This is a genomic window from Pontibacter sp. CAU 1760, assembly GCF_054482735.1.
This window is the reverse complement of record NZ_JBTLRL010000010.1, coordinates 1-57671: the sequence shown is the minus strand read 5'-3', so window position 1 is coordinate 57671 and position 57671 is coordinate 1. Positions and strand designations below refer to the sequence as shown.

General features: G+C 52.9%; 43 protein-coding genes (1 of these 43 running past the window's edge). 23 read left to right on the top strand and 20 right to left on the bottom strand.

The window, feature by feature from the left end; genetic code table 11:
- Positions 1-1504 carry the 5' portion of a S8 family peptidase gene (locus ACXYMU_RS14735; RefSeq protein ID WP_458987174.1) on the bottom strand. It extends 308 nt beyond the left edge of the window, so 1504 of the gene's 1812 nt are visible here — the first part of the coding sequence; it begins with the start codon at positions 1502-1504; its stop codon lies off the left edge, out of view.
- 488 nt (positions 1505-1992) lie between these two features.
- On the opposite strand from ACXYMU_RS14735, the gene ACXYMU_RS14730 reads away from it, so the two are divergent.
- The 6 genes from ACXYMU_RS14730 (at position 1993) to ACXYMU_RS14705 (ending at position 9726) form a co-directional block, all read left to right on the top strand.
- On the top strand, positions 1993-2427 hold the full coding sequence (locus ACXYMU_RS14730) for a VOC family protein (RefSeq protein WP_458987173.1): 435 nt from the start codon (positions 1993-1995) through the stop codon (positions 2425-2427).
- 44 nt (positions 2428-2471) lie between these two features.
- Complete coding sequence (locus ACXYMU_RS14725; protein ID WP_458987172.1) at positions 2472-5378, top strand: PD-(D/E)XK nuclease family protein; 2907 nt, start codon at positions 2472-2474, stop codon at positions 5376-5378.
- Between the two features lie 42 nt (positions 5379-5420).
- On the top strand, positions 5421-6506 hold the full coding sequence (locus ACXYMU_RS14720) for an FUSC family protein (protein WP_458987171.1): 1086 nt from the start codon (positions 5421-5423) through the stop codon (positions 6504-6506).
- A gap of 80 nt (positions 6507-6586) precedes the next feature.
- Positions 6587-6907, top strand: a complete 321-nt coding sequence (locus ACXYMU_RS14715; protein ID WP_458987170.1) for an antibiotic biosynthesis monooxygenase family protein — start codon at positions 6587-6589, stop codon at positions 6905-6907.
- Between the two features lie 176 nt (positions 6908-7083).
- Complete coding sequence (locus ACXYMU_RS14710) at positions 7084-8133, top strand: N-acetylmuramoyl-L-alanine amidase family protein (RefSeq protein WP_458987169.1); 1050 nt, start codon at positions 7084-7086, stop codon at positions 8131-8133.
- A gap of 204 nt (positions 8134-8337) precedes the next feature.
- Entirely contained in the window at positions 8338-9726 is a 1389-nt protein-coding gene (locus ACXYMU_RS14705; RefSeq protein WP_458987168.1) for an MBL fold metallo-hydrolase RNA specificity domain-containing protein, read from the top strand.
- Between the two features lie 50 nt (positions 9727-9776).
- Here the strand turns inward: ACXYMU_RS14705 and ACXYMU_RS14700 are convergent, their stop codons facing one another.
- Complete coding sequence (locus tag ACXYMU_RS14700) at positions 9777-11036, bottom strand: alkaline phosphatase family protein (RefSeq protein ID WP_458987167.1); 1260 nt, start codon at positions 11034-11036, stop codon at positions 9777-9779.
- Positions 11037-11229: 193 nt separating this feature from the next.
- Here ACXYMU_RS14700 and ACXYMU_RS14695 point away from each other — a divergent pair, with 193 nt between their 5' ends.
- From ACXYMU_RS14695 to ACXYMU_RS14680, 4 genes are all read left to right on the top strand, one after another.
- Positions 11230-11958: a tetratricopeptide repeat protein gene (locus ACXYMU_RS14695; protein WP_458987166.1), complete on the top strand. Its 729-nt coding sequence runs from the start codon at positions 11230-11232 to the stop codon at positions 11956-11958.
- Positions 11959-12036: 78 nt separating this feature from the next.
- Positions 12037-12756, top strand: a complete 720-nt coding sequence (locus ACXYMU_RS14690) for a tetratricopeptide repeat protein (protein WP_458987165.1) — start codon at positions 12037-12039, stop codon at positions 12754-12756.
- 68 nt (positions 12757-12824) lie between these two features.
- Positions 12825-13727: a bifunctional transcriptional activator/DNA repair enzyme AdaA gene (locus tag ACXYMU_RS14685; protein WP_458987164.1), complete on the top strand. Its 903-nt coding sequence runs from the start codon at positions 12825-12827 to the stop codon at positions 13725-13727.
- Positions 13728-13845: 118 nt separating this feature from the next.
- Positions 13846-14724 carry an OmpA family protein gene (locus ACXYMU_RS14680; protein WP_458987163.1) on the top strand — a complete coding sequence of 293 codons (879 nt, stop codon included), beginning with the start codon at positions 13846-13848 and terminating at the stop codon, positions 14722-14724.
- A 79-nt stretch (positions 14725-14803) separates the two neighbouring features.
- Here the strand turns inward: ACXYMU_RS14680 and ACXYMU_RS14675 are convergent, their stop codons facing one another.
- Positions 14804-15358, bottom strand: coding sequence for a DUF2062 domain-containing protein (locus ACXYMU_RS14675; RefSeq protein ID WP_458987162.1), 555 nt, complete (start codon positions 15356-15358; stop codon positions 14804-14806).
- A gap of 295 nt (positions 15359-15653) precedes the next feature.
- On the opposite strand from ACXYMU_RS14675, the gene ACXYMU_RS14670 reads away from it, so the two are divergent.
- A complete protein-coding gene (locus ACXYMU_RS14670; RefSeq protein WP_458987161.1) occupies positions 15654-18446 on the top strand; it encodes an outer membrane beta-barrel protein in 2793 nt (930 codons plus the stop codon).
- Between the two features lie 80 nt (positions 18447-18526).
- Here the strand turns inward: ACXYMU_RS14670 and ACXYMU_RS14665 are convergent, their stop codons facing one another.
- A complete protein-coding gene (locus ACXYMU_RS14665) occupies positions 18527-19621 on the bottom strand; it encodes an AI-2E family transporter (protein ID WP_458987160.1) in 1095 nt (364 codons plus the stop codon).
- Positions 19622-19784: 163 nt separating this feature from the next.
- Between ACXYMU_RS14665 and ACXYMU_RS14660 the strand changes: the two genes are divergently transcribed.
- From ACXYMU_RS14660 to ACXYMU_RS14645, 4 genes are all read left to right on the top strand, one after another.
- Positions 19785-21164, top strand: a complete 1380-nt coding sequence (locus ACXYMU_RS14660) for a DEAD/DEAH box helicase (RefSeq protein WP_458987159.1) — start codon at positions 19785-19787, stop codon at positions 21162-21164.
- Positions 21165-21268: 104 nt separating this feature from the next.
- Positions 21269-22252, top strand: coding sequence for a zinc dependent phospholipase C family protein (locus ACXYMU_RS14655; protein WP_458987158.1), 984 nt, complete (start codon positions 21269-21271; stop codon positions 22250-22252).
- A 120-nt stretch (positions 22253-22372) separates the two neighbouring features.
- Positions 22373-23707 carry a DNA recombination protein RmuC gene (locus tag ACXYMU_RS14650; protein ID WP_458987157.1) on the top strand — a complete coding sequence of 445 codons (1335 nt, stop codon included), beginning with the start codon at positions 22373-22375 and terminating at the stop codon, positions 23705-23707.
- Positions 23708-23854: 147 nt separating this feature from the next.
- The gene (locus tag ACXYMU_RS14645) at positions 23855-25696 is read left to right on the top strand and encodes a M2 family metallopeptidase (RefSeq protein WP_458987156.1); all 1842 of its coding nucleotides are present in this window, start codon (positions 23855-23857) and stop codon (positions 25694-25696) included.
- Positions 25697-25779: 83 nt separating this feature from the next.
- Here ACXYMU_RS14645 and ACXYMU_RS14640 read toward each other — a convergent pair whose 3' ends face one another.
- The 9 genes from ACXYMU_RS14640 to ACXYMU_RS14600 form a co-directional block, all read right to left on the bottom strand.
- Positions 25780-27048, bottom strand: a complete 1269-nt coding sequence (locus ACXYMU_RS14640) for a pyridoxal phosphate-dependent aminotransferase (protein ID WP_458987155.1) — start codon at positions 27046-27048, stop codon at positions 25780-25782.
- A gap of 275 nt (positions 27049-27323) precedes the next feature.
- Complete coding sequence (gene rplT / locus ACXYMU_RS14635; RefSeq protein ID WP_458987154.1) at positions 27324-27668, bottom strand: 50S ribosomal protein L20; 345 nt, start codon at positions 27666-27668, stop codon at positions 27324-27326.
- An 88-nt stretch (positions 27669-27756) separates the two neighbouring features.
- Positions 27757-27951, bottom strand: a complete 195-nt coding sequence (gene rpmI, locus ACXYMU_RS14630) for a 50S ribosomal protein L35 (protein ID WP_458987153.1) — start codon at positions 27949-27951, stop codon at positions 27757-27759.
- Between the two features lie 23 nt (positions 27952-27974).
- Complete coding sequence (gene infC, locus ACXYMU_RS14625) at positions 27975-28499, bottom strand: translation initiation factor IF-3 (RefSeq protein ID WP_458987152.1); 525 nt, start codon at positions 28497-28499, stop codon at positions 27975-27977.
- 118 nt (positions 28500-28617) lie between these two features.
- A complete protein-coding gene (gene thrS / locus ACXYMU_RS14620; RefSeq protein WP_458987275.1) occupies positions 28618-30555 on the bottom strand; it encodes a threonine--tRNA ligase in 1938 nt (645 codons plus the stop codon).
- Between the two features lie 11 nt (positions 30556-30566).
- The gene (locus ACXYMU_RS14615; RefSeq protein ID WP_458987151.1) at positions 30567-31643 is read right to left on the bottom strand and encodes a tetratricopeptide repeat protein; all 1077 of its coding nucleotides are present in this window, start codon (positions 31641-31643) and stop codon (positions 30567-30569) included.
- Between the two features lie 142 nt (positions 31644-31785).
- Positions 31786-32574: a tetratricopeptide repeat protein gene (locus tag ACXYMU_RS14610; protein ID WP_458987150.1), complete on the bottom strand. Its 789-nt coding sequence runs from the start codon at positions 32572-32574 to the stop codon at positions 31786-31788.
- A gap of 65 nt (positions 32575-32639) precedes the next feature.
- The gene (locus ACXYMU_RS14605; RefSeq protein ID WP_458987149.1) at positions 32640-35393 is read right to left on the bottom strand and encodes a DNA gyrase/topoisomerase IV subunit A; all 2754 of its coding nucleotides are present in this window, start codon (positions 35391-35393) and stop codon (positions 32640-32642) included.
- Positions 35386-37248 (bottom strand): DNA topoisomerase IV subunit B, encoded by a 1863-nt coding sequence (locus tag ACXYMU_RS14600; RefSeq protein ID WP_458987148.1) that lies wholly within the window; start codon positions 37246-37248, stop codon positions 35386-35388. Before ACXYMU_RS14600 ends, ACXYMU_RS14605 begins: the two co-directional genes overlap by 8 nt.
- A 339-nt stretch (positions 37249-37587) precedes the next feature.
- Here ACXYMU_RS14600 and ACXYMU_RS14595 point away from each other — a divergent pair, with 339 nt between their 5' ends.
- From ACXYMU_RS14595 to fbaA, 5 genes are all read left to right on the top strand, one after another.
- On the top strand, positions 37588-38724 hold the full coding sequence (locus ACXYMU_RS14595) for an AI-2E family transporter (RefSeq protein ID WP_458987147.1): 1137 nt from the start codon (positions 37588-37590) through the stop codon (positions 38722-38724).
- Positions 38725-38857: 133 nt separating this feature from the next.
- A complete protein-coding gene (locus tag ACXYMU_RS14590; RefSeq protein WP_458987146.1) occupies positions 38858-40273 on the top strand; it encodes an exonuclease domain-containing protein in 1416 nt (471 codons plus the stop codon).
- A 101-nt stretch (positions 40274-40374) separates the two neighbouring features.
- Entirely contained in the window at positions 40375-41343 is a 969-nt protein-coding gene (locus ACXYMU_RS14585; protein ID WP_458987145.1) for an ABC transporter ATP-binding protein, read from the top strand.
- Positions 41343-42905, top strand: a complete 1563-nt coding sequence (locus tag ACXYMU_RS14580; RefSeq protein ID WP_458987144.1) for an ABC transporter permease/substrate-binding protein — start codon at positions 41343-41345, stop codon at positions 42903-42905. The genes ACXYMU_RS14585 and ACXYMU_RS14580 overlap by 1 nt, the downstream gene beginning before the upstream one ends.
- A 328-nt stretch (positions 42906-43233) precedes the next feature.
- The gene (gene fbaA / locus ACXYMU_RS14575; RefSeq protein WP_458987143.1) at positions 43234-44313 is read left to right on the top strand and encodes a class II fructose-bisphosphate aldolase; all 1080 of its coding nucleotides are present in this window, start codon (positions 43234-43236) and stop codon (positions 44311-44313) included.
- Between the two features lie 83 nt (positions 44314-44396).
- Here fbaA and ACXYMU_RS14570 read toward each other — a convergent pair whose 3' ends face one another.
- From ACXYMU_RS14570 to ACXYMU_RS14540, 7 genes are all read right to left on the bottom strand, one after another.
- The gene (locus ACXYMU_RS14570) at positions 44397-45341 is read right to left on the bottom strand and encodes a 1-phosphofructokinase family hexose kinase (protein ID WP_458987142.1); all 945 of its coding nucleotides are present in this window, start codon (positions 45339-45341) and stop codon (positions 44397-44399) included.
- Between the two features lie 74 nt (positions 45342-45415).
- Entirely contained in the window at positions 45416-47818 is a 2403-nt protein-coding gene (locus tag ACXYMU_RS14565) for a glycoside hydrolase family 65 protein (RefSeq protein ID WP_458987141.1), read from the bottom strand.
- On the bottom strand, positions 47811-48644 hold the full coding sequence (gene otsB, locus ACXYMU_RS14560; RefSeq protein ID WP_458987140.1) for a trehalose-phosphatase: 834 nt from the start codon (positions 48642-48644) through the stop codon (positions 47811-47813). The genes ACXYMU_RS14565 and otsB overlap by 8 nt, the downstream gene beginning before the upstream one ends.
- A 4-nt stretch (positions 48645-48648) precedes the next feature.
- Positions 48649-49401, bottom strand: coding sequence for a beta-phosphoglucomutase family hydrolase (locus tag ACXYMU_RS14555; RefSeq protein WP_458987139.1), 753 nt, complete (start codon positions 49399-49401; stop codon positions 48649-48651).
- A gap of 197 nt (positions 49402-49598) precedes the next feature.
- Positions 49599-50369 (bottom strand): HAD family hydrolase, encoded by a 771-nt coding sequence (locus tag ACXYMU_RS14550; protein ID WP_458987138.1) that lies wholly within the window; start codon positions 50367-50369, stop codon positions 49599-49601.
- 416 nt (positions 50370-50785) lie between these two features.
- On the bottom strand, positions 50786-52387 hold the full coding sequence (locus ACXYMU_RS14545) for a cation-translocating P-type ATPase (protein ID WP_458987137.1): 1602 nt from the start codon (positions 52385-52387) through the stop codon (positions 50786-50788).
- 42 nt (positions 52388-52429) lie between these two features.
- Entirely contained in the window at positions 52430-53545 is a 1116-nt protein-coding gene (locus ACXYMU_RS14540) for an HAD-IC family P-type ATPase (RefSeq protein ID WP_458987136.1), read from the bottom strand.
- Between the two features lie 352 nt (positions 53546-53897).
- Between ACXYMU_RS14540 and pgi the strand changes: the two genes are divergently transcribed.
- The 3 genes from pgi to ACXYMU_RS14525 form a co-directional block, all read left to right on the top strand.
- Positions 53898-55544: a glucose-6-phosphate isomerase gene (gene pgi, locus ACXYMU_RS14535; RefSeq protein WP_458987135.1), complete on the top strand. Its 1647-nt coding sequence runs from the start codon at positions 53898-53900 to the stop codon at positions 55542-55544.
- A gap of 63 nt (positions 55545-55607) precedes the next feature.
- Complete coding sequence (locus tag ACXYMU_RS14530) at positions 55608-57248, top strand: hypothetical protein (RefSeq protein ID WP_458987134.1); 1641 nt, start codon at positions 55608-55610, stop codon at positions 57246-57248.
- A 116-nt stretch (positions 57249-57364) separates the two neighbouring features.
- On the top strand, positions 57365-57671 hold a 307-nt coding region (locus ACXYMU_RS14525), incomplete at its 3' end, for a transposase (protein WP_458987133.1).

The following is a 57671-nucleotide window of genomic DNA, read 5'->3' as shown; positions in this document are numbered from 1 at the left end:
CCTTCAAGGCAGGCTTCTCATCTCCCCTTGTTCCAAGGTAGGCATGCGTTAATTGATAAGGAGCCGGCAATGGTGTTTGCAGCAGAGCGCTAATGTCCAGCACGCCGGCCCCGAACTGGCTGCTTGGGAGCTGGGGCGTTTGCCTGGCCGAGACTTGCAGACAATACCGGAAAGCCTCCACTTTTTGCCAGGGCTGGGTATACGCGGCCGCTGTCGCCTGCTTGTGTTTGGCCAGCCAGAACATCGCGGCGGCGGCAACATGCGGCGTGGCGTAGCTGGTGCCATTCCCGTAGGCCATCGATTCCCGCAAGTTATCTGTCAGGACCGGCACGTAAATAAACTGCCCGGGTGCTGTGATGTCCACCTCAGGGCCCCGGCAACTGCCCGGCCAGGGGGCATCGTTCGGGTTGGAAGCAGCCACCGCAATCACGCCGGGATACTTGGCTGGTGCCACCACCACTTGCACGACATTGCCTGCCGCACAGCACCAGATAACCCCACGCTCATAAGCAGTCCGTGCCAAGTTATACAAGGCAGCATTGCCGGGTAAAATCCCCATGCTCAGGGTCATGACCTGGTATCCGGAGCTCATCGCCTGCGAAACCGCCCGAATCAAATCGCTGATGCGGTGGAGCAGCACAACAGAGCGGGCCACCCGAAACGGGGTGATCTGCACAGCGCCGGGTATGTTACCGGCCATGGTTTTCAACAAGCCGACATTCCCCTCCTGAGCCGGTGGAACCCGGCTATTCTCCACCCCGATCAGGATGCTGCCCGTGCGGGTGCCGTGCCCGTAATTCTTCAGGAAACCCCATGGGGAGGGTTCATCCCTTGCTTCCCAATCATGATCCACCGCATCGTAATCGTGGAGCAGGTTGAAGCCTCCCGCCACCTTGGAGTGGCCGGTATACCCTGTGTCAAACTGCGCCAGCTTTAAGGATGCCAAGGCCCGCAGCCCGGCTTGCCCCAGTAGCTTTGCCACCTCCTGTCCCGAGAAATTGACCGCCTCATGGTTCCACCTCCTGATTTTTGCTCGCCCCTCGGGCGTGGCGCTGTTATGGTTGCCGATGTAGGGGCTGGCGCTCCAGTCGTACACGTCAGGTGCCGTCCCTCCCCGTTGCCCGGCACGGGTTCCAGTAATCGCTTGCGGAGGTGTTTCGTTACTTGCCGGGTCTTCCGGACCACCGACGGAGGTATAGCGGGGCAAGTCGGGCTCGGCATCCACTACCCCGTCAACTTGCTCCAGCTGGCGGGCTATCTGCCAGGGGTCACTTACGGAGGGGATATCAACCACCCAGTAAGTGCTGAGCCTGGAACCGAACTGCCCGGTGATCAGCGGCTTGCACATACTCCCCTTTAACTTTTGCTGAATAAGTGACAGCGTGTACTCCTGCAACATGGGCACCAGGCTAACCTGCACGATAAACCGCACATATGCAGGAGCTTTCGCTTTTTTCCACCCAGGCTGTGGTGTAGGGTATGATTTGTAAGGTCGCTTTTTCATCTTCCATGTTTATTGATGAACCTATAGGGAAACCGGAACGCAGGTTACATACTTGACTTTAGAGGTAATAACAGCAGCGTCATAGCTGCCAATAATCCGCTCTCTATAAGCTATCTTCCATGTTATTCAACTTCCCTTTGCCATACCTTAAGATTGGGCTACCTATCTTCCAGGCTGTAAAAAAATAGGAAAGCTGTATCGCAACAGCCTGTTAAACCCGCCTTTAAAACTTCCCCCGGCGTTTGGTCAACGCGCCTTTGCCTTCCTAAAATTTCGAATGGGGGGGAGATCAGCCACCCGAATACACCAACTACGCGCTACAGACTTTCGCGGTTGACACTCATACCCTGTTCAGACCATAAGTTATTATCATCTCCACAGATTCGGAGTACTCAGGATTATGCCGTACTTTAGAGTATAATTAGAGTAGCGGATACTCATACCACTTACAGGCCTTTAGAAGAACAATCCCCCTAACCACAGCACCTATGGAACCACGTATCACCATTATCACCCTCGGCGTCAGAAACCTACAACGCTCTAAGGAGTTTTACATGAAGGTTTTTGGCTGGCAACCTGCCGCCAGCAGTACAGATGGCATCGTGTTCTTCGAGCTTAACGGTATCCAACTGGCGCTTTTCCCGCAGGAGGCCTTGGCCGATGACGCGGGTGTGCCTGCCGAGGGCAAGGGATTCCGCGGCTTTTCGCTGGCCCATAATGTGGGGTCGGAGCAGGAGGTGGATGAGCTAGTGGCAAGCCTGGCAGCCAAGGGCGTAAAAGTGCTGAAGCAGCCGGAGAAAGTGTTTTGGGGCGGCTACAGCAGCTATGTGGCAGACCCGGACGACAACCTGTGGGAAATTGCCTATAACCCTTTTCTCCCGCTGGAAGACCCGAAGGCGCAACGCACCCCTTCTATCCACTAAAACACAGCAGTGTATCCATTTAACCACACTCCACTTTCATAGCCTTGCAAACCTTTCTTGAGCTAACGGCGAAATACATTTACGAGAAGTACAAGGAGAACATCAGCGACCTGTGCATTGTGCTGCCGTCCAGGCGGGCAAGCTTTTTCTTTAAAAACGCCCTAGCCCAGGCAGCACCGGAGCCGATCTGGTCGCCGCAGGTGTCGGCCATGGAAGACTTTATCCGGAACCTGGCCCAGACGGAGGTATTGGAGCCCATCAACCTGCAGCTCGAACTTTATGACTTGATGCGTGAACAGGACCCCTTGCTGGACTTCGACCAGTTTGTGACCTGGTCGGGCACGCTGCTCGATGATTTTAACCGCATCGACCAGAACCTGGTGCACACGGGCAAGCTGTTTGAGTACCTGAGCGAGGCCAAGGCCCTGGAGCGCTGGGACCCTGAGTTGCTGGGCAAGGACGTGTCGCCGACCATCCGCAAGTATTTCAGCCTCTGGAATAACATCGAAACCACATACCATACCCTGAAAAAGCGCCTGCACGCTAAAAAGCAGGCTTATACCGGTATGGCGTTTCGGAAAGTGGCCGACGACATACCGCGCATCGCCAAAGAGACAACATGCGCCCAGTATGTTTTTATCGGCCTGAATGCCCTGACGGCTTCAGAGGAGAAGATTATCAGGACATTGCTGAAACATGACAAGGCCGAGGTGCTGTTTGACACGGACGAGTTTTACATGGAAGAAGGCTCGCCCAACCGGGCCGGTACTTTTCTGCGATCTTATAAAAACAACTGGAAGTTGCCGGAATGGCGTTGGGAACAAAACCTGCTGCTTACCGATGAGAAAGAGATAAACGTGATTGGGGTGGCCAATGCCAGCATGCAAGGCAAACTGGCCGGTCAACTGCTGCAGCAAATCCGGGAGCAGGACAAGCACGCCCAGGTGGCCATTGTGCTGCCTGACGAGAACCTGCTGCTGCCGGTGCTGCATTCCATACCCGAGAACATCCCGAATTATAACGTCACGATGGGCTTGAGCTTCAAGGGCACTCCCCTGTTCAACCTCATCGACCTGCTCTTCGAAGTACACCTTACCGGCATCACACAACTGCAGGAGTCAGGCTACAAAGTACACCAGTATCATCACCTGTCAGTGTCTAAGTTGCTGACGCACCCTTTCATCCGGCGCTATGAACTATACCTGAACGACCAGCCGGAGCAGGAAAAGTACCACAGCCTGGTGCAGCAGGTGCTTGACGAGATGGTGAAGGACAACCGCGTGCTGCTTTCCGCCAAAGAACTCCTGCACCTGGGCAAGCAGCACCCGCTCTTTGAGGTGCTGTTCAGGACCTGGCGCGACTGCGACGACATCATCACGAGCATGTACAGCCTGATCGAGCTGCTGCGTGAGGTGTACAGCCATGGCCACAACACCATCGAAACGGAATACCTTTACATCTTCTATACCCTCGTCAAGCGGCTCGACAGCATTTTCGACTGCCGGGAGCACAAGATCTCGGTGCGCAGCTTCCGCAAGTTCCTGTACGAGTTAATCTCGGCCACGCGGCTCCCATTTAGCGGGGAGCCGATCTCGGACCTGCAGATTATGGGTATGCTGGAGACCCGGGCCCTCGATTTCGAGAACCTCATCATCCTGTCGGTGAATGAGAACACACTGCCTGCGCCTAAGCGGCATGAATCACTGATGCCTTACGATGTGCTGCGTGAGTTCGGCCTGCCAACCTATTCGGAAACGGAGGGCGCGATGGCCTATAATTTCTACCGCCTGTTGCAGCGCGCCAAACGCGTGAACCTGCTGTATGTGCTGCCCTCCGATACGTATGGCGCTGGCGAAAAGAGCCGTTTCCTCCAGCAGCTGCAAAACGATCTGGCGCTGCGCAACCCCCGGATAAAGCTGCGCGACATGACGGCAGCCGTAGAGCTGCAGGACACCCGCAAGTACAGCGAGGAGATTATCATACAGAAAGACAGCCATACCCTGGAGCAGCTTAAGAATGAGTTGCAGCGCGGCTTGTATCCGTCTCATCTGAACATGTATAGCAACTGCTCGCTGCAGTATTACTTTACCCGAATTGCCAAGATACAGGAGGTAGAGGAAGTAGAGGAGCAGCTGGGTGCCGACAAGTTCGGAACACTGGTGCACCAGGTTTTGGAAGACTTTTTCCGAAAGTTTGAGGAGAGCGGCAAGCCTGTGCAGCCCGCCGACGTGGCGCACATGCTCGAGGAACTTCCGAAGCAGATGAAGGCTGAGTTTAAGCGTGTGACCCGAGGAGCCACACCCGAGCGGGGTATGAATTACCTACTCTACAAGGTAGCGGTGCAGGTAGTGGAAAAATACTTGCAACAGCTGCTGCACTCTGAGGAGCTTCCGCTCTACGTGCTACGCCTGGAGGATACCCTGAAAGCCACCCTGCCCGTGAAGGTGGGCGACGAACTGCTGCAGGTGCGGATTGCGGGAAAAGCCGACCGCATCGACCTGACCGGCCATACCCTGCGGGTGATCGACTACAAAACCGGAAAGGTGGAAGCCAACCAACTGAAGATTAAGCCCGGGGACGCTGCGCAGCATTTCACGTCAGACGCTAAATATGACAAAGCCCGCCAGCTGTGGCTTTACCAATACATCCTGCAGCGCACCCTGCAGGAAAACCCTCAAACAATACTCCGGAATGCGCAACACGTACCGGCAAGTAGCATCGCCCCGCAGTCGGGTATCCTCTCGTTCCGTAACCTTGATGCCGGCGTACTGACATCAGAGTTCAACTTCACGGAAGCGGATGGCACCACGCCGAAGGATTTCATGGTTGCCTCGGAGGAACTGCTGGCCGGGTTTGTGCAGCGCATGCTTGACCCCTCAGAGCCAATCCGTAAAACAAATGACTTGGAGGTGTGCCAGTGGTGCCCGTACAAAGGCATTTGCGCACGGTAACATAACAGGTAGTTAAATCTAGACTAGAGCAAACCACAAACCTTGAACAGGCTTTTACAGATAGCGACACGCTTCGGACTCACCCTGCAGATCATAAAAACTGCGCTGGCTGCTGCTGTTTCCTGGTTTGTGGCCACCAACCTGTTGCATGCCGATTATCCCTTTTTCGCAGCGCTGGCCGCGATTATGACGGTGCAGGTAACCGTAGCCGATTCCGTGGACAAGGCCACGCAGCGCATTATCGGCATTGTGGGGGGCGTGATGCTGAGCATGCTGATGGGGCACTGGTTCCAGGTGGGAGCCGTGTCTATCTTCTTTGTGATTTTGCTGGGGATGGGCATTTCTAAGGCCTTGCGCATGAACCCGCAAATTATCTCGCAGGTAGCGATCAGTTCTTTTCTGGTGATGGCACTTGGAGGTGGTGAGGAGGGCTACGCCATCGACAGGATTCTGGAGACCATGGTCGGCTCGGCAATAGCCGTGGGTATAAACGCGCTCATCATCCCTCAAAACGCCCTGCCGGATGTAGAGCGAAGCATCATCGGTTTCAGCAGACTGGCCGCGGATACGCTCAGAAGCCTGCATACCCTGCTCGACCTGAACAACAAACCCCGGAAAACAGGACGCTCAGAGGTAGATGCCATGATCAGGGCCAAAGACGAGTGCCTGCAGACCCTGCAGCTTGCCGAGCAAAGCCTGAAGTACAACCTTTTTCTAACCCACAAACGCACCCGACTCAGCCGCTTGGCCATCAGCATCAAGAAACTGGAGCACATCGTGGTGCAGATCAGGGGAATCAGGCGCGGGCTGGCGGATTTGCAGCAGAACCCGGTTTTTCAACTGGAGTACAGCGACATACAGCAACTCAAAAGGGCCATGGAGGCCACCTCTGCCTGCATCGCGGCCTTTGGCAATACCATTGTAGATCCTGCTACTGCTAACCTGGCCATTTTGCACAGTAGCGTGGAGGTGGCCCGGTCTGAACAGGCACTTAGCCTGCAGGAGGTAAAGGGCATCTCGTCGTTGGAGACGCTCCGCGATGTCGGCAGCATCCTTACCGACCTCAACCGCATTGTGGACGAGACGGAGCGGCAGAACCCTGCCAAAGAATACCCGGCGCTCGCCTGAGAGGGGTTACCTGCTAAACAATTCTTTACAACTTGAGTATAGCAGGCTCTCAAAGCTATTTTCAACCTAAAACCACCAGCATGATTGCACGACACTGGACAGGCGTTTTCAGAGCATCCGACGCCACCGCGTATACACGGCACCTGAGAGAGGAGCTTTTCCCGGCGCTTTCTAAACTGAAGGGCTTTAGGGGTGCAACGGTGCAACAACGCGAACTGGCGCAGGGAGAAGAGGAATTCCTGGTGATCTCGCACTGGGACAGCCTGGAAGATATCAGGGCTTTCGCAGGCGATTCCTCCTTAGTTGCCGTTGTACCGGTTGCCATTCAGCAACTGGCCGTGCGCTACGACCGCATGGTGCGCCATTACGAGGTGGTGCACGCCAGCCATCAGCCTGAGTAGTCTTTTGCAACGTCCCCCAGTCAAATGCTTTGCTACGCGCCATTTTAGCCAAAACCATTAGTGGCTGACTTACAGTAAAATACGCACTCTGAAAGCTGACAGGGTTTTCCTTCCTGAGATTTTTTTAGTACTATCGCTGCAATTCGTTTCGTTAATTGACCTAGACTCTTTAAGCTGTGTACAACAGAATACTCGTCTTTTTATTTAGTTTACTCCCCTTTTTTGCCTCCGGGCAACAGACAAACCCGCAGGTGGTGGCCCGCTCAGGTGATGGCATTTACCTGCTGCTTCGCCGCCACGGCCTCGACCCTTCCCAGCACCTGCAGGAGTTCCTTGAACTAAACAAAGCCAACATCGGCCAAGGCAAAAGTTTATACACGGGCCGCACCTATATTTTACCGCTTGCCACTTCGGGAAAGCCCGCAGCGGGCGCATCTAAAACAACTCCCCCCGAAACCAGAACAACAGCCCTGACAGGCACGGTGGGCAGCACGCTACACGTGCCATTGTTCGGCAGTCGGTATGGCCGCGTCAAGATTCTGGACCAACAGCTGAAAGGCGCTGTTTACTACCTGGTTTCAGGGCACGGCGGTCCCGACCCTGGGGCGGTGGGTACATACGGCCCGCACCAACTGGCCGAAGACGAGTATGCCTATGATGTGACCATTCGGCTGGCGCGCCGCCTGATGGAACACGGCGCCACCGTATACATGATTATACAGGACCAAAATGATGGTATCCGGGACGAGGCAATCCTGGAAATGGACCGGGATGAAGTGAATTACCCCGCCCAGAAGATAGCCCTTAACCAGACCGCGCGGCTGCGCCAGCGTACTGCAGCCATAAACGCGCTCTATGCCAGGCACAAAGGCGCCTACCAGCGCATGCTCTCCATCCATGTCGACAGCCGCAGCAAAAGCCAGAACATCGACGTGTTTTTCTATCACCACGAAAACAGCGCCCTGGGGCAGAAACTGGCTGAAACCATCCACCAGCGGTTCACCTCGAAATATAGCCGCCACCAGCCTAACCGCGATTACTCGGGGAGCGTGTCGCACCGCAGCAGCCTGTACGTGATCAAGTACAGCCACCCGCCCACTGTTTTCATAGAACTGGGCAACATCCGCAACGACCTTGACCAGCGCCGCTTTGTGATCGCCAACAACCGGCAAGCCCTCGCTAACTGGATTACGGAAGGCGTCCTGGATGATTATCGCGCCAAATAAACAGCTGCCAGATTTTTAGTGCGGGCAGTAATTTAAAGTCTGTTTAATTTACTGGAAGGTAGCCGTATACGCTGCGCAGTGCCTTATACCTGCATTTCTCCAGCTGTTTTTAGTTAGCCAGTGGGCGTTGCGACACGTATGACCGTAATCACCTGAGCAATGATGTTGAGGAGAAACACGTAACGCATACCCACTACCACTACTATGGCAAACAACGCTACGCCCGTGCAACTGCAGTTTCTAGGAGCAGCCGGCACTGTAACGGGCTCTAAAACACTTCTACAGTCGCACAACTACAAAATACTGATTGACTGCGGCCTTTTTCAGGGAAGCAAGTCGGAGCGGAAACTGAACAAGCTCAAGCAGCTTCCCTTCCACCCTTCCGAGCTCGACGCCATCATCCTCACGCACGGGCACCTTGACCACAGCGGTTACCTGCCAGTACTCGTCAAGAAAGGTTTTTCCGGCCCTATCTACGCGACCGCCCCCACCCGCGACATCACCGAAATTATCCTGCTCGACAGTGCCCACATTCAGGAAGAGGATGCGCGGGAAGAAAACAAACGGCGCGACCCGAGAAAGAAGCCAGTCAAGCCAATGTATCGCGAGAAGCATGTCAACAAAACCATGGCGCTTTTCGAAACGCACCCGGACAGGGAGTGGGTGCAGGTGAAAGACAATGTGCAGTTCAAGTTCCACAAGACGGGGCATATTCTCGGCTCCGTGATGGTAGAGGTCGAGGCAGATGGCCGCCATCTGCTGTTCTCCGGCGACCTAGGCCAGCGTGATCCGTTGATCCTGGATGGCCCTGCCAAAATCGAGAAAGCGGACTACGTGATCATGGAGTCCACCTATGGCAATAAGCTGCATGATGCGGACGTGTCGCCGTTTCAGGCATTGGAGGACGTGGTAAAAGGCGCAGTAGAGAAAGGCGGCAACCTGATCATTCCCAGCTTTGCGGTAGAGCGCGCGCAGGAAATCATCCTGATCCTCAACAACCTGATGGCTGAGAAATGCATCCCTGAGCTGCCCATATACCTCGACTCCCCGATGGGGGCGGATGTCACCAAGATCTTTCAGCTGCACCGCAGCTGGCATACCCTCTCGGACAGCGAATGCAACCGCCTGACCGAGAATGTGCACATCATCAAAAGCTTTGACGAAACCCTGAGCGTGCTGCGTCCGGACGGGCCCAAGAACAAGATTATTATTGCAGGCAGCGGAATGGTTACTGGAGGGCGTGTTTTATACTACCTGAAACAGTTGGTGGGCAACAGCAAAAACACGGTGCTGCTGGTTGGCCATCAGGCAGAAGGCACGCGTGGACACCAACTCAGCTCAGGAGCCCACTCCATTAAAATAGACGACGAGGAGTATGAGGTAAAGGCACACATCAGCCAGATTGGTTCGCTCTCTGCCCATGCCGACCAAGGGGACTTGCTATGGTGGCTAAGCCATTTCAAAAATAAACCCCAGAAAGTGTTTTTGAACCATGGTGAGGATAGCGCCACCAAAGTGCTGAAAGAGAAAATCGAAACGGAGTTGCAACTGGAGGTGATCGTTCCGGACTTAAGCTATAAGTACCCGATCTAACTGGAGCGCTTGCCACATCCTCATACCCGAGAAAGCGCTTGTGCCTACTACTAGCGCAGGAGTTTTTTTGCTAGTTTCTTGTTGCCGTCTATTTTGTGCTCATAGGGCAACCCCAGTAGTTCGGTGACCAAGCCATATACCTGTATATTTTTAAAAGGCTTGATCGTGATCCCTTTCCTGAAGGCCGGCCCCCAGGCGTAGAATGTCGCATACATGTCCTTCACTTCTTTCGGGTCGAAGCCATGGTTGCCTGGCGCTGGTTTACGCGTGGAAAAACTGAAGACTTTAGGGGCTTCTGTTAGCAAGATGATGTCCCCTCCCCGGCCAGAGGCGTCGAATTTACGGCCATAGCGCAGGTGCCGCGGAAGCTGGTGCTTGAGGTATACCCTATACCCCTCGGCCTCGGCCTTCAGCTTCTTGTAAGTCGGTTTCACTGCGCTTTTGTCGCGGGCATGCAACTCAACAACCATCCCATCTCCCGACACAATAAATTTTGACGTATCGATAGCCGTTGGCAGCGGTAACGAATTTTCCTGATCGATAGCGGTCATGCCGTGGTCGGAGAGGAAAATGAAATTGACCGGCAGCCCCGTCTTTTCAACCGCCGATGTCAGTAGCTGCATGTAGGAGTCTATCAGTTGCACGGCTTGCTTTGTTTGCGGGGAATCAGGGCCATAGTTATGACCTGCTTTGTCTACCTCCGGCAGGTAAAAGGTGATCAGGTGGGGGCGCTTCGCTTCGGGTAGCTGCAGCCAGTTCACCACCGTTTCCACGCGCTGCTCAAACGGTATTGACTTGGTATAATGATAGTAATAAGTAGGATAGGTGCCCAGAATAGGCGCCTCCGACCCGGCCCAGAAGAAACTTGCTGTCAGCATCTGCTGCTGTTCCGCCAGCACCCACAGCGGCATACCGCCATACCAGCTCCCGTCCTCCACCTTGCTCCGGTCCCGGATGGTATAGCTGTCCTGACGCACCGGATCGTAGAAGTGATTATTCAGCAGGCCGTGGGTGGCGGGGTACATCCCCGTGACGATGGTATAATGATTGGGAAATGTCTTGGAAGGAAAAGATGGAATCATACCCTCTGCCTCTACGCCTTGTGCCCGCATGCGCTTCAGAAAACTAGCGTCGTACTTGTTGGCATAGTCATACCGGAAGCCATCTGCTGAAACCAGGATGACATAAGGCTTTTGTTGTTGCTTCGGACTGTTTTGCCGGCCGGGCACCACATGCTGTAGGCTGTCTTGCTGTGCGAACAGGGTAAGCGCTTGCAGGGCACAGCAAACGAACAGGAGATACTTCTTCATAGCGCAAGGTAGCTTCTAAACTTCATGAGGCGCAAATATAATTTAAGTATACCCGTTGGCTCAGTTGTAACTTACATATCGTTTTGCACATGCCACCTGAGCCCGATAACGCCTCCGTAGCCATGCATACATCAGAACCCAGCACTTTTTTTGCAGCAAGGGCGTTGATAGTAGCAAACAACCTTTCAAGTAAATGCGATCCTCCCTTCTAGTGACCTTTCTGCTGTTCTTAGGACTTTACGCCTGCCAGGCCCCGGCAGTCCTCACAAAGTCACCGCCACGTGTCGCGCAGCCCGCTTTGACGTTGGCTGATGTAATGCCGGTTACTAACCCCGACACACCGGAGGCGCTGGCGAAACAGGCGGCCTTTGTGGAAGAAAACGTGACCAGGTTCAGGAGCCCGGCGCTGGCCAGCGAATATTATGTGCTGCAGGCGCAACGGACTTTCAAAGAGGAGAAACTGGACTCGGCGACCTATTTCTATAGCCGGGCATACCTCATGGACAGTACCAACAACGACATTTATTGGGGGTATGGCCTGGTGCATGGGCAACAACAGCAGTATGACAAAGCCCTGTTCGCGCTGAATTATGCGCTGAAGAATAACCCCAATAACACGCGACTGCTTAACGACATCGCCACCACGCACCTGAGCCGTTTCTATGACTCCAGCAACCCTGCCGACCTGTTGCAGAGTAAGCAGATGCTGGAGCGGGCGGTGATATTGTCGGCGGAGGAAGCGGATTTATACTACAAGCTGGCCATCAACAGCTATTACCTGCAGGAGTATGCGCAGGCCTGGGAGTATCTGCACAAGAGCCAGGGCCTGGATGCAAGTTTAGGCGATGAGGCCTTTATTACTGCGCTGCTGAAAAAGCAGCAAGACCCACTGGGCAAATACCCTTTGCCACCCAAGCCCTGAGTTTGTGAAATCAATCCGATTAAATTACTTTTATACTTCACCCAAAACAAAAGCGCTTAGACAAAGCAGGAACATCCGATGAAAAAAATACTTTTAGCCGTCATAGCATTCGCTTGCGCCACCTCCCTGAGCATGGCACAGGTACAACCCGTTAAAAAGGACATTGAAGTACTCCCGATGTTTGGTGGGTTGCCAAAATCAGATGAACAGCAACGGAAGGATGAGAAATTCCTGACGAGCTGCGACAAAAGCTTTGCAAGCCGGCAGGAAGCCAGCAAGTTTTTTGTGACGCGTGCCTGGGAGTACCTAAACGAGGGGCAGGTAGATACGGCCATGTACCGCTTTAACCTTGCCTGGCTCCTGAACCCCGACAACAAGGACACCCACTGGGCTTTCGGGCTGGTTACCTCCGCGCAGGGCGATGATGAAAAGGCAATAGAGTTTTATGAAAAAGCCCTGACCCTGGACGCCAGGAATTCGATGCTTTTGTCTGATATGGCCACATCGTACCTGAACCTATACAGCAACGGGAAAAAGAAGAAGAAACACCTGAAAAAGGCGCGGCATTACCTGGAAGAGTCTATCACGGCCGACGCCGCCAACTCTTTTGCGCTGTTTAACCTCTCGAAGGTAAAATTCTTTGAAAAGAAGTATAGCGAAGCGTGGGATTACCTGCACCAGAGCCGTGCCATAAACCTGACCCATATCGATTATGAGTACCTGGCCCTGTTGACCGATAAAATGCCCGACCCTCAGGGCTTCTTCCGATCAGGTGTTCAGCCTACCTCCAGTAACTAAGCGCAATCAGAGCCTCTGCCATCAGCAGAGGCTTTTTTATTTATTATCGCAAGAAACGGGTTGACAGTATGGCCGATTATACGGTACTTGGCCTTATGAACCATTACGACACAGTGGCTAAGGCCATGCGTTTTATCAGGGAGCACGCTACCCGCCAACCCGATCTGCAGGAGATTGCCGCGCATGTATGCCTGAGTCCCACGCACCTGCAGCGGGTGTTTACGGAGTGGGCAGGCGTAAGCCCTAAAAAGTTTCTGCAGTACCTTACCCTACGCCATGCCAAAGTTACGCTGGCCCAAACTGCGTCACTTGCGGATGCGGCATATCAAACCGGGCTATCCGGTACCGGTCGTCTCCACGACTTATTTTTGCAGGTAGAAGGCATGACGCCCGGCGAGTATAAACAACTGGGGGCACAGCTGGCTTTAAACTATAGCACCGGCAGTTGCCAGTTTGGGGAGTACGTGGTGGCTTCTACAGCAAAAGGAATTTGCCACCTCCACTTTTACCAGCACAAAGATGCCGCGCTACAGGAACTAAAGGCACTTTGGCCTAACGCAACCCTGCAGCACCGACACGATGCGCTACACCAGTTAGTGGCAGATTTCTTCCTGAGCCAGCAGTCAGCGCCTCAGCAAATGCTGCCTTTGCACCTGAGGGGGACTCCCTTCCAACTAAAAGTATGGGAAGCGCTCCTCCGCATACCCGAGGGCAACCTCTTCTCCTATGCCAGCCTGGCCCAGCATATAGGCAACCCTACGGCCAGTCGCGCGGTAGGCACCGCCATTGGCAGCAACCCCATCGCCTTTCTGATTCCCTGCCACCGGGTCATCAAAAGCGTGGGCGGCATTGGGGAGTACCGTTGGGGGATCGAGCGGAAGATGGCCATGATCGGCTGGGAGGCATCACAAAACCACAAGCCAATTGGAACACAGGAGCCTGTGCAGCAACTCCCACTTTTTCAGGCGTAGTGGCTACCAAAATGGAGGGCCTGTCATTAAGTCTGAAATTCGTATTGTAGCCTCCTGCCTATAAAGCGGATTTTATTATATTTGCTTATCACCTAAAGAATCATTTTAGCTATACTATATGAAAAAGAAATTACTGAGCGCTTCGGTGTACCTGCTGGCAGGTAGCATGGCACTTTCGTCCTGCGTTGTGTCCAAAAAGAAATACGAGGACCTGATGGCGCGCAAAAATGCGCTGGAGGTTGACAAAGCCGGGCTGCAGGACGACAAATCCACACTGGAGCAACAGAAGGCATCTTTAGAGCGCCAGAAGTCTGAGTTGGAGCAGGACCGCGCCAAGTTGGAGCAGGAAAAGGCTGCTTACCAGCAAAGCCTGGCACAGGCCCAGAAAGAAGGCAAAACCCTGGGAGAAAGCCTGACCATGAGCAAATCGCAGATCGAGCGCCTGAACGCCGACCTGAAAGCCCGTGAGCAGCGCCTGGCGGAATTGCAGCGCATTCTGGACGAGAAAGACAAAGCCGTGGCCAACTTGCGCAACCGTGTCAGCAACGCCCTGCTGGGCTTTAACGACAAGGACCTGACGATTAATGTGCGGAATGGCAAGGTGTATGTGTCGCTGGCCGAGCAACTACTGTTCAACTCGGGTTCTACCAAAGTGGACCCTAAAGGAGTGGATGCGCTGAAGAAACTTGCCGCCGTGCTGAAAGAGCAGCAGGACGTGAACGTGCTGGTAGAAGGCCATACCGACAATGTGCCGATTGCAAGAGGCACGGCCGGTATGCAGGACAATTGGGATCTGAGTGTGCTGCGCGCCACTGAAATCACCCGCATCCTGACAACCGCTGGCGTTGACCCGCAACGGGTAACACCATCCGGCCGCTCGAAGTACGTGCCGCTAGATGAGGCCAACTCCAAAGAGGCCCGTCAGAAAAACCGCCGCACCGAGATCATCCTGACACCGAAACTGGATGAGTTGTTCCAGATCCTGGAGACAACCTGATCGACAGCTAGACATAAAAACGGGCCAGCTTCTATTGAGGCTGGCCCGTTTTTTTTGAGTATCTATTTTAAGATCAATGTCATAAAGGATCGTCTTCAATACCCAGTGTTTCGACTGGTGCCATACCCGCCACTGTCGCAAACACTACCGCAGGCTGCTGCGCCGGAAGCACTTTTTTGAATAGCGGAAACAGCACCAGGTATAAAGCACTTCCCGTCGGCAGTGCCGCCATGGCCCAAACCGACACGGCTGCCAGGTTTGCGACCCACAGTTTCTGCAAGGCATCCAGCCAGTCGGCCCGGAACATGGCCTGCATCTCAGCAATAGAAAGCTCCAGCTCAGTCAGCCCAAATAAAAACACTCCCAACTGTACGAACGGAATCAGCAAAAGCAATTGAAGCGGCTGCACCAGGTAGCTAATCAGCACGGTAGCGGCGATGTTCAACCGGAAACGGGCAGCCAGGGCCGTGCTTACCACTGTGGTAAAGCCAAAGGCAGGCATAACCCCTACCACGGCGCCAACGGCCACCGTGGCAGCGAGTTTCCTTGGTGTCATCCCCTGCTGCAGCAGGTTGCGCATGGGCTGCACCAGGCGCCGCTGAAAAAAACCGGAAATGATGCTGACCAGTGACAAGGGAAAAGTTAACTAAGATGGATGTATAGGTTGAAGCCGTGCGCGCGGAAATAAAGCATGCTAAGGTATGTGGCTTGCTTGTTTATACGCCCAAGGCAGTTATGTAACCTTACTGCCAGGGCTTTGTTGTTGTTGCGTTCCAATTTATTTTTATTCTTTCCCTAATTCCCCTCTGGCATCCCCCACAGTGCTTTTTTCAGGTTCAAAAATATTTTTGGTGCAACATTAAACTTAGGCTCCCCGCTCAGGTCTAATTGCTGACTCAGTCGACAAGCCATTCTCTTATCAACCTATCATGAAAAAGACATTACTCTTGCTATTCCTGCTGTTTGCCTTTGCCGATGCCTTTGCGCAGCGTGCAGCCGTGACCGGCACCGTTAAAAGCGCCCCCGGCGCTACGGCGCTCCCGGGTGCCACTGTGCTGCTCGAGAATTCAGCCGCGGCTACTCCCCTTGCCACCGTCACCGACACGGAGGGCAACTTCGCTTTTGAGCGCGTAGCGGCAGGCCAGTACACGCTGCGGGTAAATTACCTGGGCTATACCTCCTATACCCAGGCCATACGGGTGGAGGGCAAGCCTTTGCAGCTGGGCACGCTCTCGATGCAGGAGGAAACTACCCGCATCAGGGAAATTGAGGTGGTCGGGCGCGTGCCTTTGGGAACTGCCAAAGGCGATACGACCCAGTACAACGCTGGTGCCTTTAAAACAACCCCTGATGCCAGTGCAGAAGATTTAGTGACCAAAATGCCGGGTGTGGTGATACAGGATGGCAAGATTCAGGCGCAGGGAGAGGATGTGAAGCAGGTTTTTGTGGACGGGAAAAGATTTTTTGGCCAGGATGCCGATGCCGCCCTGCGGAACCTGCCAGCCGAGGTGATCGAAAGCGTGCAGATTTTCGACAGGCGCAGTGACCAGTCGCAGATGAGTGGTTTTGATGACGGCAACCGCGAGAAAACCATGAACATCGTGACGAAGCCCAGCAAGCGCGTGGGGCAGTTCGGAAAAGTGTCGGCGGGTTATGGTACCGATGACCGCTACATGGTAGGAGCCGCTGTTAACTTCTTTAACGGCGACAGGCGCTTCACGCTTACAGGCCTGACCAACAACATCAACATGCTGGACTTTTCGATCGGTGAAACCCCTGGAGGGGGTATGCGCGGGCGACGTGGCGGCTGGGGAGGCGGCTCGCCAAGCGGGATCATCAACACCAACACGCTTAGCCTAAATTACAGCGACATGTGGGGCGCCAAAATGGAAGTGAGCGGCAACTATAATTACACCAACCGCGAAAACAACGAGCGCCGCTATGTTTTCCAGGACTATACGCAAGCCACTTTCCCGGGACAGACTTACACTGAAAACAGGGTGCGGCAGAACATAGAAAACTCCCACCGCTTTAACATGCGGCTCGACTACAAGATGAATGAGCAAGACCGCTTGCTGATTACCCCGAACGTAACGGTGCAGCAGAACGACAACGTGACCAGCTTGCTGGGGCAAACGATGTGGGACGAGGGACAGCTGAACCAAATAACGAACACCTCAAACGCGGATCGGGTGAATTACAATTTAAATAACAATATCTTTTACAGTCATCGCTTCGAAAAAGCGGGCCGGGTGTTCTCTTCCCGCATCAACACGGGCTACAGTAATCTGAATGAAGACGCCTACCGGCTGTCTAACACGATCTATTTCAATGACCAGAGCCAGAACGTAAACCTGCAACAGTATACCGACGCTTTCCAGAAGGGCTTTTCCTGGGAAGGCAACGTGTCCTACACCGAGCCGCTCAGCGAAAACTCCAGGCTGCAGCTGGAGTATGAGATAGGCAACCGGAACAACGAAATAGACCGAAGGACTTTCAGCTTTGCCGAGCAGACGGGCCATTACAGCGAGCTTGACACAATCTTCACCAACACCTTCGACAGCCAGTACCTTACCCAGGAAACAGAGCTGGGCTACCAGTACAACACCGAGGAGATCCGGTTTCAGGCGGAAGTGGAGTACCAGCAGGCTCGCCTGCAAAACGACCAGGAGTTCCCGAAAGTGCTTGACTTCGAGCGCACCTTCCACAGCATCCTCCCCTCTGCGCAGTTAGAGTATAAGTTCTCAAAAACCAGAACGTTGTTCCTGGATTACCGCTCAGACACCGATGCACCCTCGGTAGAGGACCTGCAGGATGTATACGACCCGTCTAACTCGGTGCAGGCGCGCATTGGCAACCCCAACCTTGAACAGTCTTATGAGAATCGCCTGATGCTTCGCTACCGCAACTTCGACCCGGAGACAAACAAAGTGTTCTTCGCCTTTCTGATGGGCTCCCGAACGGATAATTACATTGCCAGCAGTACCTTCACGTTACAGGACCCTATCCGGCTGAGCGATGATTTTGTGCTGGGACAGGGTGCCCGCCTCACGCGTCCCGTGAACCTGGATGGCTACTGGAACATCCGGTCTTTTTTTAACTATGGCCAGCCCGTAAATTTTGTAAAAGCCAATTTCAACATAAACGGGGGATTGGGTTATGCCAGAATACCGGGCCTGAACAACGACCAGCTGAACTATGCCAAATCCACCAATCTCCGCGTAGGGCTTGGCTTGAGCAGCAACATCAGCGAGAAGATCGACTTCAACCTTTCGACCAACTCCAGCTATAACATCATTGAGAATACCCAGTTCACAAACCAGAACAACAACTACTTTAACCAGTCCTCGAACCTGCGCTACAACTGGATCTTCTGGAAAGGCATGGTATATCGCACTGAACTGAACCACCAGTATAACTCCGGTTTGTCATCCGGGCTTGAGAACAACTTCCTGCTCTGGAACATGAGCTTGAGCAAAAAAGTGTTTAAGAACCAAAAGGGTGAGCTAAGTCTGAGCGTAAACGACTTGTTGAAGCAAAATGTGAGCGTGCAGCGCAATGTCCGCTCTGACTATGTGGAGGATGTGCAGACCAACGTGCTGCAGCGTTACTTTATGCTTACCTTTACTTATAACATCCGGAACTACAGCGGCAAATTGCCAGACGGTATGGATGGCAATGAACGCAATAGGGAGTGGGGCGGCAACCGCCGCCCGGAATAGCAAAAAAATAGCAGAACAACAGAAGCCCGTGCAGCATTGCCGGGCTTTTTTCATGCGCCCGTGCTGCGCTTAGAATCACGCTACCTGAACCAGCCTTTTATTTTCTCCAGGGTAAGGGCGTGTTCCTCTGTGCCTTCCGTACCCAGCAAGTAAGACCATGCCCGCAAGTCGCGGTGGTGGTCGCAGTATACCTTGAACATACCCAGCAGCGGCACCGCCACAAACATGCCGGGCAGCCCCCAAAGCATCCCCCCTATTATAATACTCAGGATAGTGAACATCGGGTTAATGTTCACTTGATTGCCCGTAATATTGGGCGTGAGAATGTTATTCTCGGTGAACTGGATAAACAGGAAAAAGAGCAGCACCCACAGCGATTTCTGCGGCGACCCTTGCACCATCAGGGTATACGATAAAGGGATGGCCCCTCCGATGAGTGTTCCGAAATAGGGTATGAAATTCATCAGGGCTGAGAGCACGCCCAGCATGATGGCATACTCCACCCCGATCAGCAGCAGTCCTGCCGAGTTGAGGACACAGAGAATGAAGATCACCATCACCACTCCGCCCATATACCGTTTGGTCACGTGCGAGATCTCGCGGATAACCCGTTGCGTCCGGTTGTGCTCCCTGGAAGGCAGTTCCCGGTAGATCACCGTTTCGACTTTGTTGCGGTAATAGAGCATCAGGAAAATATAGACGGGCATCAGACCGATTTTGGTGAGGGTGTTGGTGGTACTCATCAGCAGGCCGGCAATAAAGGAGCCGCTGATGTCGAAGGCGTTGTTCACCTGGTGCCGTAGCCACCGTTCATCCTCCGGGTTAGAGCTGCCGAATTTCTCGTCTATGCTGTGCTGCAAGCGGTCGATGTTCCGCAAGGCCTGTTCCTGCAGGGTCGGGAAATCCCCCAGAAAAGAAGTGAGTTGGCCATAAAGCAGTATCAGCAACCCAACAAAAACGGCCATCCCTGTCAGGATTGTGACGAGGTTGGCCACAATGCGCGGTACGCCCCATGCTTCTAACTGGTGCACGATGGGGTACAGCAAATAAGAGAAAAGCAGCGCCATGAAGACCGGGTACAGGAAGTTTCGCGTCTCGATCAGCACATAGACCAGCAGCACGCCAAAAAGCAATATGTAGGTCCATTGCCGTAACTTGTTATTGTCTTTCGCCATACCCTTACTACTGCTTTTGGGCCCGTTTTTGTTTTGTAAAGGCCCAATAGCGGTTATGATGGGATGCAAGTTTCAGAAAGACTGCCGTAAATCAGGCAACTGCAAAAGCAATAAGCGCCATGCAGTATGAAATGCGTACCTTTGCGGTTTAGATCAGAAAATCATGGCATCTTTCAGAGACCTCAATTTATCCCCTGCTTTGCTGCAAAGCCTGCAGGAACTCAACTTCACAACCCCCACACCCATTCAGTCCAGCGCGATACCGCTGCTGCTGCAGGGCCAGGACGTAGCCGGGCAGGCAGAAACAGGCAGCGGTAAAACTGCGGCATTCGGGCTGCCCCTGCTGCACAGCATCGACACCGACAAACAGCAGGTACAGGCCTTGGTGCTGGTGCCTACCCGCGAGTTAGCGGTGCAGGTACGCCAGGAGCTCAAGCAACTGGGCAAGCATATGGCCAACCTCAAGATCAGCGCATTTTACGGCGGGCATTCCTTCTCACAGGAGCGGGCTTCCCTGTCGCACCCCCCGCAGGTGCTGGTGGGCACCCCCGGCCGCCTGTCCGACCATATTTTCAGGAGAACGGTTGATTTAGGTTCCGTTAGGCAACTCGTTTTGGATGAGGCCGATAAGCTTCTGGAGATGGGCTTTGAGGAAGAGGTGGACAAGATTGTGGATGCCATGCCCGTGAAGCGCCAGACCGTGCTTTTTTCTGCCACGATGCACGAAGGCGTGAAAGAGCTCATTGCTGATTCGTTGAAGAACCCGCAGTTTGTGAAGGCCACTGCCACTACCATTCCGGACCAGGTAAAGCTGGTGGGTATAAAAGTGGAGCATGGCCAGCGCCAGGAGGTGGTGGTGCAACTGCTGCAAAGCATACCGGTTGCCGGCACCGTGGTGTTTGTGAATACCCGCGCGGCGGCGGATGAGCTGACGGCACAGTTACAGGAGAAAGGCCTCATCGCCAAAACCCTGCACGGAGGTATGGAGCAACCAGACCGCGACAAGGCCATGACCCTTTTCCGCAACCGAACCACCCAGATACTGGTAGCGACAGACATCGCCGCCCGAGGCCTGGACATTGCCGCCCTGCAGAACATCATCCACTACGAGCTACCCATTGATGCCGCCGCCTACCTGCACCGCAGCGGACGCACAGGAAGGGCCGGGAAGAGCGGCACCGTTTATACCCTCGCCACCGCCCGCGACGAGCAAAAGCTCCGGGAATGGGAACTGCTGCGCATGGACGAATGGCTGAAAGTGAGCTCCCTCCCACAGCCTTCCCAGAAAAAATCAACTCCTGACACTGCTACTTTTGCCACCATGCACATCAGCGCGGGCCGCAAAGACAAACTCAGCCCAAAGGATATTGTAGGCGCGCTGATTGCTGAGGCGGGGATGCAAGCCGCCAGTATCGGCAAAATTGAGGTGCAGGACAGGCAGAGCTTTGTGGCCGTGCCAGCTGACGCGGTGCAGCACGCCATCGACAGCCTGAGCAACGGGAAGATTAAAGGGCGCAAGTTTAAAGTTAGCCTGGTGCGGTAGTTGATTGAGGCCCCTGACGGAACATAATTGTTAATTTCTAACCAAGCCCAAGCTGCTTTTGCGCTTGGTATGCTATTTTTGCACCCAAATTATACCACACACTCATGAAGAGACTCTCACTTCTTGTTGCAGCGTTTTTGGTTTGCAGCGCCCTTTCCTATGGCTGGGGATTTTTCGGCCACAAACTGATTCACCAACTCGCCATCTACAACCTGCCGAAAGATTTGCAGGGCTTTTATTACAAGCACCAGGACTACATGGTCACTAAGTCGGTAAGGCCGGATGAGCGCCGCAACGACGACCCCGCGGAGGCACCCCGCCACTACATCGACATCGACGTGTACGGCGAGGAGGCTGTCCATACTATGCCCGAGGGCTGGGAAGCCGCCGCAGCCCGCTATACCGCCGATACGCTGCTGAAGTACGGTATTGTGCCGTGGCATGTGGTGAAGATGCAGGAACGCCTGACCAACGCCTACAAGCAGCGCAACGTAGACAGCATCCTCTACTACTCTGCTGACCTGGGCCACTACATCGCGGATGCGCACGTGCCCTTGCACACCACCGTGAATTACGACGGCCAACTGACGAACCAGAAAGGCATGCACAGCCTATGGGAGTCGAAGCTGCCGGAGCTGTTTGCCCATACCTATAAACTGAAGGCCCAAAAAGCCAACTACCTGCCGGATACTGAAAAACAGATCTGGAAAGTGGTGCGCCATACCTACTCGCTCATACCTAACACTTTAGACTACGAGCGTGAGGTGAGCCAGAACTTCACTAACGACACGAAGTTCGACCAGGTGGAGCGTTACGGTAAAGTGCGCCAGTATTACTCTGATGCCTTCGCCAAGGCCTACCAGGAGAAGCTGGGCACCATGGTGGAAGCGCAGATGACAGCCGCCGCCGAGGAAGTGGCTAACTTCTGGTATACCGCCTGGGTAGACGGAGGCAAGCCTGATATGGACAAACTGATGCAGGAGCAACTAAGCAAAGCCGAGAAGAAACAACTCAAGAAAGAGCGCAAGGCTTTCAGGAAAGGGCAACTTTTCGAGAAAGAACTAGTGGTGGCGAAACAGCGGGATTAACCCGCAGCGTCTGTTTATGTACCTCTGAGAACGGCTATACCCCCGAAAGTGGGTATAGCCTTTTCTTTTTTAGCTAACACCATTAGCACAGCCTATACTAAAAAACCGTAACTTTACTTTATGGAGATATTGATTGGAATAGCCGCTTTGCTTGCAGGCATGGTCATTACATACTTAGGGCTGAGAGGGAAATTAACCGATTTGCAGCAAATTGCCAATCAGGCAGCTGTTACCCAAGGCGTATTGGAAGGGCAGGCAAAGCAGAAGACGGCAGAAATGGAGGAATTGAAGGGCCTGCTGCGGGAGGCACAAACTGAAACGATGGAGCTTACCAACGCCCTGACCAAGACCGAAACAGACTATGACCACCTGAAAATGCGTTTGCAGGAACAGGGTCGTGAGCTAGAGCAACTGCGCGAAAAATTCCTGCAGCAATTCCAAAGTATCTCCAACCAGGTATTGATGAGTAATGCTGAGCACTTCAATAAAGCCTCGTCCGAGAATCTGGAGCGCATCCTGTCGCCGCTGAAAGAGCGCATCAAGGAGTTTGAAGCAAAGGTTGACCTGACCTATGAGAAATCCCTGAAAGACAGCATCTCCCTGAAAGAGCAGATAACGCAACTCGCCACCCTAAACCAGCAGATGAGCCAGGATGCACTGAACCTGACGCGGGCCCTGAAGGGCGAAAGCAAAACCCAGGGCAACTGGGGCGAATACCTGCTGGAAAGCCTGTTGGAGAAATCGGGCCTACGCAAAGGGGTACATTACGAGCGGGAGGAAGTGCTGCAGAACGAAGAAAAAAAGGTCTACCGTCCGGATGTGATCATCAAGCTCCCGGACAGCAAGCACCTCATCATTGACTCAAAGATGTCGCTGGTGGCGTATGAGGCCTACAGCAGCTGCGAAGACGAGCACCAGCAGGAAGTATACCTGCGCAGCCACATCAGCTCGGTGCGCACCCACTTCTCAGATCTTGGCCGCAAAAACTATCACCGTCTCATCGGCATCAACTCCCCGGACTTTGTGCTCATGTATATTCCGTTGGAGCCAGCGTTTAACCTGGCCGTGCAGCACGACCACGACCTGTTCACCGATGCCTTCGACCGCAACATCGTGGTCGTGACAACCTCTACCCTGCTGGCTACGCTCCGCACGGTGGCCGGGGTATGGCGCCAGGAAGACCAGAATCGCAACGTGCTGAAAATAGCCGAGGAGAGTGGCAAGCTCTACGATAAGTTCGTGGGCTTTGTAGATGACCTGAAAACCATCGGCAAGCACCTCGAGAACAGCCAGAGTTCGTATCATGCCGCCATGAACAAGCTAACCGACGGCAAAGGCAACCTCATCCGGCGCGTGGAGATTCTCCGTGAATTGGGCGCGAAGACCAGCAAGACAATCGACGACACGCTGCTACAGGAGGCACAGCTGACGGAAATACCAAAAGACTTAACCTAAGTCGCCTGGCAATTTAAAGGCGTTTTGCAGGCTTAACACTGCTTCGCCCAAAGGTAGCACTAGTCGTGCCCGATCGCTGAAGGAACAAAGCTCCATCTTTTTAAGTATTGCTAAGCACTCATAAAACTACACCTAACACACTCACGCATGAAAAAATTAGTATTTACCGGTCTTACAGCCGCAGTATTTCTAGCTTCCTGCCAAAGCACCGCCCCCACTACCTCCGGCGCTACCGACACCAGCATTGCCACCGCGCAGGCTAAAACCGTAGGGGAATCGGCGCAGGAGTTTTTAAATCAGTACTCCACAACCTACCAGGACCTCTATACCAAGTCATCGGAAGCGGAGTGGGCCTCTAACATAAAAATTGTGGAGGGCGACTCGACCAATGCCGTTGCCACCCGCAAAGCCAACGAAGCCCTGGCCGCGTTCACGGGTAGTGCCGGGAACCTGAAGCAGGCACGGGCTTTCCTGGACCAAAAGGCGGAGCTCACTAACCTGCAGGTAAAGCAGCTGGAAGCTGTTCTGTATGCCGGAGCCAATTACCCGCAGATCATACCGGATGTGGTAAAGGCCCGTATCAAGGCCGAAACAGAGCAGACTGAAAAGCTGTATGGCTTCGATTACCGCATCTACGAAAAGTCTGTCAGCACCAATGACATCGACAACACCCTCCGGACGGAGAACAACGTGAAGAAGCGCCTCGATGCCTGGAACGCGAGCAAAGAAGTTGGTCCGGGACTTAAGGAAGGCCTTTTGAACCTGCGTAAACTGCGCAACCAAACGGTGCAGAGCCTTGGGTATGACGACTATTTCACCTACCAGGCATCTGCCTACGACATGACGCGTGAGGAGATGATGGCCTTGATGGAACAGGTGAACCAGGAACTCCGACCGCTCTACCGCGAGCTCCATACCTATGCCCGCTACGAGCTGGCCAAGAAGTTCGGTGTAAAAAAGGTGCCGGATTACCTGCCCGCGCATTGGCTGCCCAACCGTTGGGGCCAAGACTGGAGCGCGATGGTAGATGTGAAAGGCATCGACCTGGATGCTGCGCTGAAGCCCAAAGGCGCCGAGTGGGTGGTGCAGCAGAGCGAGCGTTTTTATACCAGCCTGGGCTTTCCTTCCCTCCCGCAGACCTTTTACACCAAGTCCAGCTTATACCCGTTGCCTGCCAACGCCGGCTACAAGAAGAACAACCACGCATCGGCCTGGCACATGGATCTGGACAAAGACGTGCGCAGCCTGATGAGCGTGGAGCCAAACGCAGAGTGGTATGAAACCTCGCACCATGAGTTAGGACACATCTATTACTACATGACCTATACCAACCCCGACGTGCCGGTACTGCTGCGCGCTGGCGCCAATCGGGCCTACCATGAGGCAATCGGGTCGTTGATGGGCTTGGCAGCCATGCAAAAGCCCTTTCTGGCGGAACTTAACCTGATAGATAAGAATGCTAAGACAGACGAGGTACAGACGCTGCTCAAAGAGGCCCTGAGTTATGTAACGTTTATACCCTTCTCGGCGGGTGTGATGAGCGAGTGGGAACACGACTTCTACGCGAAGAGCCTGCCGGAAGACCAGTTGAACAAGCGCTGGTGGGAACTGGCCAAAAAATACCAAGGCATTGTGCCGCCTACTGAGCGCGGCGAGAATTACCTGGACCCGGCCACTAAAACGCATATCAACGATGATGCGGCACAGTACTATGACTATGCCCTGTCCTACGTTATCCTGTTCCAGTTGCACGACCACATCGCTAAGAACATCCTGCACCAGGACCCGCATGCCACCAACTATTACGGCAACAAAGAGGTGGGCAATTTCCTGCGCGATATCATGTACCCGGGCGCCTCAGCTGACTGGCGCGAGATGCTAAAGGAAACAACTGGCGAAGAGCTAAGCGCACGCGCCATGGTGGCTTATTTTCAACCGCTGATGGATTACTTGAAACAACAAAACAAAGGCAGGAAATACACACTGTAAGTTAAACCTGCTCGGTTTCTCTAAACAAAAAGGCGGCCCGGTTTATTTCCAGGCCACCTTTTATATATTTTTAAATTCTGATGCTAGTCCGACAGTTGCACTGATAACGAGAGTACCGGGTCTATTTCTGAAGCCGATTTGGGTGCCTGTTTATAGGTCGCAAAAAAGCGTTTCATCCGCGCCATGGTGTCTTCCAGCACTTCTACTTCCGGCAGGTACACGATCCGGAAATGATCCGGCTTGTGCCAGTTAAACCCACTTCCCTGCACCACAAACACATGCTCGGCGGCTAATAGGTCTAATACAAACTGCTGGTCGTTATGGATGTCAAATTTCTTGGTGTCAATTTTCGGGAACATATAAAATGCCCCCATCGGCTTCACGCACGACACGCCGGGTATGGAAGTCAGCAAATCGTAGCAGGCTAGGCGTTGTTGCCCCAGTCTGCCTGTCGGCAACACCAGGTCCTGAACCCCAGAGGCGCCTTCTAAAGCCACCTGTATAGCATATTGTGCCGGCACATTGCTGCATACCCGTAGGCTAGCCAGCGTATTCAGGCCATCAATGTAATCTGCTGCCTTGTGCTTTGCGCCGCTAATCAGCATCCAGCCTGCCCGGAACCCGGCAGCCAGGTAGTTCTTCGAGAGGCCGCTCATGGTTACGCACACAGCCGACTCCGTTAACGTGGCAGTGGGTATATGCCCGATACCGTCATACAGTATCTTATCATATATCTCATCCGAAAAGATGAGCAACTCGTGTTCCTCAGCCAATTTCACAATCTGCTGCAATATCTCCCTCGAATAAACAGCCCCTGTGGGGTTGTTCGGGTTGATGATGACGATAGCGCGGGTCCTGGATGTTATCTTGCTTTTGATATCAGCGATATCTGGGTTCCAGTCTGACTCCTCATCGCAAAGGTAGTGTACCGCTTTGCCTCCCGAGAAATTAACGGCTGCCGTCCAGAGCGGGTAATCCGGGGAAGGCACCAGGATCTCGTCCCCGCTGTTCACCAAAGCCTGCACCGATTGCATGATTAACTCACTCAGGCCATTGCCTAAAAAAATATCGTCTACGTTGACACCCTGTATGCCTGCCTGCTCATAATAGGTTTTCACGGCCTCGCGTGCACTCAAAAGCCCCTTGTGGTCAGAGTACCCTTGGGCTATGCTTAGGTTGGCAACTATATGCTGTAGTACCGCCTGCGGCGCATTAAAGCCAAAAGGGGCCGGGTTACCAATATTCAGCTTAGTTACCTCGTGTCCCTTTAATTCCAACTCTTTTGACTTCTCATACACAGGCCCACGCAGTTCATAAGAAACATTGTGGAGCCTCTCGCTTCGCTGTATCATACGCTAATAATTTGCCTAATATAACAATTGCTGTAGTGATAATTATTAAGTTCCTACAGTTACTTTACTCATGTTGCAAAATTGACAAAATAAAATGGCTATACCCAAGCTTTCGGCAACGGATTTACCGTTTACCTCTAAAACTTGCCAGTGCACAACTACCCAGCATGCCAACGGAACGCCTAACTGGCTCTAATTACCTGAGCTCTACAGGCCTATAACAAAAAGGGCTTAGCAATGTGCTAAGCCCTTCGAAATCTATATGTGAAAGTAAACTACTTTACTTTGTCGACAATTGATTTGAATGCTTCCGGATGGTTCATTGCCAGGTCGGCAAGTACTTTACGGTTCAAGTCGATGTTTGCCTTCTTCAGGGCGCCCATCAGCACAGAATAAGACAAACCATGCTCACGTGCACCGGCATTGATACGCTGGATCCACAAGGCTCTGAAGTCTCTCTTCTTTGCTTTTCTGTCGCGGTAGGCATAGCCTAAACCTTTTTCAACTGCGTTTTTCGCAACTGTCCAAACGTTCTTGCGACGGCCAAAGTAACCTTTGGCCATTTTCATTACTTTTTTTCTTCTGTGTCGTGCTGCTACGACATTGACCGATCTAGGCATTTCTTTTGAGTTTTAGCGGCTGGTGATTATAAAAATTAATCTTAAAAAACCAGGCACCGGGTTCGTACTAATAGTTAACCTTAAATAATTAAATGTTCAGCATTGCTTTTACTCTGTCCATGTCAGCAGAGCTAACAAGACCAATGTGAGTAAGGTTACGCTTCTGCTTCGTCGTCTTCTTAGTCAGGATGTGGCTCTTGTAAGCGTGCTTACGCTTGATTTTGCCCGTACCTGTCAAAGAAAAACGCTTCTTTGCACCAGATTTAGTTTTTACTTTTGGCATGGTTATATAATTGATTAAAAAAATTACTTCTTGGCAGGCGGTGCAACCTTCGGCGACAGGATCAGGAACATTCGCTTTCCTTCCAGCTTCGGTAACTGCTCTACTTTAGCAACCTCTTCCAGGGCTTGTGCAAACTTAAGAAGCAAGATCTCGCCTCTTTCCTTAAACACAATGGATCTCCCCACAAAGTGAACATACGACTTCACTTTGAAACCGCTTTCCAGGAAGCCCTTTGCATGCTTCAGCTTAAACTCAAAGTCATGGTCATCCGTGTTAGGGCCGAAACGGATCTCCTTGATGACCACTTTTTGGGCTTTCGCCTTCATTTCACGCGTTTTCTTCTTCTGCTCGTACTTAAACTTCGAGTAGTCGATGATGCGGCATACGGGTGGAGTGGCTGTTGGCGAGATCTCAACCAGGTCAAGATTCTGCTCATTGGCCAATCGCTGCGCGTCTCTGGTCGAGAACACTCCTTGCTCTACATTGTCTCCAACCAACCGGACTTCTCTGGCAGTTATCTTCTCGTTGACTTTGTATGGCTCCTCCACCTTTCCTCGTGGGATGTAGCGCCTATTTTGAGTAGCTATAGTATTACCTCCTTAATTTAGTTATTACAATCAGACTGCGAATATCGCAATTTATATATCAAAAAGAAAATTACTTTCTTTATTTGTTCAGTATCTCAGCCACCTGGCCTTGGAAGAAATCAATGAATTCGTCCACGGTCATGGTGCCGATATCGCCTTCTCCGTGCCTTCTTACCGACACAGAACCGCCCTCCTGCTCCTTCTCTCCTACAATCAACATATAGGATACCTTGCGAACCTCCGCATCACGGATCTTTCTGCCGATCTTCTCATCGCGGTTATCCACGAAGCCCCGGATATCCTCTAGCTGCAGGCGCTCATACACTTCCTGCGCAAAATCCTGGTACTTTTCAGAGATAGGCAGCACAACAAACTGCTCCGGGCTTAACCACAGCGGGAAATTACCGCCGCAATGCTCAATGAGCACGGCCACAAAACGCTCCAGGGAGCCGAAAGGCGCTCGGTGAATCATGACAGGGCGATGCTTCTGGTTATCAGCCCCGATGTACTCGAGCTGGAAACGTTCAGGCAACTGATAATCTACCTGAATAGTTCCGAGCTGCCATTTACGGCCAAGGGCATCCTTCACCATAAAGTCCAGCTTAGGTCCGTAAAACGCAGCTTCCCCAAGTTCGGTTACAGTGCGCAGGCCTTTTTCGGAAGCAGCTTCGATAATGGCTGTCTCGGCTTTTTCCCAGGCTTCGTCGCCACCAATGTACTTTGCCTTGTTCTCCGGGTCGCGCAGGGATATCTGAGCGGTATAGTCCTCAAAGCCCAATGCCTTGAATACATACAGTACCAGGTCAATCACCTTGATGAACTCATCCTTCACCTGGTCCGGGCGACAGAAGATGTGCGCATCGTCCTGGGTAAAGCCACGTACCCGGGTTAAACCGTGCAACTCGCCGCTCTGCTCGTAACGGTATACGGTACCGAACTCCGCAAAACGAACCGGCAGCTCCTTGTAAGAGCGCGGGCGAACTTTATAGATCTCGCAGTGATGCGGGCAGTTCATCGGCTTCAGGAAGAACTCCTCCCCTTCATTCGGCGTCTTAATCGGCTGAAACGAGTCCGCTCCATACTTCTCATAGTGGCCTGAAGTTACATAGAGCTCCTTGCTACCGATGTGCGGCGTAACCACCGGCTGATAGCCAGCACGCATCTGCGCCTTACGCATAAACTGCTCGAGGCGCTCGCGCAGCAAAGTGCCCTTCGGCAACCAGAGCGGCAAGCCCATACCCACTTTCTCGGAGAAGGCGAACAGTTCCATCTCCTTGCCCAGCTTGCGATGATCGCGCTTCTTGGCTTCTTCCAGTCGCTCCAGGTACTCCGTCAGTTCCTTCTGCTTCGGAAACGTAACGCCATAAATACGGGTCAGCTGTTTCCTCGACTCGTCGCCACGCCAGTAGGCGCCTGCAACGTTCATCAGTTTAGCAGCCTTTATAAAGGAAGTATTCGGGATGTGCGGTCCGCGGCAAAGGTCCACGAAATTGCCCTGCTGGTAAAAAGAGATCGTCCCGTCTTCCAGGTCCTTGATCAAATCAAGTTTATACTCATCCCCTTTTTGGGTGAAATACTCGATTGCCTCCTGCTTAGACACTTCACGGCGCTGAAACTCACTCTTGTTACGGGCCAGTTCAAGCATTTTCTGCTCTACTTTCGGAAAGTCATCCTGTGAGAAAGTGCGGTCCCCGAGATCGATGTCATAGTAAAATCCATTCTCCACAGGTGGGCCGATACCGAACTTCACGCCAGGGTATAGTTCTTCCAGCGCTTCGGCCAACAAGTGTGCCGAGGAGTGCCAGAAAGCGTTTTTCCCTAAGTCATCGTTCCAGGTGAGCAGCTGTACATGTGCATCTTGCTGGATAGGACGCGAAAGGTCCCATACCGTATCGTTTACTTTGGCGGCCAGTACGTTACGCGCCAATCCTTCGCTGATGCTTTGCGCAATTTCATAGCTGGAAACGCCTTGCTCGTATTCACGAACAGAGCCATCTGGGAGTGTGATTTTAATCATCATCTAATTGATTATTCTGTCTGTGCCGGCTGCACCGAGGTGCTGTCTGGCATTGGTTTGGCAATTTTATATTTTATTCGGCTGATTGCCTGGTATGCATAGGTATAATTGGGAGCCGCCTCCACCAGCCGCTGATAGGCAGCCAGCGACTTGCCATACTGCCCTATGCGCTCATAAGCGCTCGCCACGGTGCTCAGGTACTTCGGCTGGCTTCTGTACTGTGCCGCCACTTTCTCCAGGTGCTGCAACGCTTCCGCGTTATTGCCTAAGGCATGCTCCTGCAAACCTAACCAGTAATGCGCCCCTACGAGCTCCTCATCCAGCGCAACTGCTTTTTTGAAGGCTAGCTGCGCACTGTCCACCTGCTGGGCAGCTTTTTGTAACAGGCCCTTGTAAAACCACAGCTTGCCGTCTTGAGGGGCCTGCTTTAAGGCACTTTTGATATATGGCCGGGCTTCATCATACTGCTGCTGCATCACAAGCAAACCACCCAGCTCCCGCTGCGACTCCACAAAAGCCGGGGCTTGCTGCAGGGCCAGGCGGTAATTCTTCAGGGCTTTGGCCGTGTCGCCGGAGGCTTCTGCCAGGCGCCCGGTATAATAAAAAGCGAACTCGTCTTTTGGCGCTAGCTCCTGGGCTTTGGCCAGGTATACCCGCGCCTGCTGGTAGTCTTGGCGCTGCAGGTATAGGTCGCCTAACAGCACATACAGGGATGGGCTCACATACGAGTTATTATCGGCCTGCAAAGCTAAGGGCAATGCCTCGTTCGGCTTGCCCATTCTACGCAGCACCTGTGCCTTCACGAAAAGGCTATAAGGCTCGTGCGGATTCAGGGCGATGGCCTTATTCGCATCTTCCAAAGCCAGCTCCATCTCGCCTTTGCGCAGCAGCACCACTGCCCGGCGGGCATACAGGCTGCCATCACGGCCACTTTGTGCAATAGCATCCGTCAGGTTGCTGAGTTGGGCATCCGGGTCATCCTTCACCTGCTGCAGGTTCACCATTTTCTCGCTGCCCCCTTCGTTCAGGTTGCAGGAAGCAAACAGCACCGGCACTGCCAGCAATAACACTCGGAATACTTGCACCATTAACAGTTAAAAATCGTGACGCATGCTTGTCGGCCGCTAAATTAAGATATTTTAACTAAATGCTACCAATTTGCGCCTTTCGCTTTAAAACAAAAGCCTGCCACCAATTAAGGAAGCAGGCTTTTGTAAGGTCTAGACCCTATTAACTTTTGAGTTGCCCTTGCAACATCAACCTGCAACGCCTGCTAAACTCCAGTTCTTCTTTCGTTTCGTATTGCAACGTGACGGCTTTCTCTAATACAGCTTTACATGACTCCGTATCCTTCATCTCAGTGTATACACTAGCCAGTTCGAAGTAATAGCGAATGTTGTTCGGATTATAAGCAATCGCCTTCTCAAGGGCCTCCGCAGCTTTGAGGTTTGTGGCCTCCCCGCATACCCCCCCGAAAAGCATCTTTGAAGCGACTTTTTCTGCCAGGTTCAGGTTTGCCATTTTGAAATACCAGCGGCCCAGCAAATGCCAGGCACCGGCATGCTCTGGATCGTGCGCCAATGCCGCATCGGCAAAGCCTTTCATCTCATTAATATCGATGAGGCGCTGCCGTGGTCCCACCACCATGGCCTCACAGCCAGTGGCCAGGGCCATCACGAAATTAGATTCCGCGTCCAGGGGGTTTAAGGCATAGGCCTGCTGGGCATACTGCTTGGCTTTCACAAAATGGTCTATCTTCGAAGACTCATCGGTGTAACGCTCCCCGATACGGCAGTGCAGGAAACTGGACTTGCAAAGCGCCTCGTAATTTTCCGGGGCCTCGCTCAATACTTTCTCATAGAGTTGCAAAGCCTCACTGTCTTTATACAAGCTTACAAGCTGGCTAGCCTGCTGCATGATCTGGTCATAGCCAGCTACTCCGCCCGAAACCGAGGCAGCAACTGGGGTGGCAATACAAAGCATTGCCGCCATAATCCATACAGTCCAACATCTATTCATAAAGCATTTATTACTTACAAGCTACAGAAACAGAAAGACTTTCGCAATAGGGACCTTACATACGCTTAGAAAAGATCAAATTGCTTTTTCTTTTTGAGCGCCTCTTTTGCAGCCTCCTTGTTCCCTTTCGTCTCTACGGATTCTGCATCCTCAGGTTGGTGACTACTGCTACGCGCTGCTTCGTCCGCTAACTCCTTCAACTCAATGGGTACTGCAATGGGACTGCGCTTGGCCACTGCCTTTTTGGTTTTAGCCTTTTCGTCCTCCGGTTGCTCCACCGCTTCCATCTTCGGTAACGACACATCCAATACCTTGTAATAATTAAGCTTATTGCCGAGTGCCTTCCAGCCTTTCACATCAATAAACTCGTGCAGCAGCAGCTTCTCCATCTCTTTTTCGCTGCGTCGGTCGCGCTTAAAGGAAATCGTCGCCACCGGCTCCGGATGCGAGGAAACTGCTTCCAGTTTGGTGCCCTTCGTTTCCGGAATGAACGGGAATTTCTTGCCCACCGTGGATGTCTCGATCTTAAAGCGCTTCAGGTAGTAATGCTTATTTTCCCCCTCATAGTATAGCACCGACAGCACCAACTCCGGATCGAACTTCTGCAGCAGCTTGATTTTCTCAACGGTATAGTGGTTGCTCAGGTCAAAGGTGGTCTGCTCGTAGGTGCCGTCTTCAAACACCACCAGAATCGTATCATCGGTGTTGAAAGAGCCTAGGTAACGCCCACGGGCCTCCGTGTTCAATCGGCCGATTACCTCATCGTAGTAGATTTCGCGGCCACCCAAGGTAGAATCTCCCAGGCTTTTCTGCACCACTTTCTTGATCGGGTATTTTGAGATAATATTACCGTTCGATCCCTTGCCTTTAATCATCAGCTCGGCAAAGTCATAATCGAAGACCTTGTTACGGGCCGCAGCAGCAGGCGTCAGGGTAACGGTTACCACCTCGGACTCAGAATTCGGGTTGGCGGTGAGGTAATGCACCTTCGAGCCCTTGTTCCCCTTGGTCAGGTCATACTCCTTGTCGCGGGTGATCGATTTAACAGAGAAACGCTTGGCATACGACACCCCGGATTTGCCATCCAGGTAAATCATGTTGTATACCATGTGCTCGTCATTCTTATTGTAAACGCCAGCCATCAGGATGTCTTTCCCCACGAAGGTTTTATCGGCAACTTTGGTCACTGTAAACTTGCCGTCTTTGCGGAACACGATGATGTCGTCCATGTCAGAGCAATCGCACACGAACTCATCCTTCTTCAGGCTCGTGCCAATGAAGCCGTCTTTGGCATTCATGTAAAGCTTCTGGTTGGCGATGGCAACATTCTGAGCGTTAATCACATCGAATGTTTTTATCTGCGTGCGACGCTCTTTGCCCTGCCCGTATTTCTTCAACAACCCTTCGAAGTAAGCGATGGCATAGCGGATCAGGTTCGCCAGGTTATCATCCACCTCGGCCATCTCCTCCTCCAGCTTCCGGATATACTCATCGGCCTTGAAAGCATCGAATTTAGAGATCCGTTTGATCTTAATCTCGGTCAGGCGCACGATATCATCCTCGGTCACTTCTCGGCGAAGCAGAGGCTTGTAAGGGTCTAAGCCTGTATCAATGGCATTCAGCACCGCTTCCCACGTCTCACACTCTTCTATGTCGCGGTAGATGCGGTTTTCGATGAAGATTTTCTCTAGGGAAGAGTGGTGCCATTTATCCTCCAGTTCGCCTTTACGGATTTCCAACTCCCGCTTCAACAGGTCCACTGTTTTGAAGGTAGAGATGCGCAGCAGCTCATCCACAGAAAGGAAGTGCGGCTTGTCATCAATAATCACGCAGGTGTTAGGCGAAATGGACACCTCACAGTCCGTGAAGGCGTAAAGCGCATCTATGGTCAGGTCCGGCGACACGCCCGGCGGCAGCTGCACATGCACCTCTACATTGGCCGCCGTGTTGTCCACCACCTTCTTGATCTTGATCTTGTTGTTCTCGCTCGCCTTTACGATAGAGTCCATCAAGGCGGTCGTGGTTATACCGTAAGGCACATCACGGATAATGAGCAGAGTCTTATCCACTTTCTCGATGGTCGCACGCACACGTATTTTTCCGCCCCGCATACCGCGGTTGTAGTTGGTGGCATCTACCTGACCACCGTTAGGGAAGTCTGGCAGCAGTTGCGTGGTGCGGCCTTTCAGCACGTCTATCGAACCTTTAACCAGTTCCCGGAAGTTATGCGGCATTATCTTCGTGGACAAACCCACGGCTATACCCTCCACGCCCTGCGCAAGCAGCAGCGGGAACTTCACAGGCAGCGTCACCGGCTCCTTTTTACGACCGTCGTAGCTCAGCTGCCATATGGTCGTCTGCGGATTGAACACCACATCCAGCGCAAATTTAGAAAGGCGCGCCTCGATATAGCGAGGTGCTGCTGCGCTGTCGCCGGTGCGCACGTCGCCCCAGTTACCCTGGGTTTCGATAAGCAAATCCTTCTGCCCCAGATTCACCATGGCATCGCCGATGGAAGCATCGCCGTGCGGGTGGTACTGCATGGTCTGACCGATCACGTTCGCCACCTTGTTAAAGCGGCCATCGTCCATTTCCTTCATGGCATGCAGGATGCGGCGCTGCACCGGCTTCAAGCCATCTTCGATGGCAGGCACGGCACGCTCCAGAATCACATATGACGCATAGTCAAGGAACCAGCCTTCGTAAAGTCCGGAAACGGGTGTCACGTTATGGATAACTTCTTCCTCGCCATCCGTAAACTGCACCTCCAATTCCTCTTCCTCGTGGTGTAATTCTTCGTTTAAATCGTCGTTAAGCATATACTTCCTCTACTATGTCTTTTTCGATCTTCAAATTCTCGATAATGAACTGCTGGCGCTCTGGAGTGTTTTTGCCCATGTAGTAGCTCAGTATCTTCTGGATAGTGGTATCCTTCTGCAGGATCACCGGCTTCAGCTTAATATTATCTCCGATAAACTTACCGAACTCGTCCGGCGATATCTCTCCTAGTCCCTTGAAGCGGGTGATCTCCGGTTTTTTCCCCAGTTTGTTGATGGCTTCCTGCTTCTCGGTCTCGTTGTAGCAGTAAATGGTTTCCTTCTTGTTGCGCACCCGGAAGAGCGGCGTTTCCAGGATGTACACGTGGCCGTTGCGCACCAGGTCGGGGAAAAACTGCAGGAAGAACGTGAGCAGCAGCAAACGGATGTGCATCCCGTCTACGTCGGCGTCCGTCGCGATCACCACGCGGTTGTAGCGCAGGCCATCCAGGCCTTCCTCAATGTTCAGGGCATGTTGCAGCAGGTTAAACTCCTCGTTCTCGTAGACCACCTTCTTCTTGAGGCCAAAGCAGTTCAAGGGCTTGCCTCTTAGACTGAACACAGCCTCTGTGTCCACGTTACGCGACTTGGTGATGGACCCACTCGCGGAGTCACCCTCGGTAATGAACAGGGTTGAAAGAAGTGACTTCTCGTGCTTGTCCTCGTTAAAGTGCATGCGGCAGTCGCGCAGTTTGCGGTTGTGCAGGTTGGCTTTCTTGGCGCGCTGGTTGGCGAGCTTCTTTACCCCGGCCATGTCCTTTCGCTCACGCTCACTCTGCTCAATACGCTTTTTCAGCGCCTCAGCGGTAACAGCGTTCTTGTGCAGGTAGTTATCCAGGTGCTCGCGCACAAAGTCGTTTATAAAGGCACGCACGGCCGGCCCGTCAGGCCCCATGTCTATAGAGCCCAGCTTGGTTTTGGTCTGCGACTCAAAAACAGGTTCCTGCACACGTAGCGAGATGGCCCCGATAATAGAGCCGCGGATATCCGCCGCGTCGTAATCTTTCTTGAAGAAGTCGCGCACCGTTTTTACCACGGCCTCGCGGAAGGCTGCCAGGTGTGTACCGCCCATGGTGGTATACTGGCCATTCACAAACGAATAGTACTCCTCGCCATAGTCGTTGCCATGCGACAAGGCAATTTCAATATCATCCCCTTTCAGGTGTATGATCGGGTAGCGCAGGCTTTCTTCATCGGCCTTGTTGCGGAGCAGGTCGAGCAGGCCGTTCTCCGAGTAGTACTTCTTGCCGTTGAAGTTAATGGTAAGCCCCGCATTGAGGTATACATAGTTCCAGATCTGGTTTTCCAGGTAGTCCGGGTTGAACTGGTAGTTCTTGAAGATCGTGTCGTCGGGCGTGAACACGGTCAGGGTACCGTTGCGCTGCGACGACTCCTGCAGGTCCAGGTCTTCCGTCAGTACGCCCCTTTCAAATTCAGCGGCCTTCATCTTGCCATCGCGCACCGACTGGATCCTGAAGTGGCTGGACAATGCGTTCACAGCCTTGGTACCCACCCCGTTCAAGCCAACAGATTTCTGGAACGCCTTGCTGTCGTACTTACCCCCGGTGTTGATTTTGCTTACACAGTCGATCACTTTGCCCAGCGGAATGCCGCGGCCATAGTCACGTACCTGTACCTTGTGGTCAGAAATTTTAATCTCGATGGTCTTGCCATACCCCATCACGTGCTCGTCAATGGAGTTATCGACTACCTCCTTTACCAGAATATATATACCGTCATCGGCCGAGGAGCCGTCTCCCAGCTTACCGATATACATACCAGGGCGCAGCCTGATGTGCTCGCGGGGCTCTAACGAACGGATACTGTCCTCGTTGTAATTATGCTCTAACTCTGCCATTCTTTAAGCGTAAGTGTAGTTGTTGTGATATAATCAATCGGAAATATAGAAAATAATAAGTGACAAGTCACCATATTAAGTTCAGGTTCACCTGGCCAGACAAAGACACCCAGGCTATATACTAAAACCGTTAGCCAAAAATAAGAAGATAGTACGTGCTATGCAAGTTCAACCACAGCAGCACCTCAGAAGTTCATCTAAAGCGAGATAAAACAGATAAATTAAAAGCTAAATATTTTAGCATATAAAAGTCTCTATTTTTATATACTTTAGCACCGCTGATCGCAAAGGTTTATGCATAAAAAGCAGCCGGTATAAGCCGGAATTAAACACTCATCAATGGAAATAAAATTACCCGCTTACTTTAAGGTTGTCATCCTGCTGCTTGGCGTTGTGCTGATGGTATGGTTTCTGCAGCTCTTTAAGTCTATCCTGGTCCCGCTGGGTTTCTCGCTATTGTTTGCCCTGCTGCTCCTTCCGCTCAACCGGGATCTGGAAAAAGTAAAAGTCCCGCGACCGCTGGCTATCCTCTTCAGTATTGTGCTGGTTATGGCAGTGCTGGCGCTCATTATCTGGTTCCTTTCCGCGCAGTTGATCGGTCTTACCTCTGAACTCGAAACCATTAGCGGGAACATCACCAACCTGATCGAGAAAGTGCAGGGCTTTCTGTTTGATAAATTCGGCATTCAGCCAACGAATAAATCAGACATCATCAACAACCTTATTGCCAACCTGCAATCGTTGTCTGCAAACTTTGTAGGCAGCACGATCTCGCTCACCACGGGGTTGCTGGCCGCGCTCACGATTGTGCCCATCTATGTCTTCTGCCTGCTCTATTACCGCGACCACCTGGAGGACTTTCTTTTTAAGCTCGTGCCTAGAGACCGCCGGGGTGGTACCATTCATACCCTCACCAACATCCAGCAAGTGGTGCAGAATTACATCTCCGGGCTAATGATCGTGATCGTGATCGTGTCGCTGCTGAACTCTGCCGGGCTGATGTTACTGGGGGTAAAATATGCGTTGTTCTTTGGTGTTTTCGCCTCCATCCTGACAATTATCCCTTATATCGGCATCCTGATCGGGTCACTGTTACCGGCCCTCATTACGCTGGCCACCACAGGCCACCTGATCGATGCTGTGCTGGTAATTGGCGTGTTTGTGATTGTGCAGTTTCTGGAGGGTAATTTCATTACACCCTTCATCATCGGTTCTAAGGTCAGTATCAACCCCTTTGCCGCTATCCTCGCCCTATTGATTGGCGGTGAGATCTGGGGAGCAGCAGGCATGATCATGGCCCTGCCCATGGTGGCCATGCTGAAAGTGCTCTTCGACGCTTACCCCCCATTAGCACCCATTGGCTTCCTGCTGGCTGATATCGACGATGTGAAGCCAAAGAGGCGGAAAGGGCGCATCAAAGGATTTTTCTCTGAAATCATCAATGGGCTTGGCCGTGGCAAGAAAAGCGGAGAGTAATACTATACAATTTAGGAAAAGCAGTTGCATCAAGGTACAAATTGAAACGTAATGCTAAAAAAATTGGTTTACTTAAAAGCCTTCGGCAATGCTTTTGCGAAGCGTTTCACCATAGCCTAAAATACCCAGCAACTTGTACGCTATCATAGACATTGAGACCACTGGCGGGCAGCCAGCGCAGGATAAGATCACCGAGATTGCCATCTTCATACATGACGGGCAGAAAGTTGTTGACCAATACAACACCCTGATCAATCCGCAACGCCCCATCCCCTATTTCATATCGCAACTGACCGGCATCACGGACGAGATGGTGCAGGACGCGCCAAAGTTCTACGAGGTGGCCAAAGAGATTGTGGAGTTTACGGAGGGCAAGGTCTTTGTGGCCCATAATGTTCGCTTTGACTACTCCTTCATCAAAAAGGAGTTTGCTGACCTGGGCTTTACCTTCCAACGCAAGACCCTTTGCACGGTGCGCCTGAGTCGCTCATTGATCCCGGGCTTACCGTCTTACAGTTTAGGCAAACTCTGCAAGAGCATCGACATTGAGTTGAAGCAGCGCCACCGCGCCATTGGCGATGCCAAGGCAACAGCTGTGCTGTTCGACAAACTGCTGAAGATTAACAAACCCGTGGTGGATGGCAACATGAACATGGCTTCTGACAACACCACCCAGGTACTGAAGGAGGAGATCAAAACCTCGTTGCTGCCTCCCCGGATACAGAAAGACCAGGTGGATGCGCTGCCGATGGTGCCAGGGGTATACTACTTCTACAACGAGGCAGGCGAAGTGATTTATGTTGGCAAAAGCATCAATATCAAAAAGCGCATCATCCAGCATTTCAACATCGACTATAAAAGCCGGAAGTCGCTGGACTTCAAGAACAGCATTGCCGATATTACTTACGAGTTGATGGGCAATGAACTGGTGGCCCTGCTGTTTGAGTCGGCGGAGATCAAGCGGATGAAGCCACAGTATAACCGGCAGCAACGCCGCTCGGTGTTTAACACAGGCATTTATGTGTATGAGGACACCAATGGGTATAAGCGCCTGACCTTTGGCAGCGTGAATAAAGCCGATAATGTGAACATGACGCCCATCATTGCCCTCTCTAACCAGTTCAAGGCAAAGGGGTTCCTATACCACAAAGTGGGCAAATTCAATCTCTGCCAAAAGCTCTGCGACCTTTACAAAACCACTGGCGCCTGTTTCGATTACCAGGTGCACCAATGCAAGGGCGCGTGCATTGGGCATGAAAGCCCGGCCGAGTATAACAAGCGGGTGGAAGAAGCCATCGAATCATTTACGTTCGAGCATAACAGTTTCGTGATTGTAGGGAAAGGTCGTGAGCCCGGCGAGAAAACAGTGGTGGTGATTGAGCACGGCACTTACCTGGGCTTTGGGTTTGTTGACGAAACCTTCTACGCCACCTCCTTCGAAGACTTCAAAGGCGCTATCAAACGGTATAACGACAACAAGGACGTGCAACAGATCATCCGCGGGCATATGCGCGGCAAGCACAAAGACAAGATTATTGTGTTCGATTAATAGACCTTGAGCGGCGACACATTAGCCCCTTTTTGGGATTTTCGTGCTATCTTAGGTCATCATACCCAATTTTGTCCTGACCAAACTTACCACCAGCACTTGTGATACGCCTCGAAAACGCCACCAAGCAGTATAATTCCCAAATCGCGGTAAGCGGGGTGTCATTGGAAGTGCTGGAAGGGGAAACGCTGGTGTTGCTCGGGACGAGTGGCTGCGGCAAAACTACCACCCTCAAGCTGATCAACCGCCTGGAGGAACTGACAGCGGGTACCATAAAACTGGCTGGCACAGACATTCAGCAGCTGAAACCGGAAACGCTGCGTCGCCAGGTCGGGTATGTGATACAGGGGGCCGGACTTTTCCCGCACTATACGATACAAGAAAATATTGCCGTTGTGCCGCGCCTGCTCCACTGGGACAAGCAAAGAACAACTGCCCGCACCCGCGATGTGCTGGAACTCGTGGGCATGCCTCCGGAACAATTCCTGAATAAGTACCCCAACGAAATAAGCGGCGGCCAACAGCAACGTGTAGGCCTTGCCCGCGCGCTGGTGGCAGACCCGCCCGTGATACTGATGGATGAGCCCTTCGGGGCACTTGACCCTATTACCCGCGCGAGCATCCGCAAAGAATTCAAGAGCCTGGAGGCGCTGCTTCGGAAAACCGCGGTGCTGGTGACGCATGATGTGCAGGAGGCCTTTGAATTGGGCGACCGGATATGCCTGATGGACCAGGGCACTGTGCAGCAAATAGGCACACCGGAGGAGCTGGTGTTCCGGCCTGCTAACGCATTCGTGCGGCAGTTCCTGCAGGAGCACCTTCTCCAGTTGCAGCTGCAGGTCCTTTCCCTCGAGCAGTTATACCCCTTTCTGCCTGCTGAAGCGGCAAGCCAAGCCAAATCCATAACGATCTCCCCTCGTGCCAGTGCACTGGAGGCAGCAAAGCATTTGATGGCCAACCAACAGGATACGCTTACAGTAACAGATGCCTCTGGCAGCCATAGCACAACGGCCGATTTCACCCGACTGATGGCAGCCGTCGCCCAATATCAAGCTAAGTATACCTCCTGATGCCTGTGCTGCGAGAATTCTGGGATTTCATCCTGCTGCAAAGCGATAAGCTGCTCGAGCAAACGCTGGAGCACATCGGGCTTACCTTCGTTTCCCTGGGGCTGGCGATTCTGATCGGCCTCCCGCTCGGCCTCCTGATCACGCGTTACCAGAAAGGCGCTGGTGCCGTGCTCGGCGTGGCGGGCATCCTGCAGACTATTCCCAGCATTGCGCTGCTTGGCTTCCTGATTCCGGTCCTGGGCATTGGGGCCGGCCCAGCCATTTTTGCCCTGTTCCTGTATTCCCTGCTACCCATTGTGCGCAATGCCTTTACAGGCGTGATGCAGGTAGACGCTACCGTGAAAGAAGCCGCCAGGGGTATGGGCATGACGGATTGGCAACTGCTGACGCGCGTAGAGTTGCCCCTGGCACTGCCGGTGCTGTTTGCCGGTATCCGGACGGCCGCGGTCCTGAACGTAGGCGTGGCCACCCTAGCGGCTTACATTGCAGCAGGCGGTTTGGGCGAGTTCATCTTCGGGGGAATTGCGCTTAATAACACGGCCATGATACTGGCAGGGGCCATACCGGCTGCCTTGCTGGCAGTGCTGCTTGACTTTGTGCTGGGTCGCCTGCAAAAACTGCGCTTGCCCATGCTGCGTCCGGCAGCGTTATTATTGTTTTTGTGCCTGCCTGTGTTGGCCTCTTTTTACCTGTTGCAAGCAACAAGCCGCTTTCAGGCCGGCCTCAGCCCTGAGTTTGCAGGACGAGCAGACGGGTACCCGGGCCTCCGAAAAACCTATGAACTGGATTTACAAACTGTTGTCATGGCGCCTGCCCTGGTATACAAAGCGGTGTATGAGGGCGAAGTGGATGTGGTGGACGGCTATTCAACGGACGGTAAGATCAAAACCTATAACCTGCGCGTACTGGAGGATGATCAACATTCCTTTCCGCCTTATGACGCAGCATTCCTGGTGCGTGAACAGGTACTGGCTCAACACCCAGCGTTAGCAGAGGTGCTTGATTTGCTGAGCGGTGCCATAAACGACTCCACCATGACTGCCCTTAACTACCAGGTCGACTTTGGCAAAGAGAGTCCCGAACAGGTGGCCCGGCAATTTTTGAAGCAGAAAGAGATCTGGCGAAGCTCCCGTCACGGAAATGGAGCTATTATCCGGCTGGGCTCTAAGATATTTACCGAACAGTATATACTAGCTGAGATGCTGGCCCAATTGATTAGGGGATATACCGACCTGCAGGTAACGGCGCAAACCGGGTTGGGCGGCACAAAGATCTGCTTTGACGCACTGGCTGAAAACGAAATCGACATCTACCCTGAGTATACCGGCACGGGCTTGCAGGTAATTTTAAATTCCCCGCCCGACATCGTAGACTCCCTAGGCCAAGACAATCAAAAGGTGTATCGCTATGTGTCGGAGCAATTTCAAACGAAATATGGTATCCGGTGGATGCCGCCGCTTGGGTTTAACAATACTTATGCCCTGATGATGCGGAGTGAGCAGGCGGCCGCCTTGGGCATACGCAGTATTTCAGACCTCAAGCGGTACCTGGAGCAGCCTTAGCTTTAAGCCACGAGAAAACATCATGCTTTGATGCAATACCAAAAAGGCGGTTATCTCATACTTTTTTTAAGCATCTGCTAAAAATTTAATCCGGTTGCCCGCATATTGGCAATAAATGTACTTTATAGCCTCATTCCCTCCAGAGCCGCTTTATTTACGCCCCTGAAACCCTTCTAGGTATACAACCTGTATGGATGCCTCGAATATATATAGAAGGCATATTTTCTTAATTCTAATCAATATAGTAAATTTACTCATCAGTGTACTGCCCCTTTGCCGCAGATGGCTGTAGAAGAACATAATTAGTCATAAACTTAATTAATAAACTGTGAGCGAAACTAAATCAAGATTCAGAGCTGGCGTATTGCACGGTGATGAAGTAACAGAGCTTTTCAAATATGCCAACGAGAACAACTTCGCCCTTCCGGCGGTGAACGTGATTGGCACAAACTCCATAAACGCAGTGCTTGAGACTGCCAGAGAAGTAAACTCTCCTGTTATCATCCAGTTCTCGCACAGTGGTGCGCAGTTCTACGCAGGCAAAGGCCTGGCAAACGACTTGCAGAAGGCTGCTATTGCAGGTGCAGTAGCCGGTGCGCAGCACGTACACATTATGGCCGAGGCTTACGGGGTGCCTGTTGTACTTCACACAGACCACGCTGCCAAAAAGCTTTTACCTTGGATCGACGGATTGCTGGAGGCAGGTGAGAAGTTTTACGCGGAGCACGGCAAGCCCTTGTTCAGCTCGCACATGCTGGACTTGTCTGAGGAAGACATCAAAGAAAACATCGAGACCTGCGCCGATTACCTGAAGCGCATGGACAAGATGGGTATGACTGTTGAAATTGAGCTGGGCGTGACTGGCGGTGAGGAAGACGGCGTTGACAACTCTGATGTTGACAGCGCGCGCCTGTATACGCAGCCTGAAGAAGTAGCCTATGCTTATGATGTACTCAACAAGATCAGCCACCACTTCACCATCGCAGCCGCCTTCGGAAACGTGCACGGCGTCTACAAGCCAGGGAACGTAGAGTTGCGCCCCGAGATATTGAAGAACTCTCAGGAGTTTATCCAGGAGAAATTCGGTACGGGTCCTAATCCGGTGCACTTCGTATTCCACGGCGGTTCTGGCTCTGAGAAAGAGAAAATCACGGAGGCAATCGAATATGGTGCTATCAAAATGAACATCGACACCGACATGCAGTGGGCCTTTTTGGAAGGTATCCGCAACTACATGAACGACAAGAAAGACTACCTGAAGGCGCAGATCGGCAACCCGGATGGCGACGATGTGCCGAACAAGAAGCACTATGACCCACGTGTGTGGTTGCGCGAAGGTGAGAAAACGTTCATCACCCGTTTGAAGGAAGCCTTCTCGGACCTGAACGCGATCAACCGTAACGCATAATTTAACCAGTAAGCACAAAAGCAAAAGGGTGAGACATATAGTTTCACCCTTTTGCTTTTTATAGGGGTATGACTCGACCTAATCTATTTGTGCTGTAACAACCACTGGTAAATTTTCTCGGTGTCTTCTTTGGTGCACAGCTGTGAGCCAGGCGTCATGGTGGCCGCGGTTCCGGCGGCTACGCCAAAGCGCACCATTTCATCCAGCGACATTTGCCGGAGCAAGCCCAGGGCCATACCCCCTACCATACTGTCGCCAGCTCCGACAGCGCTTTTCTGTTTCACCGCAGGAGAAACTATGTAGGATATGCCTGTTTCCTTGGATGCCAGCATGGCGCCACGCGGCCCCAGGGAAACAACTAACACCTCGCACTTTCCTTCATCCAGAATCTGCCTGGCAATCTGCTCCTGCTCCAGCACGGTTACCTCCTCTTTGCCCACCAGGGCGGCCATTTCATGCTGATTCGGCTTGAGCAGGTATACCCCTTCCCCGGCGGCCTGCAACAGAGCATCACCCGAGGTATCCACAATGAGCCGGAAGCCGCGCCGATGCGCTAACTTGGCGAGTTGCAGGTAATAGTCCTCTGGCACTCCGGGCGGCAGGCTACCACTCGCGATCACGTACTCCGGCAGTTTGGCATCCGGCATTTGCTCCAGCCAAGTCAGTGACGGGCGCCATTCCTCCTCCGTTACCTCCGGCCCAGGCATGCCAAAGCGGAACTGATTACCCGTATTCCTTTCCATCACCATCAGGTTCTCACGTGTCCAGTTCTTGGTCGGGATGGCCTTGTAGCTGACCTTCTCCTCTGCTAGCAGGTCGCACAGGATCTCACCGGGAGAGCCCCCTGATAAGAACCAGGCACAGGACTCACCGCCCAGCTTTTTGATGGCCCTGGATGCATTAACGCCACCACCACCGGGTTCGTAGTACGGGCTTTCGCAGCGCATCTTCTTTTCAGGCAGCACCTGGTTTACAAAGGTGCTTTTGTCTAGCGCCGGGTTAAGTGTAATGGTGATGATCTTTTCCATAATTCAGATAGGCTGGGTACGTAGTATGGCAGTGGGCAAACACCACTAGCGGGGTTAGGTTTTAAGTTGATTCCTTAAGAAATTGAAAACTCGCGATGGTCTCCGGTGGCAAACGTGTGGACCTCGCCTTTTATTCCTATCTCTACGGTTTTCTGCCAGCCCATGTCTACCTTTACCATTACCTTTTGCCTCGTAAACTGCAACGAGATCCAGTGGCTGCGGTAGCGCACCTGGAAGTTAAGGCAATCTATGTTATCGGGCAGCACAGGGTTCAGCCAAAGCACATTGTCACGTATCTCCAATCCTGTAAAGCTGCGCTGCACCAGGTCCACGGTGCCTGCCATGGCCCCCAGGTGAATCCCCTCCGGGGTAGTGCCTCCCTGCACATCCTCCACATCGCTCATCAGGGCCGTTTCAAAGTTGCTCCAGGCACGCTTCCTGTCCGAGCGGGCCAGCACCCAGGCATGCACAATCTTGCTAAGGGTGGAGCCGTGCGAGGTCCGCTGCTCGTAGTAGTAAATGTTCTTCAGAATGTCATCCACAGCAAAAGCATACCCCAGGAGCTCAAAAATGTGGATCAGCTCGGTGGCGGAGAACAGGTAAAACAGCATCAGCACATCAGCCTGTTTGCTTGCTTTGTAACGGTTCACACTGTCGCCTTCGCTTTCCAGGATGCGGTCCAGCCGGATCGACTCGCCGTACTTTTCCTTGTACGCGTCCCACGGAAACTCCAGCAATTTATCATACCCCTCAAACTGCTCGATAATTTGGCTATCTCCGATAAAGGGCACATACATTTTATGGCTGATCTCGCGCCAGCGCGCCACATCGGCATCCGTAATCTCGCACTTCTGAAAGAGCTCCGCAATACGGGAATCATCGAGTATCTCCAGCAACTGCAGCGCGCGCTGTATTACCCAAACGGCCATGATGTTGGTATAGGCATTGTTGCGCAAACCTGGCTCACTGGAGTTCGGGTAATTGGTATGGTACTCGTCAGGGCCAACTACATGGTGAATCTCAAAGCGGCCGGTCGCCTCGTTATACCCCGCAATGGTAGACCAGAAAAGCCCGATTCTGAATATCATCTCGGCACCCACAAACGTGAGGAACTCCATGTCTTCGGTTGCCTGGAAATATTGCCAGACATTGTAGGCGATGGCGCCATTGATGTGGCGCTGCAGGTGCGTGTCGTCGTTTAGCCAGCGCCCCGACTTTGGGTTAAGGTGGATAATCTGCGTTTCTTCCTGGCCATTGCTGCCACTTTGCCACGGAAACATGGCACCACGGTACCCCGCCTGGGTGGCTGCAAAAACAGCTTCGGGCATACGCCGGAAACGGTATAAAAGCAGCTCACGGGTAAGCTCGGGCAAGCGTAGGTTTAGGAATGGGAAGATAAAAAGCTCATCCCAGAAAATATGCCCCCGGTACGCCTCCCCGTGCCAGCCGCGTGCGGGCACCCCTGTATCCATACCTATGGAGTTGGGTGAAACCGTTTGAAGCAGGTGGAAAATGTGCAGCCGCAGGATGGGTTGCGCGCTGTTGTTACTGGACAGTTGCATGTCGCAGCGGTACCACAGGCGCTGCCAGGCTTGCCGGTGGTGCTCCAGCAGGTGCTGAAAGCTCCCCTGCCGCTCGATGTTTTTGCAGGCTTCCTGCAGCGGCTCCGTAATCGCATTGTCGCGGGAGGTATGTACCTGTACCACCTTCTCGACCCACACCGCTTGCCCCTGCTGGCAACCCACCTTAAATTGCTGCACGATGTAGCCCGCTTCTGTTTGCGTTGCCCCCTGCGTAACTGGCCCCTGTGGTTCTGTGCATACGCGGGTGCGGGCTGCCTGCGCCATCCGAATGTTAGACTGGGAGGACTGGACAAGCAGAAAGATCGTATTATCGTTGTGGTGCCCCTGCTCGAGCGGCTCGAGGTGTTGGCTGGCCAGTGTGCGGTAGCGGGCCACGCCCAGGTTTTTTACCCGACCATCCAGAGCAGATGCTATCTCCAACTCCCCAGACCAGTTCAGCGGGGTAAGCTCCCACTCCAGGGCGGCCACATGGGGGTTGGCCATGCTCAGGAGGCGGCGGCTCTGGAGCGTGCTTTCGTGGCCGGCTGCGTCCCGAAAGTGCAGGTGCCGCGACAGGACGCCCTGCTGCATGTCCAGTTCCTGCTTGTAGCTCATCACTTCTACCTTTTCCAGGCCAAACCACTCTTCCGCGCCAGCGTGCCGAAAAGAAAGGCATAGCCAGTTAGGCCAGTTCACCAGATCCTCATTGATGATTTTCCGCCCGGACACTTCGGATGGCAGCCTGTTGTAGCCACCTGCCAGGTAAGTGCCCGGGTAATGGACCTGTTCGTCTGCGGTGGCTTCCTCAAAAGCCCCGCGGGTGGCCAGGTAGCCGTTGCCTAACGTACAGAGCGCCTCACGCAGTGGCTGCGCTGCGGGGTCCCAATTCTCATATAAGATCTTCCAGTCATACATCTTGCTGTTTTTTGATGGTACGCGTCAGTGACTCCAGGAAGGCTTGGACCTCCTCCACATCCTCCAGTCTGTACTCCGCAGCTGTCTGCTCGTCGTGCTCCCCTACCATAATCCCGATGCCCTGGCCCTGCAGCGTGGCAAAGGCGTCCTCATCGGTAATGTCATCGCCAATATAAATGGGCAGTATACCTGGTTTGTTCAGGTCTAGTTCTTCCATCAGCCAAAGCACTGCTTTGCCTTTGTGCCAATCCAGGTTTGGCTTCAGTTCCATGATCTTCTTGCCTGGTCCGTTTTTCAGTTCCGGGTGCTCCCCGATCACCTCTTCAGTCACCTGCAATACCTTGGCAACCTGCTCATCCGGAACGTTGCGGTAATGCACGGCAATGGCATACCGCTTGCGTTCAACCAGCACCCCTTCCACATCCTTCAGCCGCTCGTCCAGCGTTTTGTTGGCTTTGTCGAGCGCGGGAATGGCAGCCTTTGCCCCACCCGGTTCTGTGTGCATGTTGTTGGGGCCGGAGATATCGAAGCCATGCGAGCCGGCATAGTATAAATTATCGAGTTGCACCAGGCCGGCCACATTGGCCCGGTCGCGGCCACTTACCACGGCTACGCTGCAGACATCTGCCAACCGCTCCAGGGTCTGGCGCATCTCGGTTGTTAAAACGGCTTTGTCCGGGTCTTTCACGATGGGGCTCAGGCAACCGTCATAATCCAGAAAAATCGCGGGCTTTTTGCCGTTCAAAAGTTTCGGGACATCTACCAGGGCAGAAGGCAGCTTGTGCGCATCGTGCTTCTGGACTAGCGCGTTTTGTTGGTCTTTCATATTTTTAGTCTGTTGGGAATTGTTGCAATGCCAGTTCGGCACCGTTTTCTATGAGTTCTTTTTCTTGATTTGTGCGGTCGATGCCGACAACCAGTGCAAAGCCGCCGGCACGGCCAGCCTGCACACCCGAAATGGCATCTTCAAATATGGCAGTCTTTCCAACTGGCACACCCAGTTGCCTTGCCGCTTCTATAAAAACGTCCGGCGCCGGTTTGCCTTTCAAGTTGCGCTCCACTGCCACCTGCCCGTCCACCCGCACCTCAAACATGTCTGCCACACCCGCCGCTGCCAATATGGACCGGCAATTCTTACTAGCCGAAATAACCGCAAGGCGATACCCTTCAGCCTTTCTTTTCTTTAAAAAAGCAAGCGTGTCAGGGTATACCTCTACCCCCTGTGCCTGCATTAACTCCTGGAAGAATTCGTTTTTTCGGTTACCGAGTCCGGCCACGGTTTCCATGTCAGGCGTGTCTGCCGCAGTGCCTTCCGGCAGTAGGATGCCCCTCGATTGAAGGAAATTTCGGACACCGTCGTAGCGCGGGATCCCATCGATGTGCTGGCGGTAGTCTGTCGCGATCTCCAGGGGTGCATAGTTTTTGGCATCCTGTTGCCCGCGTTGTCGCAGGTAAGCATCAAACATCTTTTTCCAGGCAGCCGCATGCAACCGGGCGGTTTGCGTGATGACGCCATCCATGTCCAGAATCAGGGCCTGGATGTTCCGTTCTTTCAGTAACTGTAGTAAGCGGTTGGGTGGCATGCAGGCTTTTTTAGATCGTTAGACTGCTTATTTGATAAATGTACCCTGATTCAGGCTGTAAAGTTTTTAGATACCGATATTTACAGCCGCGGCAGAAAGGGGCATAACAAATAAAGCCTCTGGGTTGGAGAGGCTTTATTTGCTTGTATAGCATGTTCTGCTACGGTTTACACCTTTAAAGGCAGCATCTTATTTGCTTATGCTTCCGCGTTCTGCAGGTGGAGGTGTGCTGAAAAACCTTCGATTACCAGGTCAGCTCCTTTGCCCTCGAAGGCGTTTTCATTAGAGCCGCTGTCAACACCTACCACCAGGCCGAAACCACCTGTTTTAGCACCTTTCACTCCCTCTGGCGCATCTTCAAACACAGCTGTTTCCTGCGGATCAACACCCAATTGACGGGCGGCTTCCAGGTAAATGTCCGGAGATGGCTTGTTCTCCAGCCCAAGTTCTGAGGCAACCACTTTGTCTACACGCACATCAAACAGCCTTTCCAGGCCAGCACGGCGAATAATGGTAAGGCAGTTGCGGCTCGAAGACACGATAGCGGTTTTCATACCGGCCTGTTGTTGCTCCTTTACCCACTGTACGGCACTTTCGAATACCACCACACCGTTCTGCTTCAGCAGTTCATGAAAGTAAAGGTCCTTACGCTCACCCAGGCCTACGATGGTGTTTTCGTTGGCATCATCTTCTGCGGTGCCCTGCGGCAGTTCAACCCCACGTGAATTCATGAAGTTGCGCATTGCCTCGAGGCGCGGAACGCCATGCACAAAGGCGCGGTAATCCTCCATCAACTCAAAAGGCTTATAGGTTTTACCATCCTGCTCGCTGCGCTGCTTCAGGAAGGAGTCACAAAGTTTCTTCCAAGCTTCCGCATGAAGTACTGCCGTGTTCGTGATCACCCCATCCATGTCCAGGATAAGTGCCTTGATGTTTTTTTCTTTTATCAGTTTATTCAGATCACTCATTATAGTATGAATTAATTTTCGACACAAGATTGGCTCATCACCCACTTGTATGCAGCTATAGCCACATGGGGTACTGCGATACGTTATTGAACAGAACGTTGCGAAGGCATTACCTGGGTTCCGGCCTTAATTGGGTATACGCACTCAGGCCCAAAAACTTTGAAAAAATCCGAGCCAATCCAGTAACTGTGAGTCGAACTAAAGTTTATACCTGAACGCGCAGTCGCCTGAAGTATGCTAATTCCTTAACCCTGTCGGTTAAGTTGCGGGGCGACCTTAGGCTGCCCTTCCTTCAAATATACTGAATAACCGATTTAAATCGCCATGTTTCAGTTTAAATTTGGCGGTATTTTAATGGAAAAACCCTGGTTTATGCCCGTCAGTAACCAGAAAGTGTACTGGCTGTCAGGCATCCTCTAAAGCAAGCTGTTCTCTTGATTCGCGCTGCTGCCTCGCTGATGTATGAAATACTTGTAAGCTTCGGCTACCCAAACCACGGAGGAGGAAAGGACCAGAAGGATTAAAAGATCCGCTAAAGGCAAAGGTTCAAAACGGAACAAGCCTCGTAACAGCGGCGTGTAAACCACGACCAACTGCAGGAATACGGATACCACAAAAGCAAGGTTGATGTATTTATTACTGAAGACACCGATTTTGAAAACCGACTGCTGCAGCGAGCGCATGTTAAAGGTATTGAAGACCTGCGTCATGGACACCACCAGAAAAACCGCTGTCCGGGCCATGGTTTCTCCCTGTGGCAGGTAATAGGCAAAGGCGCCCAGGGCCAGCCCCAGCATGATAGTACTCATCAGCAGGATATAGGGCACCACATCCCGGTTCAGGATGCTGGCATCGCGGGCCACGGGCTTTTGTTTCATGATGTCACCGTGCCCGCGTTCAGCGGCAAGCCCCAGTTCCATCACGCCGTCTGTGACCAGATTTACCCACAGGATCTGCGTAGCGGTTAGCGGGAAGGGCCAGCCGATGGCAATAGCCACGATAAAAACCGCTACAGCGGCAAAGTTAGTCGTGAGCAGGAAATAGCTGGCTTGGCGCACATTCTGAAACACGATCCGCCCCTCTTGCACGGCACGCACAATGGTCGCGAAGTTATCATCCGAAAGCACGATTTGTGACGCTTCTTTGGCTACGTCGGTTCCGCGGATTCCCATGGCGATACCCACGTCAGCGCGTTTCAGGGCCGGCGCATCATTCACCCCATCCCCCGTCATGGCAATCAGGTAGCCTTTTTCGCGCAGGGTTTCCGCGATGCGTAGTTTGGTGCCCGGGCTCACACGCGTAAACACAGAGACCTGGTCTACCAGGCGGTTGAATTCCTGATCGTCCACATCCAGTTCGTCTTCCTGCAGAACCTGCAGCGTGTCTTCGCCTGTGGCCTGTCCATCCAGAATGCCGACCTCACGGGCAATGGCGGCACCGGTTTTCTTGTGGTCCCCGGTAACCATTATCACGCGTATACCGGCCGTGCGGCAGGCAGCAACCGCTTCGGGCACCCCTTGCCTGGGCGGGTCCACAATACCGGTAATCCCTACCCAAACCAAGTCCTGTATATCCGCTGCTTCTGCCACGTCCATGCTTGTTGGCGCCTCGCGGTAGGCAAGCGCCAGCACGCGCATCGCATGGTCGGCCCATTCCTCCATCTTCTCCTGCACCTGCTTTCTGGCGTCCTCGGTTAATTCCTTAGGGCCGTCAGAGGTAAGTATGTGCGAACTGAGAGCGAGTATTTTTTCGGGTGCCCCTACCGCCAACAGCTTTCGCCCACCCGCTGTTTCGACCAATGCCCCCCGAAACTTCTGTTCCGAGCTGAATGGCAGGTCATCCAGCGGCTTTACTTCTGGCAACCAATCAGCGTGGTGGTCCAGCACCTTACGGGCCAGTACTAGCAGCGCGATTTCGGTGGGGTCCCCAATGGCTGCTGGTTCATCGCCGGTACCGGTAGGGTTTTTAGCTGCCCCCTCCTCAGGTAGTGAGGCATTATTACAGTACCGGGCAATCAACAATAATTTCTGTAGTACCTGGCTTTGCGTAGCGTCATAAGGCTAGTCGTCCTTTTCCAGTTCCCCCTCTATGGCGTACCCGGTACCCGACACACCCAGTTCCGTCCCATCGCCCAGGTATACCCGTTTCACGGTCAGAATGCTTTTGGTCAGCGTCCCGGTTTTGTCCGTCATGATCACAGAAACAGAGCCTAACATCTCGGTGGCGGTAAACTCCCGGATAATGGCGTGCTGTTTCGCCATCCGCTTCGCCCCGATGGCCAGCACGATGGAAATAACTGCAGGCAGCCCTTCAGGGATAGACGACACGAGGGTTGCCACTGTAACGAGCAGTACCTCATCAGAGGGATAATCCCGCACAAAGTACCCCAGCACAAACACGATGAGGGACGTGGCAATGGCGATGACGGCCATTTGCTTGCCCAAGCGCTCTGTTTTTTTCCGGAAGTTGGTTGTAGTAGATTTAATGCTGCTCAGCGAACTAGATATCTTACCGAGCTCGGTATGCTGGCCCGTCGCCACTACCACAGCCCGGGCGGTACCGCGGGCCACATGCGTGCCTTTCCAAACCATGTTCAGCCGGTCTCCCAGGTTAGCACCCTCCGGAAGCGGCTCCAGTTCCTTTGTGATGGGCAGCGACTCGCCCGTGAGTGAGGCCTCTACGGTTTGCAGGTTCTTTACTTGCAGCAGCCGTGCATCGGCAGGTATACCATCCCCTTCCTCAAGCAGCAGCACATCGCCCGGAACCAGCTCGCGGGCCTCCACTTTCCGGTTCTTGCCATCCCGCACCACAGTAGCCTGTTGCTTAATCATGCGCTTGAGCGACTGAATGGCCTTCTCTGCTCTGTACTCCTGGAAAAAACCCAGCAAGGCGTTGAACAAGATTACGCCCATAATCACATACACGTCCACCATATGATCGGCATACCAGGCAACGCCTGCCGCCAGAAACAGGATGAGGATCAGGAAGTCCTTGAACTGATTCAGGAAGAGCAACAAAGGGTTCACGCCCTCCGTGCCGGTCAGCTCATTAGGTCCATACTCCTGCATCCGCTGCTGCGCCTCCGAGTCGCTGAGCCCCTGGTCTTTGGTTTGCAGCTTTTCGAGCGTTTCATTTGCACTTATACTGTGGTATGGAAACTTCTGATCGAGAGCCATAGGCGATGTCTTGAGGAGGTGGCAGTATTTTGACACGAAATTGGCAATGCCGCTTCAGGCAGCAGGTGTTGAAATGGGTTTCATACCTTGCCGGGGTTAAGCGGCTGTTCGCAGCACAGCAACAATGGATTCAAATTCAGCCATGGAAACACATGAATCTACGTACTTCTATGTTTTTTACTGTAAAAGCCCAATAAAAGGATACAGAAGATTTTATCTCAACCTTAAAAATTTCTAATTTTAGGGCTTCAATTATTGCCGCTGTTTCAAAATCGTTCCAGCAACGTTGCCAACATGACCGGATCGGGTCCATTTGGTGACTGCCGGAGAATACTAAACTAATCGAAAAAAGATGTTAAAAAACCAATCACCAATACAAGCCAAAGCCTGGCAAAAGCTGGATGCCCACTACAAAGCCCTTGCGCCTCAGCACCTGCGTGACCTTTTTGCGCAAGACCCAGCGCGTTTTGACAAATTCTCGCTGCAGTCTGAGGACATGCTGTTTGATCTATCTAAGAACCGCATCACCGAGGAGACGCTGACGCTGCTGACAGAACTGGCAGAGGAACTGGGGTTGCCTGCCGCCATCGAAAGCATGTTCAAAGGCGAGCCGATCAATGCTACCGAAGGGAGAGCGGTGCTCCATACAGCCTTGCGCAATTTCACGGACGAAAAGCTGGAAGTAGACGGTGAAAACATCTTACCGGAAGTACGCGAAGTGCAGGAGCAGATGCGCGCCTTCTGTGAGCAATTGCACAGCGGCGAATGGAAAGGCTATACCGGCAAAGCCATCAACCACGTGGTAAACATCGGGATCGGTGGCTCTGACCTGGGCCCGCAGATGGTGTGCGAGGCACTGAAAAGCTACAAAAAGGAGCACATCGAGATTAGCTTTATCTCGAATGTAGACGGCACGGATGCGGCAGAGGTACTGCGCCACCTCGATCCGGAAACAACCCTGTTCATCGTCGCTTCCAAGACCTTCACAACGAAAGAGACCATTACCAATGCTAAAACAGCGCGTGACTGGTTCCTGAAAAAGGCGGAAGATAAAGCGCATGTAAAGAAGCACTTCGTGGCACTCTCCACGAACACGGAAGCTGTGGTGGAATTTGGCATCGCGCCAGAAAACACGTTCCGTTTCTGGGACTGGGTAGGCGGGCGTTTCTCGCTTTGGTCTGCCATTGGCCTCTCCATTGCCTGCGCGCTGGGGTATGATAAATTTGAGGAATTGCTGAAAGGTGCCGAGGCGATGGACAAGCACTTCCGCACTGCGGAACTGCGCCAGAACATCCCCGTGCAACTGGCGCTGCTCAGCGTCTGGTACACGAACTTCTTTGGCAGCCAGACCCATGCGGTGCTCCCTTATGACCAATACCTGCGCCTGCTGCCGGATTACCTGCAGCAGCTGATGATGGAAAGCAACGGCAAGAGCGTAGACCGTGGTGGTGAGCCTGTAGGCTACGAAACACAGCCTGTGATATGGGGTGCTGCCGGCACCAACAGCCAGCACTCTTTCTTCCAGTTGATTCACCAGGGCACTGTCCTGATTCCTTCTGACTTTATTGCACCCGCTATCAGCCAAAACCCGGTTGGAGAGCATCACCCGCTGCTGCTGTCGAACTTCTTTGCCCAGACAGAGGCCTTAATGAAGGGCAAAACCGAGGAAGAAGTACGCGAGGAACTCAAGGGCAAAAACATGAGCAGCGAAGCGCTGGAGCAACTGGTGCCTCATAAAGTGTTTGAGGGCAACAAGCCCTCAACATCCATCATGTTCAAGCGCCTGACGCCGTATACCCTGGGCAAGCTGGTGGCGATGTATGAGCACAAGACTTTTGTACAGGGCGTGATCTGGAACGTGTACAGCTTTGACCAGTGGGGCGTAGAGCTTGGCAAGCAGCTGGCCGGCACCATCGAGGGCGAACTGCTCGGCGATAAGCAGGCCACGCATGATAGCTCAACACAGGGCTTGATCAATTACTACAAAAATAACCGCTAACTAGCCGGCCACTGTTACGTTAAAAGCGAGGCATACCTGTTAACCAGGCGATGCCTCGCTTTTATGTTTCATACCATTACACAAATCCATACAGCTATACGGCACGCACACCGCCTTGCGGCCACTTCGCTCCTGCTCTGCTGCTTGCTTTGCCTGAGCAGCTGCGCCGACAACTCCTTTTTTCAGAAAGATGCGCAGGCTACGCCGGAAGAAGTGAAAGGCAGAGCCCCCGCAGGACCCGATAGTGCCTGGGTGATTGCGGGCCGGCACTACGACCGCAGCGGAGTGCATCGCTTTTTTTGGGGTGACCATCACCGGCAGGTATGGACCACCCCCGTGAAAGTGCCTGTTCTAAAATTAAACGCTGTTAATGGCGGGCTAAAGGTTTTGAAGAAGGGCGGTGGTTTCCAGACAACCAGCTTCACGCTTGAAGATAGCACAGGGCGGCTATACGCCCTGCGCTCCCTGGACAAAGACCCGGTGGATGTGGTAAGCCCTTTCTGGCGTAAAACATTTGTGGCCAACATCCTACGCGACCAAACTTCAGCAGCTAACCCCTACGGGGTGCTGGTACTGCCTATCCTGGCCGAGGCTGCAGGGGTATACCACGCCAGCTCTAAGCTGTTTTACGTGCCGTCTTCGGCGAATGGATTTGGCGCTCACGCCACAGCTGTAGGAGGCAGGGTTTTTATGCTGCAGGACAAATTCGAGACCCCCGATGACTTGTCGCCCGCTTTTAAGGGGGTGGATGATTTTGCCGACACAGATGCTGCCCTCAAGAACCGCTTTAGCTGCAACAACTACCATTTTGACCAAAAAGCCTTTGCCCGCGCCCGCCTCCTGGACGTGCTGGTGGGAGATTGGGACCGCCACAAGGGGCAATGGGAATGGGCACTGAAGAAAAACGGAACTGAGTACACCTACTACCCTATCCCAAAAGACCGTGACCAGGTGTTCCTGAAGATGAACGACGGCCTCATACCTGCCATCGCCACCAGCAAGTTCGTGGTCCGTAAGTTCCACAGCTTTGAAGAGAAATTCGACGATGTGCCAGCTTACATGATTAACGGGGCTTTTGTGGATGCCCGGTTCCTGAATGAACTCAGCTTATCAGACTTTACAGCTATTGCCCGTGACATGCAGCAGCGCCTGACGGATGCTGTTATCCAAAAGGCTGTGCAGCAACTGCCGCCGCCTGTTTTTAATTTGATAGGCGCAGAGCTCCTTTCTAAACTAAAAAGCCGCCGGGATCTTTTGCCAGAAGCTGCCAAAAAAATGTATAAAAAGTTAGCCAAGGAGGTAACCGTGGTGGGTTCTGATGAAGCGGAAGAGTTTATCGTAAAGCGGCTGGATGACGACCGCACCGAAGTGATCATGCAACGCCCTGCTCAGGATGGTTTACAGGGCAGAGTTTTATACCGCCGCGTATTCAACCGCAGTGAAACCGAGGAAATCACACTACACGGCCTCGGGGGAGATGATACTTTCATAGTGCAGGGAAAGGTGAGAAATGGACTGCTGCTAAAGCTTTACGGGGGTATAGGTGAGGACACTTATAAGGATACCTCGGAGGTTGACGGCTGGAAGCACCTGACCCGCATCTACGACACAGCCCGCGGGAACAACCTGCAGCTAGGCCCTGAGTCTAAAGACAGGACCACCCGCGATGTGCGCGTACATGCTTATGACCGGGAAGGAAAGTAAGCAGGTTTAGTACACACTGGCAATGAATGCGTTACTTTGTAGCGCAAGGGTCAGTAACGAGGCTATAAAATAAACTGTGTCAAAGGATTAGGAGTATTACCTTTAACACAGTTGACATGGAAGAGAAAAACGAGCTGGATCTGGAAAAGATCAAGCGCCAGTTCCTGGAAGAGTTTAGGAGCGGCAAACCCACCTTTGGCAAAGACGGCGCGCTTGGCCCCTTGCTGAAACACTTTCTGGAAGCCGCTTTGGACGCGGAGATGGACCTGCACCTGACGGATGAGCTACGCAAGCAAGGCGACCGGCGCAACGGAAAGGTGAGCAAACAAGTCCGCACCTCAGACGGGGTGATTGAAGTGGAATCCTCCCGTGACCGCTCGGCTAGCTTTGAGCCGCAGATCATCCGCAAGCGGGAAACGGTGC

What these genes read in the sequence shown, in the direction of transcription:
- ACXYMU_RS14730 (WP_458987173.1), top strand. Translation starts at nt 1,993, where the DNA reads ATGGAACCACGTATCACCATTATCACCCTCGGCGTCAGAAACCTACAA.
- ACXYMU_RS14715 (WP_458987170.1), top strand. Translation starts at nt 6,587, where the DNA reads ATGATTGCACGACACTGGACAGGCGTTTTCAGAGCATCCGACGCCACC.
- ACXYMU_RS14705 (WP_458987168.1), top strand. Translation starts at nt 8,338, where the DNA reads ATGGCAAACAACGCTACGCCCGTGCAACTGCAGTTTCTAGGAGCAGCC.
- ACXYMU_RS14700 (WP_458987167.1), bottom strand. Translation starts at nt 11,036, where the DNA reads ATGAAGAAGTATCTCCTGTTCGTTTGCTGTGCCCTGCAAGCGCTTACC.
- ACXYMU_RS14695 (WP_458987166.1), top strand. Translation starts at nt 11,230, where the DNA reads ATGCGATCCTCCCTTCTAGTGACCTTTCTGCTGTTCTTAGGACTTTAC.
- ACXYMU_RS14690 (WP_458987165.1), top strand. Translation starts at nt 12,037, where the DNA reads ATGAAAAAAATACTTTTAGCCGTCATAGCATTCGCTTGCGCCACCTCC.
- ACXYMU_RS14685 (WP_458987164.1), top strand. Translation starts at nt 12,825, where the DNA reads ATGGCCGATTATACGGTACTTGGCCTTATGAACCATTACGACACAGTG.
- ACXYMU_RS14680 (WP_458987163.1), top strand. Translation starts at nt 13,846, where the DNA reads ATGAAAAAGAAATTACTGAGCGCTTCGGTGTACCTGCTGGCAGGTAGC.
- ACXYMU_RS14670 (WP_458987161.1), top strand. Translation starts at nt 15,654, where the DNA reads ATGAAAAAGACATTACTCTTGCTATTCCTGCTGTTTGCCTTTGCCGAT.
- ACXYMU_RS14665 (WP_458987160.1), bottom strand. Translation starts at nt 19,621, where the DNA reads ATGGCGAAAGACAATAACAAGTTACGGCAATGGACCTACATATTGCTT.
- ACXYMU_RS14660 (WP_458987159.1), top strand. Translation starts at nt 19,785, where the DNA reads ATGGCATCTTTCAGAGACCTCAATTTATCCCCTGCTTTGCTGCAAAGC.
- ACXYMU_RS14655 (WP_458987158.1), top strand. Translation starts at nt 21,269, where the DNA reads ATGAAGAGACTCTCACTTCTTGTTGCAGCGTTTTTGGTTTGCAGCGCC.
- ACXYMU_RS14650 (WP_458987157.1), top strand. Translation starts at nt 22,373, where the DNA reads ATGGAGATATTGATTGGAATAGCCGCTTTGCTTGCAGGCATGGTCATT.
- ACXYMU_RS14645 (WP_458987156.1), top strand. Translation starts at nt 23,855, where the DNA reads ATGAAAAAATTAGTATTTACCGGTCTTACAGCCGCAGTATTTCTAGCT.
- ACXYMU_RS14640 (WP_458987155.1), bottom strand. Translation starts at nt 27,048, where the DNA reads ATGATACAGCGAAGCGAGAGGCTCCACAATGTTTCTTATGAACTGCGT.
- rplT (WP_458987154.1), bottom strand. Translation starts at nt 27,668, where the DNA reads ATGCCTAGATCGGTCAATGTCGTAGCAGCACGACACAGAAGAAAAAAA.
- rpmI (WP_458987153.1), bottom strand. Translation starts at nt 27,951, where the DNA reads ATGCCAAAAGTAAAAACTAAATCTGGTGCAAAGAAGCGTTTTTCTTTG.
- thrS (WP_458987275.1), bottom strand. Translation starts at nt 30,555, where the DNA reads ATGATTAAAATCACACTCCCAGATGGCTCTGTTCGTGAATACGAGCAA.
- ACXYMU_RS14615 (WP_458987151.1), bottom strand. Translation starts at nt 31,643, where the DNA reads ATGGTGCAAGTATTCCGAGTGTTATTGCTGGCAGTGCCGGTGCTGTTT.
- ACXYMU_RS14610 (WP_458987150.1), bottom strand. Translation starts at nt 32,574, where the DNA reads ATGAATAGATGTTGGACTGTATGGATTATGGCGGCAATGCTTTGTATT.
- ACXYMU_RS14605 (WP_458987149.1), bottom strand. Translation starts at nt 35,393, where the DNA reads ATGCTTAACGACGATTTAAACGAAGAATTACACCACGAGGAAGAGGAA.
- ACXYMU_RS14600 (WP_458987148.1), bottom strand. Translation starts at nt 37,248, where the DNA reads ATGGCAGAGTTAGAGCATAATTACAACGAGGACAGTATCCGTTCGTTA.
- ACXYMU_RS14595 (WP_458987147.1), top strand. Translation starts at nt 37,588, where the DNA reads ATGGAAATAAAATTACCCGCTTACTTTAAGGTTGTCATCCTGCTGCTT.
- ACXYMU_RS14580 (WP_458987144.1), top strand. Translation starts at nt 41,343, where the DNA reads ATGCCTGTGCTGCGAGAATTCTGGGATTTCATCCTGCTGCAAAGCGAT.
- ACXYMU_RS14570 (WP_458987142.1), bottom strand. Translation starts at nt 45,341, where the DNA reads ATGGAAAAGATCATCACCATTACACTTAACCCGGCGCTAGACAAAAGC.
- ACXYMU_RS14565 (WP_458987141.1), bottom strand. Translation starts at nt 47,818, where the DNA reads ATGTATGACTGGAAGATCTTATATGAGAATTGGGACCCCGCAGCGCAG.
- otsB (WP_458987140.1), bottom strand. Translation starts at nt 48,644, where the DNA reads ATGAAAGACCAACAAAACGCGCTAGTCCAGAAGCACGATGCGCACAAG.
- ACXYMU_RS14555 (WP_458987139.1), bottom strand. Translation starts at nt 49,401, where the DNA reads ATGCCACCCAACCGCTTACTACAGTTACTGAAAGAACGGAACATCCAG.
- ACXYMU_RS14550 (WP_458987138.1), bottom strand. Translation starts at nt 50,369, where the DNA reads ATGAGTGATCTGAATAAACTGATAAAAGAAAAAAACATCAAGGCACTT.
- ACXYMU_RS14540 (WP_458987136.1), bottom strand. Translation starts at nt 53,545, where the DNA reads ATGGCTCTCGATCAGAAGTTTCCATACCACAGTATAAGTGCAAATGAA.
- pgi (WP_458987135.1), top strand. Translation starts at nt 53,898, where the DNA reads ATGTTAAAAAACCAATCACCAATACAAGCCAAAGCCTGGCAAAAGCTG.
- ACXYMU_RS14530 (WP_458987134.1), top strand. Translation starts at nt 55,608, where the DNA reads ATGTTTCATACCATTACACAAATCCATACAGCTATACGGCACGCACAC.